The 55,110-nt window shown below is 64.9% G+C and carries 51 protein-coding genes and 1 pseudogene (1 of these 52 cut by a window edge); 20 read left to right on the top strand and 32 right to left on the bottom strand.

Features of this window, described 5'->3' with window-relative positions; all coding sequences use genetic code 11:
- Positions 1–51, top strand: partial view of a uracil-DNA glycosylase gene (locus tag ABD842_RS00515; RefSeq protein ID WP_345108510.1) — the 3' portion only. It extends 615 nt beyond the left edge of the window; the window shows 51 of its 666 coding nt (coding positions 616–666); the start codon falls outside the window, past its left edge; it ends in the stop codon at positions 49–51.
- Between the two features lie 171 nt (positions 52–222).
- Here the strand turns inward: ABD842_RS00515 and lepB are convergent, their stop codons facing one another.
- The 6 genes from lepB to ABD842_RS00485 form a co-directional block, all read right to left on the bottom strand.
- Entirely contained in the window at positions 223–1,419 is a 1,197-nt protein-coding gene (gene lepB, locus ABD842_RS00510) for a signal peptidase I (RefSeq protein WP_345108507.1), read from the bottom strand.
- Between the two features lie 165 nt (positions 1,420–1,584).
- Positions 1,585–2,304 (bottom strand): 4-hydroxy-tetrahydrodipicolinate reductase, encoded by a 720-nt coding sequence (gene dapB / locus ABD842_RS00505; protein WP_345108505.1) that lies wholly within the window; start codon positions 2,302–2,304, stop codon positions 1,585–1,587.
- Complete coding sequence (locus tag ABD842_RS00500) at positions 2,301–2,969, bottom strand: DUF5683 domain-containing protein (RefSeq protein ID WP_345108502.1); 669 nt, start codon at positions 2,967–2,969, stop codon at positions 2,301–2,303. The genes dapB and ABD842_RS00500 overlap by 4 nt, the downstream gene beginning before the upstream one ends.
- Before the next feature lie 21 nt (positions 2,970–2,990).
- The gene (locus tag ABD842_RS00495; RefSeq protein WP_345108499.1) at positions 2,991–3,950 is read right to left on the bottom strand and encodes a ParB/RepB/Spo0J family partition protein; all 960 of its coding nucleotides are present in this window, start codon (positions 3,948–3,950) and stop codon (positions 2,991–2,993) included.
- Positions 3,951–4,096: 146 nt separating this feature from the next.
- Positions 4,097–4,483 carry a hypothetical protein gene (locus ABD842_RS00490; protein ID WP_345108496.1) on the bottom strand — a complete coding sequence of 129 codons (387 nt, stop codon included), beginning with the start codon at positions 4,481–4,483 and terminating at the stop codon, positions 4,097–4,099.
- Positions 4,484–4,636: 153 nt separating this feature from the next.
- Positions 4,637–5,443 (bottom strand): ParA family protein, encoded by an 807-nt coding sequence (locus tag ABD842_RS00485; protein WP_345108493.1) that lies wholly within the window; start codon positions 5,441–5,443, stop codon positions 4,637–4,639.
- A 207-nt stretch (positions 5,444–5,650) separates the two neighbouring features.
- On the opposite strand from ABD842_RS00485, the gene ABD842_RS00480 reads away from it, so the two are divergent.
- Entirely contained in the window at positions 5,651–7,318 is a 1,668-nt protein-coding gene (locus ABD842_RS00480; RefSeq protein ID WP_345108490.1) for an ABC transporter substrate-binding protein, read from the top strand.
- 2 nt (positions 7,319–7,320) lie between these two features.
- On the opposite strand, the gene ABD842_RS00475 is transcribed toward ABD842_RS00480, so the two are convergent.
- From ABD842_RS00475 to pyrG, 6 genes are all read right to left on the bottom strand, one after another.
- Positions 7,321–8,070 (bottom strand): LytR/AlgR family response regulator transcription factor, encoded by a 750-nt coding sequence (locus tag ABD842_RS00475; protein WP_345108487.1) that lies wholly within the window; start codon positions 8,068–8,070, stop codon positions 7,321–7,323.
- The gene (locus tag ABD842_RS00470; protein ID WP_345108485.1) at positions 8,045–9,109 is read right to left on the bottom strand and encodes a sensor histidine kinase; all 1,065 of its coding nucleotides are present in this window, start codon (positions 9,107–9,109) and stop codon (positions 8,045–8,047) included. The genes ABD842_RS00475 and ABD842_RS00470 overlap by 26 nt, the downstream gene beginning before the upstream one ends.
- A gap of 36 nt (positions 9,110–9,145) precedes the next feature.
- Complete coding sequence (locus tag ABD842_RS00465; RefSeq protein ID WP_345108483.1) at positions 9,146–9,919, bottom strand: hypothetical protein; 774 nt, start codon at positions 9,917–9,919, stop codon at positions 9,146–9,148.
- A 303-nt stretch (positions 9,920–10,222) separates the two neighbouring features.
- Entirely contained in the window at positions 10,223–10,756 is a 534-nt protein-coding gene (locus ABD842_RS00460) for a DUF6438 domain-containing protein (protein ID WP_345108480.1), read from the bottom strand.
- Positions 10,757–10,890: 134 nt separating this feature from the next.
- Positions 10,891–12,765 (bottom strand): membrane protein insertase YidC, encoded by a 1,875-nt coding sequence (gene yidC, locus ABD842_RS00455; RefSeq protein WP_345108478.1) that lies wholly within the window; start codon positions 12,763–12,765, stop codon positions 10,891–10,893.
- A gap of 353 nt (positions 12,766–13,118) precedes the next feature.
- On the bottom strand, positions 13,119–14,765 hold the full coding sequence (pyrG, locus tag ABD842_RS00450) for a CTP synthase (RefSeq protein WP_345108475.1): 1,647 nt from the start codon (positions 14,763–14,765) through the stop codon (positions 13,119–13,121).
- A gap of 274 nt (positions 14,766–15,039) precedes the next feature.
- On the opposite strand from pyrG, the gene ABD842_RS00445 reads away from it, so the two are divergent.
- Positions 15,040–16,392 (top strand): D-alanyl-D-alanine carboxypeptidase/D-alanyl-D-alanine-endopeptidase, encoded by a 1,353-nt coding sequence (locus tag ABD842_RS00445; protein WP_345108472.1) that lies wholly within the window; start codon positions 15,040–15,042, stop codon positions 16,390–16,392.
- A gap of 25 nt (positions 16,393–16,417) precedes the next feature.
- Here ABD842_RS00445 and ABD842_RS00440 read toward each other — a convergent pair whose 3' ends face one another.
- Positions 16,418–17,041: a hypothetical protein gene (locus ABD842_RS00440; protein WP_345108469.1), complete on the bottom strand. Its 624-nt coding sequence runs from the start codon at positions 17,039–17,041 to the stop codon at positions 16,418–16,420.
- 10 nt (positions 17,042–17,051) lie between these two features.
- On the bottom strand, positions 17,052–18,953 hold the full coding sequence (gene serA / locus ABD842_RS00435; RefSeq protein ID WP_345108467.1) for a phosphoglycerate dehydrogenase: 1,902 nt from the start codon (positions 18,951–18,953) through the stop codon (positions 17,052–17,054).
- Between the two features lie 136 nt (positions 18,954–19,089).
- Between serA and ABD842_RS00430 the strand changes: the two genes are divergently transcribed.
- Together ABD842_RS00430 and ABD842_RS00425 are read left to right on the top strand one after the other, a co-directional pair.
- Positions 19,090–19,800, top strand: a complete 711-nt coding sequence (locus tag ABD842_RS00430; RefSeq protein ID WP_345108464.1) for a hypothetical protein — start codon at positions 19,090–19,092, stop codon at positions 19,798–19,800.
- A 97-nt stretch (positions 19,801–19,897) separates the two neighbouring features.
- A pseudogene (locus ABD842_RS00425) lies at positions 19,898–21,088 on the top strand (serine hydrolase domain-containing protein).
- 154 nt (positions 21,089–21,242) lie between these two features.
- On the opposite strand, the gene ABD842_RS00420 reads toward ABD842_RS00425, so the two are convergent.
- Both ABD842_RS00420 and ABD842_RS00415 read right to left on the bottom strand, forming a co-directional pair.
- Complete coding sequence (locus tag ABD842_RS00420; protein WP_345108461.1) at positions 21,243–21,950, bottom strand: YetF domain-containing protein; 708 nt, start codon at positions 21,948–21,950, stop codon at positions 21,243–21,245.
- A 95-nt stretch (positions 21,951–22,045) separates the two neighbouring features.
- Positions 22,046–22,510 carry a hypothetical protein gene (locus ABD842_RS00415; RefSeq protein ID WP_345108458.1) on the bottom strand — a complete coding sequence of 155 codons (465 nt, stop codon included), beginning with the start codon at positions 22,508–22,510 and terminating at the stop codon, positions 22,046–22,048.
- A 207-nt stretch (positions 22,511–22,717) separates the two neighbouring features.
- On the opposite strand from ABD842_RS00415, the gene ABD842_RS00410 reads away from it, so the two are divergent.
- The 3 genes from ABD842_RS00410 (at position 22,718) to ABD842_RS00400 (ending at position 25,139) form a co-directional block, all read left to right on the top strand.
- On the top strand, positions 22,718–23,911 hold the full coding sequence (locus tag ABD842_RS00410) for a helix-turn-helix domain-containing protein (protein ID WP_345108455.1): 1,194 nt from the start codon (positions 22,718–22,720) through the stop codon (positions 23,909–23,911).
- Positions 23,912–24,009: 98 nt separating this feature from the next.
- Entirely contained in the window at positions 24,010–24,516 is a 507-nt protein-coding gene (locus ABD842_RS00405) for a hypothetical protein (RefSeq protein WP_345108452.1), read from the top strand.
- A gap of 59 nt (positions 24,517–24,575) precedes the next feature.
- The gene (locus tag ABD842_RS00400) at positions 24,576–25,139 is read left to right on the top strand and encodes a YceI family protein (RefSeq protein WP_345108449.1); all 564 of its coding nucleotides are present in this window, start codon (positions 24,576–24,578) and stop codon (positions 25,137–25,139) included.
- A gap of 81 nt (positions 25,140–25,220) precedes the next feature.
- Here the strand turns inward: ABD842_RS00400 and ABD842_RS00395 are convergent, their stop codons facing one another.
- The 3 genes from ABD842_RS00395 to ABD842_RS00385 all read right to left on the bottom strand — a co-directional run bounded on the left by ABD842_RS00395 (position 25,221) and on the right by ABD842_RS00385 (position 27,245).
- On the bottom strand, positions 25,221–25,490 hold the full coding sequence (locus tag ABD842_RS00395; RefSeq protein ID WP_345108446.1) for a hypothetical protein: 270 nt from the start codon (positions 25,488–25,490) through the stop codon (positions 25,221–25,223).
- A gap of 202 nt (positions 25,491–25,692) precedes the next feature.
- Positions 25,693–26,097, bottom strand: a complete 405-nt coding sequence (locus ABD842_RS00390; protein WP_345108444.1) for a DUF983 domain-containing protein — start codon at positions 26,095–26,097, stop codon at positions 25,693–25,695.
- A 197-nt stretch (positions 26,098–26,294) separates the two neighbouring features.
- A complete protein-coding gene (locus ABD842_RS00385; RefSeq protein WP_345108442.1) occupies positions 26,295–27,245 on the bottom strand; it encodes an aldo/keto reductase in 951 nt (316 codons plus the stop codon).
- A gap of 187 nt (positions 27,246–27,432) precedes the next feature.
- On the opposite strand from ABD842_RS00385, the gene ABD842_RS00380 reads away from it, so the two are divergent.
- Together ABD842_RS00380 and ABD842_RS00375 are read left to right on the top strand one after the other, a co-directional pair.
- On the top strand, positions 27,433–27,870 hold the full coding sequence (locus ABD842_RS00380) for a YciI family protein (protein WP_345108440.1): 438 nt from the start codon (positions 27,433–27,435) through the stop codon (positions 27,868–27,870).
- Positions 27,871–28,001: 131 nt separating this feature from the next.
- On the top strand, positions 28,002–28,823 hold the full coding sequence (locus tag ABD842_RS00375) for a penicillin-binding transpeptidase domain-containing protein (RefSeq protein WP_345108438.1): 822 nt from the start codon (positions 28,002–28,004) through the stop codon (positions 28,821–28,823).
- Positions 28,824–28,896: 73 nt separating this feature from the next.
- Here the strand turns inward: ABD842_RS00375 and ABD842_RS00370 are convergent, their stop codons facing one another.
- The gene (locus ABD842_RS00370; protein WP_345108435.1) at positions 28,897–32,007 is read right to left on the bottom strand and encodes a TIM-barrel domain-containing protein; all 3,111 of its coding nucleotides are present in this window, start codon (positions 32,005–32,007) and stop codon (positions 28,897–28,899) included.
- 119 nt (positions 32,008–32,126) lie between these two features.
- Between ABD842_RS00370 and ABD842_RS00365 the strand changes: the two genes are divergently transcribed.
- Complete coding sequence (locus ABD842_RS00365; RefSeq protein WP_345108432.1) at positions 32,127–32,525, top strand: hypothetical protein; 399 nt, start codon at positions 32,127–32,129, stop codon at positions 32,523–32,525.
- Positions 32,526–32,830: 305 nt separating this feature from the next.
- On the opposite strand, the gene ggt is transcribed toward ABD842_RS00365, so the two are convergent.
- Positions 32,831–34,570, bottom strand: coding sequence for a gamma-glutamyltransferase (gene ggt / locus ABD842_RS00360; protein ID WP_345108429.1), 1,740 nt, complete (start codon positions 34,568–34,570; stop codon positions 32,831–32,833).
- Between the two features lie 296 nt (positions 34,571–34,866).
- Between ggt and ABD842_RS00355 the strand changes: the two genes are divergently transcribed.
- Positions 34,867–36,906, top strand: a complete 2,040-nt coding sequence (locus tag ABD842_RS00355) for an alpha amylase C-terminal domain-containing protein (RefSeq protein WP_345108426.1) — start codon at positions 34,867–34,869, stop codon at positions 36,904–36,906.
- A gap of 74 nt (positions 36,907–36,980) precedes the next feature.
- Here ABD842_RS00355 and ABD842_RS00350 read toward each other — a convergent pair whose 3' ends face one another.
- Together ABD842_RS00350 and ABD842_RS00345 are read right to left on the bottom strand one after the other, a co-directional pair.
- Positions 36,981–37,457 carry a YdeI/OmpD-associated family protein gene (locus ABD842_RS00350; protein WP_345108424.1) on the bottom strand — a complete coding sequence of 159 codons (477 nt, stop codon included), beginning with the start codon at positions 37,455–37,457 and terminating at the stop codon, positions 36,981–36,983.
- 23 nt (positions 37,458–37,480) lie between these two features.
- A complete protein-coding gene (locus tag ABD842_RS00345) occupies positions 37,481–38,479 on the bottom strand; it encodes a glycosyltransferase family 4 protein (RefSeq protein ID WP_345108421.1) in 999 nt (332 codons plus the stop codon).
- 200 nt (positions 38,480–38,679) lie between these two features.
- On the opposite strand from ABD842_RS00345, the gene ABD842_RS00340 reads away from it, so the two are divergent.
- The 3 genes from ABD842_RS00340 to ABD842_RS00330 all read left to right on the top strand — a co-directional run bounded on the left by ABD842_RS00340 (position 38,680) and on the right by ABD842_RS00330 (position 42,625).
- On the top strand, positions 38,680–41,100 hold the full coding sequence (locus tag ABD842_RS00340) for a glycoside hydrolase family 31 protein (RefSeq protein ID WP_345108418.1): 2,421 nt from the start codon (positions 38,680–38,682) through the stop codon (positions 41,098–41,100).
- Positions 41,101–41,377: 277 nt separating this feature from the next.
- On the top strand, positions 41,378–41,596 hold the full coding sequence (locus tag ABD842_RS00335; protein WP_345108416.1) for a hypothetical protein: 219 nt from the start codon (positions 41,378–41,380) through the stop codon (positions 41,594–41,596).
- Positions 41,597–42,289: 693 nt separating this feature from the next.
- Positions 42,290–42,625: a hypothetical protein gene (locus tag ABD842_RS00330; RefSeq protein ID WP_345108414.1), complete on the top strand. Its 336-nt coding sequence runs from the start codon at positions 42,290–42,292 to the stop codon at positions 42,623–42,625.
- A 214-nt stretch (positions 42,626–42,839) separates the two neighbouring features.
- Here the strand turns inward: ABD842_RS00330 and ABD842_RS00325 are convergent, their stop codons facing one another.
- The 4 genes from ABD842_RS00325 to ABD842_RS00310 all read right to left on the bottom strand — a co-directional run bounded on the left by ABD842_RS00325 (position 42,840) and on the right by ABD842_RS00310 (position 47,053).
- A complete protein-coding gene (locus ABD842_RS00325) occupies positions 42,840–43,955 on the bottom strand; it encodes a lipase family alpha/beta hydrolase (RefSeq protein ID WP_345108411.1) in 1,116 nt (371 codons plus the stop codon).
- Positions 43,952–44,869: a T9SS type A sorting domain-containing protein gene (locus ABD842_RS00320; protein ID WP_345108408.1), complete on the bottom strand. Its 918-nt coding sequence runs from the start codon at positions 44,867–44,869 to the stop codon at positions 43,952–43,954. The genes ABD842_RS00325 and ABD842_RS00320 overlap by 4 nt, the downstream gene beginning before the upstream one ends.
- Before the next feature lie 203 nt (positions 44,870–45,072).
- Positions 45,073–45,906 (bottom strand): rhomboid family intramembrane serine protease, encoded by an 834-nt coding sequence (locus ABD842_RS00315; protein ID WP_345108405.1) that lies wholly within the window; start codon positions 45,904–45,906, stop codon positions 45,073–45,075.
- A 22-nt stretch (positions 45,907–45,928) separates the two neighbouring features.
- Positions 45,929–47,053 (bottom strand): TonB-dependent receptor, encoded by a 1,125-nt coding sequence (locus ABD842_RS00310; protein WP_345108403.1) that lies wholly within the window; start codon positions 47,051–47,053, stop codon positions 45,929–45,931.
- A 134-nt stretch (positions 47,054–47,187) separates the two neighbouring features.
- On the opposite strand from ABD842_RS00310, the gene ABD842_RS00305 reads away from it, so the two are divergent.
- A complete protein-coding gene (locus tag ABD842_RS00305) occupies positions 47,188–47,448 on the top strand; it encodes a hypothetical protein (protein WP_345108400.1) in 261 nt (86 codons plus the stop codon).
- 56 nt (positions 47,449–47,504) lie between these two features.
- Positions 47,505–48,788, top strand: coding sequence for a serine hydrolase (locus tag ABD842_RS00300; RefSeq protein WP_345108397.1), 1,284 nt, complete (start codon positions 47,505–47,507; stop codon positions 48,786–48,788).
- A 36-nt stretch (positions 48,789–48,824) separates the two neighbouring features.
- Here the strand turns inward: ABD842_RS00300 and ABD842_RS00295 are convergent, their stop codons facing one another.
- The 3 genes from ABD842_RS00295 to ABD842_RS00285 form a co-directional block, all read right to left on the bottom strand.
- Positions 48,825–50,024, bottom strand: a complete 1,200-nt coding sequence (locus tag ABD842_RS00295) for a galactose oxidase early set domain-containing protein (RefSeq protein WP_345108395.1) — start codon at positions 50,022–50,024, stop codon at positions 48,825–48,827.
- 70 nt (positions 50,025–50,094) lie between these two features.
- Positions 50,095–50,454: a hypothetical protein gene (locus ABD842_RS00290; RefSeq protein ID WP_345108392.1), complete on the bottom strand. Its 360-nt coding sequence runs from the start codon at positions 50,452–50,454 to the stop codon at positions 50,095–50,097.
- 33 nt (positions 50,455–50,487) lie between these two features.
- Positions 50,488–50,817: a T9SS type A sorting domain-containing protein gene (locus ABD842_RS00285; RefSeq protein ID WP_345108389.1), complete on the bottom strand. Its 330-nt coding sequence runs from the start codon at positions 50,815–50,817 to the stop codon at positions 50,488–50,490.
- An 86-nt stretch (positions 50,818–50,903) separates the two neighbouring features.
- Between ABD842_RS00285 and ABD842_RS00280 the strand changes: the two genes are divergently transcribed.
- The gene (locus ABD842_RS00280) at positions 50,904–51,269 is read left to right on the top strand and encodes a hypothetical protein (RefSeq protein ID WP_345108386.1); all 366 of its coding nucleotides are present in this window, start codon (positions 50,904–50,906) and stop codon (positions 51,267–51,269) included.
- 16 nt (positions 51,270–51,285) lie between these two features.
- Positions 51,286–51,861 carry an IS630 family transposase gene (locus tag ABD842_RS00275; protein ID WP_345108384.1) on the top strand — a complete coding sequence of 192 codons (576 nt, stop codon included), beginning with the start codon at positions 51,286–51,288 and terminating at the stop codon, positions 51,859–51,861.
- Between the two features lie 27 nt (positions 51,862–51,888).
- On the opposite strand, the gene ABD842_RS00270 is transcribed toward ABD842_RS00275, so the two are convergent.
- Both ABD842_RS00270 and ABD842_RS00265 read right to left on the bottom strand, forming a co-directional pair.
- Positions 51,889–53,334: an NHL repeat-containing protein gene (locus ABD842_RS00270; protein ID WP_345108381.1), complete on the bottom strand. Its 1,446-nt coding sequence runs from the start codon at positions 53,332–53,334 to the stop codon at positions 51,889–51,891.
- Positions 53,331–53,885 (bottom strand): hypothetical protein, encoded by a 555-nt coding sequence (locus ABD842_RS00265; RefSeq protein ID WP_345108378.1) that lies wholly within the window; start codon positions 53,883–53,885, stop codon positions 53,331–53,333. Before ABD842_RS00265 ends, ABD842_RS00270 begins: the two co-directional genes overlap by 4 nt.
- Positions 53,886–54,210: 325 nt before the next feature.
- On the opposite strand from ABD842_RS00265, the gene ABD842_RS00260 reads away from it, so the two are divergent.
- Positions 54,211–54,846 carry a M15 family metallopeptidase gene (locus ABD842_RS00260; protein WP_345108377.1) on the top strand — a complete coding sequence of 212 codons (636 nt, stop codon included), beginning with the start codon at positions 54,211–54,213 and terminating at the stop codon, positions 54,844–54,846.
- The last annotated feature ends 264 nt before the right edge of the window (positions 54,847–55,110 follow it).

Raw genomic sequence — 55,110 nt, 5'->3', positions numbered from 1 at the left:
AAAACCAACGACTACCTGCAGCAGCACGGCCTGCCGCCGATTGCGTGGTAGCAGCTACCGGCTGCCGCGCCAGGGCGAGCAGCGCAAAGCAATCCAGCCTCTGCCCGGCGTAAGGATAAAGCAAAAGCCCCACCGTTGTTCAACGGTGGGGCTTTACCGTAAAAAGGAACTCTCTCCATTTCAGAGGCCGGATTGCTTCGGCCTTTGGCCTCGCAATGACAACTAGTTGATGAAGTTGAACAGGCGGCTCCAGCGGATCTTGTGGAAGAAGTCGGCGTAGGGGTTTACCGACATCCAGATCAGCACGGCTTTGCCCACGATGTGGTCTTTGGGCACGAAGCCCCAGTAGCGCGAGTCGAGCGAGTCGTGGCGGTTGTCGCCCATCATAAAGAAGTAGTCCTGCTTGAAGGTGTAGCTGGTCAGCGCCTTGTCGTTCTGCAGCAGCATACCGTTTTCCAGCGTGACGCCCTCGTTCTGCTCGTAGCGCATGATGATCTTCTGGTAGATGGGCGTGTTGGCGGGCGTCAGCTGCACGGTCTGGCCGGCTTTGGGAATCTGCAGGGGGCCGTAGTTGTCCTTGTTCCAGTTCTTGAAGGGCGACGCACCCATGTTGGGCTGGCTGCTGGGGTAGTCGGGGTTGTTGGGGAATACTTCCGGCTCGCCCACGCCGGGCTCCGACTTATCGAGCACCACGCCGCGCACAAACGACTGCTGCTTGAAGTAGGCAGCGGTTTTCGGCGTCATATCCACCACGTAGCCGGGGCCGACGGCGGTGATGCGGGCCTGGGGGCTGCCGTCGGGGCTGCCGTACTCGTAGATGCCCTGATCCTGGAAGACCTTGCCCCGGATGGTTTCGTCCGAGTTGATGGGCAGCGTGTAGCGGTTCTGGCTTTCCACCGGATTCGGGGCCGGCTTACCGTTGATGTACACCTGCTGCTCCCGGAGTTCGAGTACGTCGCCGGCAATGCCGATGCAGCGCTTGATGTAGTTGGTGCGCAGGTCGGCGGGGTGCTCTTTCTCGAAGGGCACGTTGAATACCACCACGTCGTTGCGCTTCACTTCCGAAAAGCCCGGCAGCCGGTAGGAAGTCAGCTGCAGCGCGTCGGAATAGCTCGGAATGCTGGTGCCCCAGATGGTCTGGTGGGTGAGCGGCACCTGCAGCGGCGTCTGCGGAGTGCGCGGGCCGTAGTGCAGCTTGCTCACAAACAGATAGTCGCCCACGAGCAGGGTGTGCTCCATGGAGGGCGTCGGGATGGTGTAGGCTTCGAACGTGGCCCAGCGGATGAGCGTGGCCGCCACGACGGCGAACAGGATGGCGTCGCCCCACTCGCGGAAAAACCCTTTGGGCTTTTGCTGCGGCGAAGCAGAAGTGGCGGTGTTGAGGGCGGCAGTGCGCTCCTCCCAGGATTGGACGGCCATAGGTCGGCGAAGTGAAACGGATAAAGCGGCAGGTACCGCCAGTAAAAGACGTAATATCTAAAATTCGTTTTTCGTTCTGGAGTATTCGTTTTTTGCCCCTGACTTTTAGTAGTTTACAAAAACCGGGGGCCTGCAAACGAACCGCTGCAAACGGGCCGCGAAACCCTATAGTCCCAGCAGCTCCTTCATGCCGAATACGCCCTGGCGGCCGGGCAGCCACTCGGCGGCCAGCAGCGCGCCCTGCACGAACCCGTCGCGGCTGTGGGCCTCGTGCTTGAGCTCGATGCTGTCGGCCTCGGAGGAGTAGGTGACCAGATGAGTGCCCACCACCTGTCCCGCGCGCTCCGAGAGAATGGCCAGCTCCGCGGTGTCGGCGGTGGCCTCGTTGCGCCAGGTTTTTTTGGCCGGAAAGTGGCGCAGGATGCCTTCGGCGGCGGTAATGGCCGTGCCGCTGGGCTGATCCACTTTCTGGGTGTGGTGAATTTCGCGCACCTGCACGTCGTAGCCGCCGAACTGGTGCATTTTGGCCGCTATGTACTCGTTGAAGTGAAAGAACAGGTTGACGCCTACGCTGTAGTTGGAGGCGTAGAACAGCGCCCCGCCGGTTTGCTGGACCATAGCTTTGGCTTCGGCAAAATGGTGGAGCCAGCCCGTGGAGCCGCACACCACCGGCAACCCTTGCCGAAGGCAGGCCATCACGTTGGCAAAAGCCGCGTCGGGGTGGGTGAACTCGATGGCGGCATCCACCGTGGCGGGGTCAAAATCGGTGATGCGCACGTCGGGACGGGTAGGGTCCACGATGCCGACCACCTGGTGGCCGCGGGCCAGCGCCTGGGCCTCAATGGCCTGGCCCATTTTGCCGTAGCCAATCAACAACAGTTTCATAGGGTAGTGGTTGGGCGCAGGTAGCGCCGGGAGTTCAGATTAAGGGTCACCATGACGCCGGGCGTCGGAATGGCCGTGGGAACCCAGATCAGGGTGGGCTCCCAGTGCAGGCTCAGGTCGTCGCTGATGTCAAAGTCCTTGAGGTGAGCATCGACCACGGCATCCAGAATATTGAGCGCGTAGGCAACGCCGATGTAAAAGTAAAACTGGTCGCGCGGGCGGCGGTAAAGCACAATGCCGCGGTAGGCAATGCTGCTGTCGCCCCGGATAACGTCCTTGTTCGGGCCCGACGGCAGTACTTGGGGGTTGGAGATGAGCCCGTTGTAGGAATTCGTAAACTCCTTGTAGAGCCGCTGGTAGTAAATCTCCCCGTAGATGGTGCCGCCCACGGCGCCGTACACCAGCGGCAGCTTCCAGTACTTGCGGTTGTAGATCTGGCCGGTGCCGGGCAGCAGGGCCGAGAGCAGGCCCGCCTTGGCCGGCCGCGTCAGGCGCCGCCCCAGAAACCGCTCGGTGCGCCGGGCCGAGTCCGCCACGGCGGTGGAGGTATTGACCCGGGCCGAGTCGGGGCCGGCCGTCATGGCGGCCTGGGCGTGCGCCGGTTGGGGTAGCGCAAAAGTCGCCAGCCCCCCCAGCAAAGCAGTTGCGGTGCGTAGCCCGATCATAGCAGAACGAATAAAAGGCGTTTAGGCCGGTTGCAGAATGTGCAGAATGCGCTGCATGTCTTCCACCGAGTCAAACGCAATTTTAATCTCGCCATTGCCCTGCGGACCGGGCTTCACGAGCACCTTGCTGCCAAACCGGTCGGAGAGGTAGCGCTCGGTGCGGCGCAGCTCGGCCACCGGAATGTGAATCTGCTGCTCCGCTACGGCCTGGGCGGCGGGCGCATCGGCCGGGCGGGGCACGGCCACGCCGGCGCGCACCAGCTGCTCGACCTTGCGCACCGACAGGTCTTCGGCCAGAATACGGTGGAACAAGGCCAGCTGCTGGTCGGCATTCTCAATGTTGATCAGGGCGCGGGCGTGGCCCATCGAAATAGCCGTGTCGCGCAGGCCGATCTGGATGTCGGGCGGCAGCTTGAGCAGGCGCAGGTAGTTGGTCACGGTCGAGCGGTTCTTGCCCACCCGGTCGCCCAGCTCCTCCTGCTTGAGGTTGCACTCGCTCACCAGGCGCTGGTAGCTGAGGGCAATTTCGATGGCGTTGAGGTTTTCGCGCTGGATGTTCTCAATCAGGGCCATTTCCAGCATCTGCTGGTCGTCGGCCTTGCGGATGTAGGCCGGAATGGTATCCAGCCCCGCCAGCTTGGAGGCCTGTAGGCGCCGCTCCCCCGAAATGAGCTGGTAGGAGTTGGTGCCCATCTGCCGCACCGTCACGGGCTGGATGATGCCCTGAATCCGGATGGACTCGGCCAGCTCCTGCAGGGCTTCCTGGTCGAAGTGGGTGCGGGGCTGGTAGGGGTTGGCCTCAATGTGGCCGACCGGAATGAAGCCCACGGAGTTCATCGGGTGCGACACGAGCCGCTCGCCCTTCTTTTCGTAGCTGCCTTCAATCAGGGCGTTCAGGCCCCGGCCGAGGCCACCGATTTTGCGTTTGGGGGCGGCGGAAGCCGCAGCCGGCGTGCTTTTCTCTTCGTTCGTCTCTGACATACCTACAAGCGGCTCCCACCCAATACCAGGCGGAAGCGGGATTCAAAAATACACAAACCGAGGCGAAGCGGCCGAAAAAATGTTCCACGGCGGAGAAAAAATCGTGGAACGTTTAGGGTGTGCGCTGGCTATTAGCCACGCTGGTGCTAGGCTATCTGTATCGGATTAGTGTGCAAGCCCAGCACCTCAACCACTTCACACGCGCCCACCCGCCGGGTGCCTTCAACAAAGCAGCCGCGCACGCCAGGGCGGATGTGTAGCTGGTGGAAGGCGCGGGCTTGGGGGAGGAGAATAAACATATCCGCCAGTCCGTAGGTCGGAATCGGCCCATCGGGTACTGGGTCCCCATTCGGGAGCAGGACTTCGGGCCAGATCATAAAGGTACTGGTAGACACAGCCGGATCGTCGTAGCGAAAATCCCAGCGGCTGTGCTGGTGGGCGGGCGTCTTCCGGCCACCTTCCTCGGCGGAAAAGATGCGGTAGCTGACCCGGAAGTCGGGCGGCAGACCTGGGGGCTCGGCATAAGAGGGCATAAGTAGCGGCAACGCGAAGTTCCACTGCGCGGGGCGTTGAACGATAATTGGTAGGGCGGCGCGGGCGTTTCGCGAAGTGGAACTTCGCGTTGCATAGGAACTAAAAAGGCCGACAAAATTGCCGGCCTTTTTAGAAATTCGGGCAGGAAAATCCTACGCCGCCGTATCCTCGGCCGCTTCCGGGGCGCTGGCCACGATGTTCTTCTCCACGATTTCGCGGGCCAGGTTCAGGTAGCTGATGCTGCCCTTGCTTTCGGCGTCGTGCAGAATGACGGGGATGCCGAAGCTCGGCGACTCACTCAGCTTCACGTTGCGGGGGATGATGGTGTCGAAGACGAGCTGCTGGAAGTGCAGCTTCACTTCTTCCACCACCTGGTTGCTCAGGCGCAGGCGCACGTCGTACATGGTGAGCAGGATGCCCTCGATTTCGAGCTCCTCGTTGAGGCGGCTCTGAATGATCTTGATAGTGTTGAGCAGCTTGCCCAGCCCTTCGAGGGCGAAATACTCGCACTGCACCGGCACGATGACCGAGTGGGCGGCCGTGAGGGCATTTACCGTAATCAGACCCAGCGACGGGGAGCAGTCGATGATGATGAAGTCGTAGAGCTCGGCCAGCGGGCGCAGCGCGTCCTTCATCTTCTCCTCCCGGTTGGGTAGGTTGATCATCTCCACTTCGGCTCCCACGAGGTCGATGTGGGAAGGCATCAGGTCGAGGTGGGGCAGCACCTGGGTTTGGAGGATGATGTCCTGGGCGTTGATGCCGTCGACCATGCACTCGTAGATGCTGTTCTCGATGTCTTTCGGATCGAAGCCCACGCCGGAGGTGGCGTTGGCCTGCGGATCGGCATCCACGAGCAGCGTGCGATACTCCAGGGCCGCCAGACTGGCCGCCAGGTTAATCGCCGAGGTGGTTTTGCCCACGCCGCCCTTCTGATTGGCTACCGCAATGATTTTTCCCATGTGTGTGTAGAAGCGGTTAGCTGCTGCCTGTTAGCGGTTAGCTTGTCGGATTGAAGTCTGGAAGGCAGCAGTGATTGAACCCGGGCCGTTCGCTCGTCGCTTATCGGGCCGAAGCCCGACAGAAAGAGCGAAAAGCCAACTGCCGCCAGCGAATAGCCGTCAGCCGGATACCTTTGTCTGACAAATATACGTGATTCCCCCGTTCCCATGCTTTCGTCTGCGCGCCGTTTTGCCGTTTATGTTGCCTTGCTGCTCCCGGCCTTGGCCGGCTGCGGCCGCCCCGACCAGCCCACCGACGCGCGGCGCGTGTTCCGCTACAACCAGCCCGAGTCGCTGACCTCCCTGGACCCGGCCTTCTCCAACCGGCAGGCCAACATCTGGGCCGTGACCCAGCTCTACAACGGGCTGGTGGAGCTGGATTCGGCCCTGCAGCCGGTGCCGTCGGTGGCCCGGAGCTACGACGTGTCGGCCGACGGCAAGCAGTACACCTTCCGGCTGCGGCCCGACGTGCGCTTCCACGACGCCGAGGTGTTTGCCGGGGGCAAAGGCCGCCGCGTGACGGCCCCGGATTTCGTGTACAGCTTCCGGCGCCTGCTGGATAAGACCACGGCCAGCCCCGGCGGCTGGATTTTCCGGGGCAAAGTACTCGAAAACGCCGCCGGCGAACCGGCCGACACCTGCTTCAAGGCCCTGAACGACTCCACGCTGCGCGTCTATTTAAAGGAGCCGTTTATTCCGTTTCTGGGGATTCTGGCCATGCCCTACGCCTACGTGGTGCCCCGCGAGGCCGTGGAAAAGTACGGCAAGGACTTCCGCGCCCATCCGGTGGGCACGGGCCCGTTCCGGTTCCGGGAGTGGGACGAGGGCAACGCCATCATCTACCACCGCAACCCGACCTACTGGAAGCACGACGCCCGGGGCCAGAAGCTGCCCTACCTCGACGCGGTGCAGATCAGCTTTATTCAGGACCGCAAAACCGAATTTCTGACCTTCCAGCAGGGCAAGCTGGACTTTCTGAGCGGCATCCGCGCCGGCAGCCGGGACCTTATTCTGCACCCCGACGGCACCGTGCGCGCCGACTTCCGGGGCAAGTTCCGGCTGGAAAAGACGCCTTATCTGAACACCGAATACCTGGGCTTCCAGCTCGACGCCACCAACCTGCGCGGGGAGGCCGCTAACCCGGCCCTGCGCGACAAGCGGGTGCGGCAGGCCCTGAACTATGCCCTGAATAAGCCCGAGCTGATTGCCTACTTCCTGAATAACGTGGGCGTGCCGGGCATCTCGGGCTTCGTGCCCTCTTCGCTGCCCTCGTACAGCGCCAAGCTGGTGCCGGGCTATTCCTACCAGCCTGCCAAGGCGCGGGCACTGCTGCAGGCGGCGGGCTACGGGCCGGCCCGGCCGCTGACGCTGCACCTGAGCACGCTGGTGGAGCGCAAGGAAGTGTGCGAGTACCTGCAGAAAAACTGGGCCGACGTGGGCGTGCAGGTGGCCATCGACATCAACCAGGGCGGGGCCCAGCAGGAAATGGTGGACAACGGCCGCGCGGCTTTCTTCACCAAAAGCTGGCTCGGCGACTACCCCGACGCGGAAAACTACCTGGCCCTGTTCTACAGCAAGAACTTCGCCCCGGCCGGCCCCAACAAAACCCACTTCCAAAGCGCCGCCTACGACCAGCTCTACGAGCGGGCCAACCTGGAGCAGGACGTGGCAAAGCGCTACGAGCTGTACCGGCAGATGGACCGCATCGTGGTGGACGAGTGCCCGGTTATTGCGCTGTATTATGATGAAGTAGTACGCCTGACCCAGAACAACATCCGGGGGCTGGCCCCGAACCCGATGAACCAGCTGGTGCTGGAGCGGGTGCGGAAGGAGTAGCGCTAGGCCGTCAGCCACCGGCGCAGCTCGGGCGTGCGGTGGGTGCTGCTGGTCAGCGTCAGCGTCTGGCCCTTCAGGTGCACTATCAGCGTGTCGTTGAAATAGGCTTCGAGCCGCTCGATGGCGCTGAGCTGCACGATTTCGGTGCGGTTGAGGCGGAAGAAAGCGGCCGGATCAAGCTGGGCTTCGAGCTGACTTAAAGTCTCATTCAGCACAAACGCCCGCCCCTGGCCATCGACGGCGTGGGTGACGCCGTTGCGGAGCTGGAAATAGGGGATGTCGGCCACCGGCAGCACGTACAGGCCGGCGCGCGACTTGCTGACCAGCCGCTGCCGGTACTGCGGGGCGGGGGCGTAGGCCGCCGTCAGCTGCTGGAGGGCAGCCCCCTGCAGGGCCTGGCGGAGCCGCTCGTATTTCTGCATGGCGGCGGCAAACTGCGCGTACTGCACCGGCTTGAGCACGTAGCCGATGCCGTTCTGCTCGAAGGCCTGCACCAGAAATGAGTCGTAGGCGGTGATGAAGATGATGGGGCTGCTGACCGCCACCTGCTCAAACACCCGGAACACGTTGCCATCGAGCAGCTCAATGTCGGACAGAATCAGGTCGGGGGCCGGGTGGGTACGCAGGTAGTCCACGGCTTCGCTCACCTGCTGGCACTCTCCCACGATGCGGGCCGCGGGGTTGTACTGCTGCACAAAGCGGCGCAGCTGCTCCGCCGCGGGCTCTTCATCTTCCAGAATCAGGAGTTGCATAGTCGGCTAAAGCTAAGGGCGACAATAAGGGCAGGGAAACGGCAAAAAAATCGGCCTCGTCGTCCACCACGGCGGGCGTATCAGTGAACAGGGCCAGGCGGGCCCGCAGCCCCGGCAGGCCGCTCCGGGCGCCGGCTCCCGGCTCCGGGCGCACCTGCCGGTTGTTGCGCAGCGTCAGCGTGGTGCCCGCGATGGTCAGGTAGATTTGGAGCGGCCGGGCGCGGCTGGCCAGGTTATGCTTCACGGCGTTGGTGAGCAGCTCCTGCAGCACCCCGGGGGGCACGAGCAGGTTTTGCAGCTCGTCGGACGTCAGGTGCAGGCTTTCCTCAAAGCAGTAGGCCGCGCCAAACCGCTTAGTCAGCAGGTAGCAGTAATCACGGGCAAAAGCTACTTCCTGGGCTACGGGAACCAGCTCCTGCTCCCGGGTCTGGACCAGGTAGCGGTACAGGCCGGCCAGGTGGGTTACATAGTCGTGGGCGGCCGCGTTGGCCGGCTCAATCAGGGCCGCCAGAATATTGAGGTTGTTGAACAGAAAGTGGGGCTCTACGTGCTGCTGCAGCCCCAGCAGCCGGGCCCGCACGGCCTCTTTTTCCAGCTGGGCCACTTTCGCCGCATTGGCAGCCGCGTGCTGCTGGTAGAGAAAGGGCAGGTACACGCCGCTGACCAGTAAATACAAAAACACGTCGGACAGCAGGCTGCGCACCGCCCCGTACCACGACCAGTTCCAGGGCTGGCCCATGGGCAACAGGGCCGCGGCCCCGCTCAGGCCCTGGCTGAGCAACAGAAAGCCGGTGCCCCCGACCAGCAGCAGCCGGAAGTAATAGCGGGTGCTGCTGGCCGGGTGGCCGCGCTGCTGCCAGCGGGCGTGGAGCTTATCGAGCAGGTAGATGCCGAGTAGCACCTGCAGGAAAATCCAGATGGGCGCGTCGGGAAACAGGTGGAAATCCGCCGCGGTGGGAGCCATGGTCAGGCGGATGAAAACGGCCATCAGCACCGACAAACCGAACACGAACACGTAAAACCAGGGCTTTTTGCGCATCAGAGCGGCAAGATAAGCGAGGAGCTGACTTTGTGCCTACAGGCCCGCGGGCCGGGTTTCCTTGCCGGCCTCATCAAAGCAGCGCAGCACGGGCTGGTTGTGGGAATCGACCCCGATAGTGAGGCGCACGCGGCCCTGGGCATCCTTGAAGTCGAGCGTCGACTGCTCGGTGTTGGCTATCAGCATCACCCGGTTGCTGCCCCGCTGGTCGTTGAGGACCAGCGCCGAGGAGCGGCTGCGGGTCGTGCCCATGTACACCCGGGGCTGCAGCCCGAGCTTGCCCTCGCGCTGGGCCTGCTGCTTTTCCTCGGCCGTAGCGTTTTTGTAGCGCTCCTGCACCGCCGTCATCGATTCGTCGGGGGCGTCGTTGAAGGTCAGGCCCGCCGTGTAGCCCTGGCCCTGCTGCTGGTAGGTGAGGGCCACTACCTGATCCTGGCCGAAGCGGTCCAGGGAAAAATGCCCCCCGGCCGACACCTTGCCGTCCTTGTCCTGCTGGCCGCCGAAGATCAGGCCGCCGCACTCCTCGCCCTTGTCGTTGTAGAACAGCATGCCGGGGTTGGTGCGCGGGTAGTCGGTGTGCTTGCCGTCGATGGTGACGCCCTGGGGAAACCGGGCCTTGTTGGCCATAATCATCTTGACGGTGCCGTCGCGCTCCACCAGGTTCAGGCGCTCCACCGATATTTCCTGGAACCGCACCGGCTTATCGGGTTTGCCAAAGGCGCAGAGCAGGGCCACCGCCGGCACCAGGGTCATCGTCAGGGCGTAGGCTTTGAGGAATTTGACGTCGCGGGCGAGCTTGTTGGTATCCATAAAAAGGAGGCTAAAGGGTGAAAGGATACCCAAAGCTGGCGCGGCGCGGCCTCGAAAGCCGGTGAATTCGCGGGAATGCCGGAAAAAACGTGGGAGTGCCGGAAATCCGGGGGTAAGCAGATGCCCGTGTCCGGCGGCGGAGCCCATTAGTGTACGGTCAGCCGCCTGTGGCCTCGGTCAGAATCACCTGGGAATGGCCGGTTGCGGGAGGGCGCAGAAAGCAAGAGGAGCAACCCGGCTGCGCGTGCCGGGTTGCTCCTCTTTTATCGGCCTCTTATCAATCTGGTCGGGCACCGCTGCCGGCTAGCGGCTAACCGGGGCTATGTTGCCCGAAATCTTGTCCAGCTCCTGGCTGATGTAGTCGAGCAGGGCTTGCAGGCCGGCGGGGGCGGCGTCCTCTACCTGCACGGTTTTGAGCGTGCCCGCGGGCTGGCGGATGCTGAGGAAAGTGGAGGGCAGGTCGGCCACGTTCTTGGTAGTGTACCGGTCGTTGAGCTTGCGGAAGCCCAGGCTTTGGGCGTCGGCCAGCATCTTTTTGACGGTGGCCGGCGCCAGCCTGAACTCGTGGGCACCCATCTTCGGCACGTTGCTGCGGCCCATGTAGCTCACGCGGCCATCGGGGTAGATGGTGGCCTCGTACTCGGGGCAGGGACCCAGGCAGGAGGTTTTCCGGAACACGATAACCGGCGCGGCCTGCGTCTGGGCCGCCGTTTTCTGCGCGGGCTTGGCTTTCGCCTTAGTGGTTTTGGCCGCCGGCCTGGTGGGCGTGGCGCGCTGGGCGCAGGCCGAGGTAGCGCAAACGGTGAGGGCGAGCAGTAGGGTTGGGAGCAGGCGCATAAGGAAGAGAAGAAGGGAGAAGCAGGATTGCCCGGTTGATTCCAAAACCGAACCACGAATGAAGCCGGCGCAAGAAGCAACAAAAAAAGCCCATCTGCCGAAACGGATGGGCTTTTTGATTTTAACCTGCCTGGCTACGAGCGGCGGGTAGGCTTCTTGGGCTTGTCGGCTTTGTCGGGGGCGCCGGCGTTGCCGCCCTGCTTGGCCTGGGCTTCGCGCTCCTGGGCCGTGCGCATGGCTTCGGCGAGGCGGGCCTGGAAGCCGCCGGGCTTCTTGTCCTTGTTCTTCACCTTGTTGGCTTCGAGCTGGGCGCGCAGCTTGGTTTCATCCACAAACGCCTTGGTGATGAACTGCTGGCCGAACGTAATCATGTTCGACACGAAGTAGTACCAGGTCAGGCCGGCCGAGAAGCTGTTCAGCACGAACATGTAGACGATGGGCATGGCGTAGCCCATTACCTTCATCTGGCCCTGCATCTGGGTGTTGGTCTGGCTGCTCTGCCAGGTCATGAGCAGAGTGGAGGCCGTCATCAGCAGCGTGAACATGCTCACGTGGTCGCCGTACCACTTCACGTAGAAGGGCAGCTTCAGGAACACGTCGTAGCTGCTCAAATCCTTGGCCCACAGGAAATGCTCCTGGCGCAGCTCGATGGCGTTGGGGAAAAACTGGAACATGGCCAGCACAATCGGGATGGTGAGCAGCGTGGGCACGCAGCCGCTGAGCGGGCTCACCCCGAAGGCCGAGTAGAGCTTCATCGTCTCGCTCTGCACCTTGGCCTGGTCGTCGCCGTGCTTTTCCTTGAGCTCATCGATTTCGGGCTTGAGCACTTTCATCTTGGCCTGCGAGACGTAGGTCTTGTAGGTCAGGGGCCAGGTCACGAGCTTGATGATGAGCACCAGGATGGCGATGATAACGCCGTAGGAGCCGATAAACTGCTCCAGGAAGTGGAACACGGGCAGCACCACAAACTGGTTGACCCAGCGGAAGATGCCCCAGCCCAGGTACACGTTGCGCTCAAACTGCGGCGTCACCGCCTTGAGCACCGGAAACGAGTTGGGCCCGAAATAGAACCGGAAGCCGGCCTTGTTCTGCTCCACGTCGGCCACCGGAATGGTGAGCGTGGTGCTCATGGTCTTGAGGTAGGTCGAGTCGCCCAGGTCCACGCGGGAGTTGAACTTGCCGGTCGTGAACTGATTGTCGGCAATGAAGCCGGCAATGAAGAAGTCGTGCTTGTGGGCGGCCCACTTCACCGGCCCCGAGGCAATGATTTCCTCCGGGTTTTCCGAGGCTTCGGCCAACGAGCCGTGGTCGTCGGCGGCCAGGTAGTGGTTGATGGTGCTGTGGTTGCGGTTCTGCGGGGCATCCTGCTCGGTCTGCCGCACGCGGTCCACAAACGAGAAAGTCAGCGGCTCCTTGGCCAGCGTGCTGGCCAGGCCCGGCATGCGCAGGTTGTAGCCTAGCTCGTAGGAGTCGTCGAGCAGGGTGTATACCTGCTCCACGCGGCCCCCGGCCACCTCGGCGCTGAAGGTTACGCTCTGCCCTTTCCGCTCGCCCACCGAAGCCGGCGCTACGGCCGTGGGCTGGAAGTACAGGTCCGAGAGCCTGATCTTCTGGCCGGCAATGGTGCGGAAGTTCAGGTCGAGCCGGGCGCTCTGGGCATCGAGCAGATCCAGCGGCTTACCGAAAAACGTTTTGTACTTATTGAGCCGCACGGCTTCGATCTGGCCGCCCTTGGTCGAAAAGGTAACCGTCAGGTTGGGGTTTTGCAGCTGCACCTGCTGGGCCGTGCCCTGGGCCGCGGTGGCAAACGCGCCCAGCGTGCGGGCGGCCGTGGCCGAGTCGAGGGGAGCAGCAGGGGCCGCGGGGGCCACGCCGGGCTGGGCGGCGGCCGTGGTGGTCGTGGCTTTGGCAGCCGGCTGGTCTTCGGGCTTTTTGGGCGCGAAGAAGAACAGGTAGACGAGGAGCAAGGCCGAAATCAGAAACAGGCCGGTTGCTTGGTTTTTGTCCATCGAAGGGTACTGACTGGAAAAGGTAACGGGCGCCGGGCGCCGCAAAACGCAAAGGTACGCGAAAGCACGGCCCGCTTCAAAAATCCGGCGAGCCACCGCAAAGTTCAGCTTTGGCAGAAGAATATTCGCCAGCCGGTATTTTTGGCAGGAGCCGCCAGGAATCCGTCTGTCATCCTGAACGGCGCGCAGCGGAGTGAAGGACCTTCCTCGTCGCCACTGCCGGCCCTTTGAAACGAGCAAAGCCCCTCACCATTGCGGGCGAAGGGCTTTGGACGTTGAAAAGAGATGTACAGGGCAGAAAGAGGAAGGTCCTTCGCAGGCTCAGGATGACAGCCGAAAAAAGTGAGACAAGCTTAAATCTCGTTCTTATGGTGCTGGATGGCGGCTTTCACGAAGCGCACGAACAGCGGGTGGGGGTTCTGCACCGTGCTTTTGAGCTCCGGATGGAACTGCCCGGCCACAAACCACGGGTGGCCCGTGAGCTCTACCACTTCCACCAGCCCGGTATCCGGGTTGACGCCCGAGGGAATCATGCCGGCTTCCTCGAAGGCCTGCAGGTACTGGTTGTTGAACTCGTAGCGGTGGCGGTGCCGCTCGCTGATGTGGTTGCGGCCGTAAGCTTTGGCCGCCTTGGAGCCCTTGCGCAGCTCGCAGCTGTAGGCGCCCAGGCGCATGGTGCCGCCTTTCTGGGTGATGTTCTTCTGCTCTTCCATCATGGCAATGACGGGGTAGGGCGAAGCGGCATCCATTTCGGTGGAGGAGGCGCCTTCCATTTTCAGCACGTTGCGGGCAAACTCGACCACCGCGCACTGCATTCCTAAGCAGATGCCGAAAAACGGAATGCGGTTCTCGCGCACGTACTTAATGGCCGTAATCTTACCCTCGAAGCCCCGCTCACCGAAGCCCGGGGCTACCAGCACCCCGTCGACGCCGTGCAGCAGCTGGGCAATGTTGTCGGGGGTGATATTATCGCTCTGGATGCTGCGCACGGTCACCTTGCACTCGTTCAGGGCGCCGGCGTGCACGAAAGCCTCGTTGATGGACTTGTAGGCGTCGGGCAGCTCCACGTACTTGCCCACCAGGGCAATGGTGATTTCCTCGGTCGGGTTCTTGAGCCGACCCAAAAAGTCCTTCCAGATTTCCAGGTCGGGTGCGGCACTGCCGCCGGTGAGGCGCATTTTCTTGATAACCCGCTCGTCGAGGTGCTCCTTGAGCATGAGCAGGGGCACCGAGTAGATGCTGTCGGCATCGAGGGCCTCGATGACGGAGTTGATCTGCACGTTGCAGAACAGGGCAATCTTCTTGCGCATCTCCATCGGAATGGGGTGCTCGGAGCGGCACACCAGAATGTCGGGCTGCAGGCCGGCCTCGCGCAGGTCGCGCACCGAGTGCTGGGTGGGCTTGGTCTTGAGCTCCCCGGCCGCGGCCAGGTAGGGCAGCAGGGTGAGGTGAATCACGACCGAGTCGTTCGGCGGCAGCTCCCAGCGCAGCTGGCGCACGGCCTCCACGAAGGGCAGGCTCTCGATGTCGCCGATGCAGCCCCCGATTTCGGTGATGACGATGTCGAAGTCGGCATGGTCGCCGAGCAGCAGCATACGCCGCTTGATTTCGTCGGTAATGTGGGGTACTACCTGCACGGTCTTGCCCAGGTAGGCGCCCTCGCGCTCCTTGCGGATGACCGTGTCGTAGATGCGGCCGGTGGTCACGTTGTTGGCCTGGGAGGTCGGCACGTTCAGGAACCGCTCGTAGTGGCCCAGGTCGAGGTCGGTTTCGGCCCCGTCGTCGGTCACGTAGCATTCCCCGTGCTCGTAGGGGTTCAGCGTGCCGGGGTCGATGTTGATGTAGGGGTCGAACTTCTGGATGGTGACCCGAAAGCCGCGCGCCTGGAGCAGCTTGGCGAGGGAGGCGGCAATGATGCCTTTACCCAGGGAGGAAGTCACGCCGCCGGTGACGAAAATGTACTTGGCGGTAGTCGCGGGGGTGGGGGTTCTGTCTGGCATAACAGGACGCAAAGCTACTCAAATATGTGGGCCGGCCGGCGCTTATTTCAGATAGGGGCCCCGGCCCGGGCAGGGGAGGAGGGAAGGCGCCAGCGGAACCGTTAGAAAAACTGGGGTGCTCCTGCCAGCCATAGAAGCGCAGCTGTAAAAGCGCGTTTTTAATTAATTCTATACTTTAAGTGTAAGGTAATAAAGTGCTATGATTAAATTGGATGTAATAAACATTGATATTAAAACTTAAGACTGCATATTGCGCGCCCCAAACGCCCGTGCTATGCGCCCTTGCTATCTGCTCCTGCTCCTGCTGACGACCAGCTTTCCTGCCCCGGCTGCCGGGCACAATGGCGACGACGGGCAGGCTGCCGAGCAGGCCCTGCGCCGGGGCAAAGGTCCGCAGTGGCTCAACAAGCTCATCAGCGCCTCACCCGTGCTGAAGCAGCACCACGTGGGCCTTTGTATCACCGACGCCGCCACCGGTGAGCAGCTCTACGAGCTGAATTCCGACCAGTACTTCGCCCCCGCCAGCACCATGAAGCTGTTCAGCCTCTACGCCGGCCTGCACCTGCTCGGCGACTCGCTGCCCAGCCTGCGCTACGTGGTCCGCCACGACTCCCTGCTGTTCTGGGGCACCGGCGACCCGACCCTGCTCCACGGCGACGTGCCCTCGCGCCGGGCGTTTGCCTTTCTGCAGAGCCGCCCCGAAAAGCTGTTCTACTCCGCCATTCCCTGCGTCGAGGCCTTCGGGCCGGGCTGGAGCTGGGACGACTACAACTACTACTTCTCGCCCGAGCGGGGTCCCTTTCCCATCTACGGCCACACGGTGCGCTTCTACGCCCAGCCCAACCAGCGTCCCCGGGTGCTGCCCCGCGACTTCAGCGCCCTGGTAGAGCCCGCGCCGGCCAGCTTCCGCAGCCCCGACCACGTGCGGCGGGCCGCGCTCGAAAACCGGTTTTTCGTGCTGCCCTTCACCAGGAACTGGATTGACGAGACGCCGTTCCGCACCAGCCCCGAGCTGCTGCTCCGGCTGCTCCAGGACACCCTGCGCCGGCCCGTGCAGCCGCTGGCGTGGCGCCTGCCGCCCCAGGACAGCATCCGGACGCTGAGCGGGCTGCCCGTCGATTCGCTCTACCGGCGCATGCTGCAGGTGAGCGACAATTTCCTGGCCGAGCAGCTGCTGCTGATGTGCTCGGCCCAGCTGGCCCCGGATTCGCTGAGTACGGACCGCACGATTCGGGCCGTGCGCCAGCGCTTCCTGCTCGATTTGCCCGACCCCGTAAAGTGGGTCGACGGCTCGGGCCTCTCGCGCCTGAACCTGGCCACGCCCCGGACCATGACGGCCCTGCTGCTCAAGCTGCACCGGGAAGTGCCCGAGCCCCGGCTGCTGAGCCTACTGGCGGCCGGCGGCGGGCACGGCACCCTGCGCCGGGTGTACCGCGACCCGCAAGGCCCCTGGCTCTGGGGCAAAACCGGCACCCTGACCAACGTGCACAACCTCAGCGGCTACCTGCGCACCCGCCGGGGCCGGCTGCTGGCCTTCACCTTCATGAACAACCACCACGTAGTACCCACCGGCGAAGTGCGCAAGGAGATGGAGCGGGTGCTGGGGCAAGTGCGTGAACGACTGTAACGCTACTAGCGCCGGAAACGGAAGCTTAGCCGACCGGGGCGGGGGTTTCGCTGCCAGCGGCTGGGGTTTCAATTTCATCCCACTGCTTATGAACCTGGACATAGTACCTGTCAAGTAGGGCAGAGGCAGCCTGAACCCTGAATACCTCATGTTGCACCCGCATATCAGCCTCAGTGGCCGGATTTTCCTCGGTTAATAAGCGATGCACAGTGTGCTTGAGGTAAGTAGGCTCGAACGGGCCTCGCATGGCTTCTATAACATCCACACAAGCCCACATTGCTTCACCCGGATCAGCGCACCGCAACATAAAGTCGACAAAGAAGGCCAGATGCTTCGTGCAGTCATACTTACCGCAGGGCCAGATAAGGGTCGAGCTGTAGTTGTGATTGACGGGTGCTACGGCCGCTTGCATGAGTGGCACCAGCACCTGCTCGTCCTTGGCATAGGCAAAAGCATCTGCGACGAAATACTGTACGTCCCGGTCAGTACCATCTTCCAGAAGAGGAGCGAAAGGCAGAAAGCTTTCCTTTCTGTTCCAGCAGGACAGCAGCGCCCGTAAAGTTTTCTGGCGTTCCGCGTTACCACTGGCCGCAGCCTGAGCAATATCTGACCGCAGGTCCGCTAAATGAGCTTTTTTAGATAGATTCATACAACTGCCCTTAATACAGCACCCGAAACTTAATCGTGTGCTCGACCTTGCGCAGGGCCTGGATTACTTCCTGGTCGTATTCCTTGTCGATGTCGGTAATCACGTAGCCGATGTGCTCGTTGGTTTTCAGGTACTGGCCCAGGATGTTGACGTGGTGCTCGGCCAGCACATTGTTGATGCGGGCCAGCACGCCGGGCACGTTGGCGTGGATGTGGATGAGGCGGTGGCCGGGCTGCACGGGCAGCTGGATGTTGGGGAAGTTGACGCTCTGCTGGGTGTTGCCGGTATTCACGTACTGCATGATGCGCTCGGGCACGAACTCGGCGATGTTGCGCTGGGCCTCGGCCGTGCTGCCGCCGATATGGGGCGTGAGCAGTACGTTGGGCAGGCCCCGCAGCTCGGTTTCAAACGTCTCGTCGTTGGTTTTGGGCTCGTAGGGGAATACGTCGATGGCGGCGCCGCCGAGGTGGCCGCTGCGCAGGGCCGCGGCCAGGGCCGGCACATCCACCACATGGCCGCGGGCGTTGTTGAGCAGCAGGGCCCCGGGCTTCATCTGGGCCAGCTCCCGGGCGCCGATGAAGTTCTCGTTTTCCGGGCGGCCGTCGATGTGCAGCGTCACCACGTCGGCCTGGGTGAGCAGCTCCTCCAGGGTGCGGCAGCGCACGGCGTTGCCCAGCTGCAGCTTTTCGGCCACGTCGTAGTAGAGCACCTGCATGCCCACGGCCTCGGCCACCACCGAAAGCTGGGAGCCAATGTTGCCGTAGCCGATGATGCCGAGCTTCTTGCCCCGGATTTCAAACGCGCCCCGCGCCGACTTGTCCCACTCGCCGCGGTGCATCTTGGGGTTTTTCTCGGGGATGCGCCGGGCCAGCACAATGATTTCGCCCAGGGCCAGCTCCACCACCGAGCGGGTGTTGGAAAAGGGCGCGTTGAACACAGCAATGCCGCGCTGCATGCAGCCCGTCAGGTCAATCTGGTTGGTGCCGATGCAGAACGCGCCCACGGCAATCAGGCGGTTGGCGGCGTCGAGCACCCGCTCCGTGACCTGGGTTTTAGAGCGGATGCCCAGGATGCTCACGCCCTCAATCTGCCGGACCAGCTCGTCCTCGTCGAGGCCGCCGGGCACGGTATCGACCTGGTAGCCCTCGGCGCGCAGCAGCTCGGCGGCGCGGGGGTCGGGGTTTTCGAGCAACAACACCTTGATGCGGTTCTTGGGGTAGCTGAGGGTCATCGGGAGCTTGTTCTGGTACAGGAATTCGTCGAAAGAGGGCACCACTTCGTCGGCGCGGGAAGTCACGGCCTCGCGGCTCACGTTTTCGGTGAAGGCGTAAAAGCGGTTGGCCAGGCCGGCTTCGCGGATCTGGTAGTCGGTGTAGCCGTCGCCGAGCACGTACACGTCGCCGTGCAGGTCGAGGCGGCGCAGCTGCTCGATCTTGCCCCCGTCGCGGCTGAGCACGTTGTCGGGGTCGAAGCCGGTGATGCGGCCGTCGGCATCGAAGGTGAAGGTGTTGGCCAGCACGAAGTCGGGGCCGATGCCGAAGTCGGCCACCACGGGCTCGATAAACTCCCGAAAGCCGCTGCTGACGATGTAGACACGGCCCGGAAACTGCTCGAAGAAGCCGCGGTTGCGCACGATGCTGTCGGAAACCCTGGTTTTGAGCCGGGCCACCAGCAGCGGCAGGTGCTCGCGCCGGGCCGGCAGCAGCGCCAGCCGCTGCTGCAGCGACTCGGAAAAGCTCAGCCCTCCGCTCATGCCCGCGTCGGTGAGGGCCCGGATCTGGTCCACTACTTTTTCCTGGTCGGGGTGGCCCTGCAGGGCAATATCGGCCAGCTCGTCGAGCCCTTCCACCTGGGTGAAGGTGCTGTCGAAGTCGATGATGAGGTAGGGCAGCAGCGGGGTCGGAGTCGGCATAAGGGCGGTAATATCGGGCGGAAATGGCATTGGCCCGGCGAAAAATTCCCGCGGAAAAAATATCCCGCCGCTCTTACAACCTTTGCCGGCGGGCTGCCGCTCCCTTCAACGCCATTCGTCCTTCAATCCACTACTTATGAAAAGCATTTCTTTGCTGACGCTGGGCCTGCTGCTGGCCCAGCTCGGCTACGGCCAGCAAACCGAATTCTCGCTGCAGCTCACCTCCGGGCTGGCTGCGTTCCGGGGCACGGGCAGCACCGCCACGTCCATCATTGTTGCCCCGCCTGCCTTCCGGTCATCAGCTTATACTATAAATCCCTACGGCCGGCAGCCCGGCCTGAGCTACGGCGCGGCCACTCAGGTGCAGCGCGTGGGGGCCGGACACAGCCTGTTCGGAGTGCAGGCCGGGTACGAGGCCCTGCGCAGCCGGGTGCAGATTGCCAACGTCTTTACCGACAGCGACGCGGGCATCAGCACCACCGGGCACACCCGCTTTGCGCGGTACTTTATCAACGTGCACCCGTTTGGGGGGCGCCGGTTTGCCGTCAAAGCCCTGGCGGTGGATCTGACGGCTGGCCCGGAACTGGGCATTCTGCTCCGCAACCGGGAAGCCGGAGAGGCGAAGACGGGGCAGGGCGTAACCTACACCACCGACCGCCGGCTGGGTGCCCGGCCCAACTTCGACGGGCGCGTCCGCCTCAACCTGACGGCTTACTACAAGCGTACCGGCCTGTCGGTGGGCTACTCGCAGGGGCTCAACGACTACCGGGAGGGCAGCGTGGGCAGCGGCAAAGTATACTCGCAGGTGTTCCGACTGGGGCTGGCGTACCGGATTTCCGGAACCTAGCCGCCCGGGGCCGGGCGGGGCAGCCCATAGCCAGCCGGGGCGGACCGTACTATCGGCCAAATTGATTTCCTTGGCCCCGGATTCACCCCGCGGCGCTATGAAAACCCTTCTTGCTGGCTGCCTGCTGGTGGGCCTGTTGCTGTTGCTGCTGCCGGCCGGGGCCGGGGCGCAGGCCAACACCACTTTTCGCACCCTGGACGGCCGCCGGCTGCGCGGTCCGGAAATCGACCGGCTCGTGCGGCAGCTGATGGATTCGGCCCGGGTACCGGGGCTGGCGGTGGCTTTGCTGGAAGACAACAAGGTGCGCTACCTGAAAGCCTACGGCTACCGCAACCTGGAAACCCGCGCCCCGCTGGAAACCAGCACCGCCATGTACGGGGCCTCGTTCAGCAAAGCGGTGTTTGCCTACCTGGTCATGCAGCTGGTGGCGGAAAAGCGCCTCGACCTCGACCGGCCCCTGCACCAGTACCTAAGCAAGCCCCTGCCGAACTACGAGGCCTACCAGGACCTGGCCGGCGATGGGCGCTGGCAGCAGATTACGGCCCGCCAGTGCCTGACCCACACCACGGGCCTGCCCAACTAGCGCTGGCTCGCGCCCGACGAAAAGCTGCGGTTCAGGTTTGCGCCCGGTACTCAGTACTGGTATTCGGGCGAAGGAATCCAGCTGCTGCAGCTGGTGGTGGAAACCATCATGCAGCAAGGGCTGACGGAGCTGAGTGCCGAGCGGGTTTTCCGGCCCCTGGGCCTGACGCGCACCAGCTACGTGTGGCAGCCGGCCTTCGATGCCAACTACGCCATCGGCTACGACGAGCAGGGCCAGCCGCTGCCCAAGCGCCGGCGTACCAAGGCCGGGGCCGCGGGCTCCCTGGAAACCACACCTGCCGACTACGCCACGTTTCTGGCCGCCGTGATGCAGGGCAAGGGCCTGAGCTCAGCCGCCAAGGCCGAAATGATCCGGGCCCAGGTCCGGATTCCTTACCAAGCGCAGTTCGGCCCGCTGGCCACCGTCGCCGCCCCCGACAGCAACCGCACCATCCAGCTGAGCTACGGGCTGGGCTGGGGCACGTTTGAGTCGCCCTACGGCCCGGCGTATTTCAAGGAGGGGCACGACGACGGCTGGGAAAATCACAGCGTAGTTTTTGGCAACCGCAACAAAGCGCTGCTGCTGCTGAGCAACAGCTCCAACGCCGACAAGCTATTCCGGGAGCTGCTGGAGAAGCTGCTCGGGGACCAGACTACGCCGTGGCAGTGGGAGAATTATGTGCCCTATAACCACCCAACCGATTAGCGTGGTTGCGGCGTCCAGCTACGGGAGCGAGGGGCGCGCAACGGCTGCCCGGGGTATCGGCCGACCCACCGCAACGGCGCCGGTAGCAGCAGCTTCGTGCTACCCCGGCCACGAGCTGCAACTATCTGCGCTCAGGCCGTCGTCGACGCATAAGCTACGCCACCCGCTTTGTTGCGCAGGCCCGAATCCACTGGTCTTCGTGGCACTCGGGGCAGCGGGCTACTCCCCCGCGGGGCAGCTCCAGCACGTGGCCGCAGGTGGCACAGGCGTAAGGGCCGGGTTCTTCCACGCGACGACGCCCCTGCTCCAGGCGCTCGGGCCAGATGGGCATACCGGGGCGCATATCCTCATTGGCATAAAAATACGCGCTGATGTCGCCGGTGGCTTCGATGTAGGCCCGGCGCACCTGGCCTAAGTGTTCGACCTGCATCTGCCGCAGCTCGCCGAACAGCTCTTTCTGGGTCAGGTTCTGGCTGCGGAAGGCGGCGAGGCAGATGCGGCCATTTTCCACCAGCAGCACCGGTGCGCCCTCGAGCCAGTCGGAGAAGCGGGGCAGCTTTTCCGTCAGCCAGTTGAAAAAGCGGTAGAGTACCGTTACGATTACGAATACCAGCGCCGCGTGCAGCAGCGGCGTGTCGTGGTAAAGCATGGTGTCGCCGGCGGCGGAGCCCAGGGCCAGGATGATGCTCAGCTCGAAGATGGACAGCTGCCGCACCCCGCGCCGCCCCGTTACGCGCAGGGCCCCGATAACCATGACGTAGGTGATCAGGCAGCGCAGCGCTACTTCCAGCAAAAACAGCGGGGGCGCATCGTCCGAAAACAGGATGCGTTGCCAATCGAAGGGGTGGATTGCAGCGGCCAAGAACACGGGGTGAGGAAATAGCTGCTCCCCTAACGCAGCTACGCCCGGCCTCGTTGCTGAACCTGCCGGCTGTCGACGGCCGAGGGCAGTACGCCTTACTTTTTCATCACCGTCTGCACGTCGGTGGCGGGGTCGGCCAGGTTGGCTTCCTGGGGCGCGCTGCGGCCATTGAACAGCAGCAGGCCCCAGGAAAAGGCCAGGCCGCTGATGTCGAGCACGGTGGTGGCCCCGGCGGCGGTGGTAAAGCGCAGCTGCGTCGCCGTCGTTTCTACCACCCGGAGGCCCTTCTCCTGCAGGTAAGCCCGCGACCTGGCCACGAAGATGTGGTTGTCGTCGGCGCTGGTGTTGATGTTGCTTTCGCCGTACTGCTGGCGCAAGCGGTTCATTTTGGCCGGATTGGGAGCGTAGATGACCGCGCAGACGCCCGTAACCTGCAGCGTCGAGCCCTGGGCGCTGGTCGTTACCGCCGTAGTGGTGGTCGTGGGGCGGGCGGCGCGGCGGGTCTGGGCCGGGGCCAGCAGGGGCAAGGCCAGCAGAGCAGAAAGTAAGAGTCTTACCATAGCAGCGGGAGGAGGGAAGGATGGTAAAGGCGGTTTGCGCGGGCTACAAAAGGTACGTAAAAAACCAGCGCGGCAGACTCCGCCGGCCGGGAAGATTTGCCGGCCTCCGCCACCTGGTCGGCCGCACTTTTTTCTGCGGGCCACCGCCCGGGGCCCTGACCCTGGCGGGCCACCCAACCGCTTCGCAAAAAAGCGGTTCTTTGTCGGATGCAGGTTGCCGTTTCTCCCGATGTCGTGGTGCTGTTTGCCGTGCTGGCCCAGGCCCTGTTTGCGGCCGGGCTGCTTTGGGCGGCCCGGCACAACCGCATGCCCAACCGGTTTCTGGCGCTGCTGCTGCTGGCCATTGCCCTGTGGGTGCTCGACGGGTTCTTCCGGGTGGCCAACATCTACGGGCAGAACCCGGACTGGTATTTTCTGCCCATCTACTACTCCTTCGCCTTCGGCCCGCTGCTGTATTTCTACGTGCAGAGCCTGGTCAACCACGATTTCCGGCCCCGGAGCGCCCAGCTCTGGCACTTCGGGCCGGTGCTGGTGCAGGCGGGGCTGTACTGGTGGCTGCGGTTTCAGCCGTACCCGTTCCGGCTCTGGTTCTGGGAACACGTGCACCGGCCCTACACCTACCGCCTCGAGTTTGTCGGCACCTGGCTGTCACTGGTCGTGTACCTGATCTGCTGCCTGCGCCTGCTGGGCCGCTACCGCCGCTGGCTGGCCGACAACTTCTCCGAAACCTCCCAGCTGCGGCTCTACTGGCTGCGGAGCCTGCTGCTGGTGCTGGCCCTGGTGAGTGGGCAGTGGCTGGCCGAGGTCGTGCTGCGCGAGTTCTTCGACGTCTACTACATCTACGACTATTCCACCTGGCTGCTGGGTGGGGTCGTGCTGCTGATTGGCTTCGTGGGGCTGCGCCAGGCCGATATGCGAACCGTCCACTTTGTAGCCGCCCCGGCAGAGCTGCCGCCGGCCGCAGCCCAACCCGCCCCGCCCCGGCGGGAGCCCGACGTGGCCGCCCCGGCCGTGACCGAGCCGCGGGCAGTAGCCGCCGCCGACCCGGCCGTGCTGGAGCGCCTGCGCCGGGCCCTGGAAGACGAGCAGCTCTACCTGAATCCCACGCTGACCCTGGCCGAGCTGTCGGCCCACACCGGGCTGGCGCCGCGGCTGATTTCCTTTACCGTGAACACCGGGTTTGGCCGGCCTTTCAACGAGGTGGTCAACCACTACCGGGTCGAGGCCGTGAAGCGGCGGCTGGTCCAGCCCGCGGAGGTAGCCCGGCTGACCCTGCTGGGCATTGCCCTCGAGTGCGGGTTCAACTCCAAGACCACCTTCAACCGCATCTTCAAGCAGTTTACCGGCGTGGCTCCGAGCGACTACCGCCCCCGGCCCGACCCCGCCGACGCGCGGGCGTAGGCCCACATCATGATTCGGGACGCCCCAGCGGCGGATCCGGGGCGCCTGGGGCCGGTGGGCCGCCCACCTTTGGACCGTACTCCAACCCGCCTACAGCCATGAAAAAATGCTTCCTTCTCCTGGCCCTGCTGGCCAGCCTTGCCGCCCGGGCCCAGACGGCCTGGACCGACCACTCCCGCGTGCTGCCCGACAAGCTGCGGCGGGTACCCGTGGGCCTCACGCTCTGGCACTCGCCCAACCCGAATTATCCGGTGCCCGACCCCGACCAGCCCGGGCAGTTCCGCTGGACGCACAGCACCATGGTGCGCAACGAGCTGGGCGAGCCGCTGCAGATTGTGGAGTGCGGCAGCTTTATCTGGTACAGCGCCGCGGGCTGGCAGGCCAACCTGCAGCAGACCCCGGCCGAATTCGCCGAGCAGTTTGGCTGCCCCCAGGGCCAGCTGCGGCCGCAGGCCACCTACACTTTTGCCAAAAACATCCGCTATGCCCGGAGCGCCAAAAGCCTCTACGGCGGCGACGCGCTCTGGTACATTCTGGCCCGCGACAAAGCCGGCAAGCTCTACAAAGGAACGGGCCTCATTGAAACGGAAGCCGACGTGCAGTGAGCCGGCCGGGGCCTGCGGGCCGCCGGCGTTTGTTTTTTCTCCCTTACTATCTACCCCCTATGAAAACGCTTTTCCTGCTTTTGCTGACCGGCCTGCTGCTGGCCTTTCAGCCGGCCGCCACTTCCTACCAGGTCAGTCCCGCCACCAGCCGCCTCACCTGGACGGGCTACGCCGAAACCGGCACCTGGGCGCCCACGGGCACGCTGCTGCTGCGCCGGGGCCGCTTCGACTACGACGGCACCCGGCTGCGCAACGGCCGCTTCGAGTTCGACATGGCTAGCATCACCCACACCAATGCGCAGCTGCAGCAGCATCTGCGGGACGTGGATTTCTTCGACGTGGAACGCTTTCCTACGGCCGTCTTCAGCCTGCGCGAAGTCGCCAACGGGGTAGCGGTGGGCGAGCTGACGCTCAAGGGCATCACCCGGCCCCTGCAGTTTCCGGTTAGTCTCACGCGGCGGCCCGGGGGCAGCCTGGCCCTGCGCGGCACGGCCACGCTTGACCGCACCAGGTTTGGGGTGAACTACAACTCCAGCAGCTTTTTTCAGAACCTGGGCAGCTACGCCATCCGCAACGACTTTCAGCTGGAGTTCGAGCTGCTGGCCACCCCGGGGCAGCCCTAAGCTGGCGGCGGCAAAGCGCAACGCCCGGCCGCAACTACATGCGGCCGGGCGTTGGAGCAAAGGCTCAGGCGGGAATAAGGCCTAGTTCTTCGGCTTGATTTTGGTTTTTCTAGGCTTGTCCTTCACCTTGACGTTGGAGGGCACCACCTGCACCGGGGGCGCCTGGGTTACGGTAGTCGTCGGGTTCACCGTCGTGGTGGTCGACTCCACGGTGGTCGTGGCCGCCGGCGCCGGCGCCGACAGCGAAGGCATGGTGGTCGTGGTTTCCTTCGTGGTGGTCGTGCTGGTTTGCGCACTGGCTGAATAAGCCCCCGTAGCAAGCAAGGCGGCAATAACAAGAAGCTTTTTCATGAGCACAACAGTTTGCGGTGAGAAATAACGCCGCTCCAAATAGCAGCAGCAGCGGTTGGTTGGCCTCTAACGCAGCGGCCGGAGAATAGTTCAGCTTCCCCAGGCACGGCGCCCCTCGGGCCGGAATGCGGGCCAGGTCGGGCAACCGCTTTGGATGAGTGCCGGAGGCGTTCCGCCACACTCTGAGCAAAATGCTGCACCCTCAGGCGTGGGGCGAAGACGGCGCTTCGGCCGCCTCCGGATTGTATTTGATGCCGCCGAACATGTAGAGCATGATGGCGCGGGAATACCGCACCACCAGCGGCGTGGTAACGAGCACGAGCAGCGTCACGAGCAGGATGTAGACCCAGGTTGGCGGGTCATCGAACAGGTAGTAGGCCGTGACGCCCCCGATGGCGAAGCAGGCGACGGAGAAGCCGTAGCTCACGAACATGGCACCCCAGTAAAAGCCCGGCTCGGGCTCGTAGGCCAGCCCGCACACGGGGCATTGGGCAGGCATCCGGGCAAAGCCGGTGCTTAAAGCCGAGGTAGTGAACATCCTGCCCTCGTGGCAGCGCGGGCAGCGCAGATCGAGCAGGGCCAGGGCAGTGGAATCAATTCTGGGCATAAACGGGGCAGCAAGGGGTGAGGCAGCACGGGACCAAGGGCTTTTTACGGGCCCTGGCCCCGCAGGGCGAACTTCGGGGTGGTTAAAAACACCGCCGCCGGGGCCGGCCCGGCGGTGCGACAAAGGTCGTACGTCATACTCAGCGCCGGAAACGAGCTTTCTGCCGGTTTGGACCGGGCCGCTCTTTCCCCGCAACTCTATGCCCCGGCCTGGCTGAGCGCCTGCAAATCGTCGGGGGTGAGGCGCAGCTCGGCGGCCTGGAGCAACTCCGTGACCTGGCCGGGGCTGGTGGCGCTGGCAATGGGAGCGGTAAGGCCGGGCTGGGCCATAAGCCAGGCCAGGGCCACCTGGGCGGGCGTGGCCTGCCGGCGGGCGGCCACCGCATCGAGGGCCTGCAGCAGGCGCAGGCCCTTCTCGTTGAGGTATTTCTGGCCCACGCCGCCGCCCCGGGGGCTTTTCTGCAGATCCTGCTCCGTACGGTACTTGCCGGTCAGGAAGCCGGCGGCCAGGCCGTAGTAGGGAATCACGCCGATCTGCTCTTCCCGCACCAGCGGCAGCAGGTCGTGCTCAAACTCGGTGCGGTCGTAAAGGTTATAAAGCGGCTGCAGGCTTTCGTAGCGGGGCAGGCCGTGCTGCCGGCTGGCGGCCAGGGACTCGCGCAGGCGCGCCGCCGTAAAGTTGGACGCCCCAATCACGCGCACCTTGCCGGCCTGCACCAGCCCGGCGTAGGCGCCCAGGGTTTCCTCCACCGGCGTGGCGGGGTCGTCCTTGTGCGACTGATACAGGTCGATGTAGTCGGTCTGCAGGCGCCGGAGCGAGCCTTCCACGGCCCGCCGGATGTAGTCTTTGCCCAGGCCCTTGTTTTCGGGATTCACCTCCCAGCCGACTTTGGTGGCAAGGATAACGTCGTCGCGGCGGCCGCGCTGCCGCAGCCACTTGCCGATAATGGTTTCCGACTCGCCGCCCACGTGGCCGGGCACCCACACCGAGTAGCCGTCGGCCGTGTCGATGGCGTTGCCGCCCCCGGCCACGAAGGCGTCGAGGATGCGGAAGGAAGTAGCTTCGTCGGCGGTCCAGCCAAACACGTTGCCGCCCAGCACGAGCGGGGCCAGCTGCAGCTCTGATTTTCCGAGGGTTCGTTTTTGCATGAGGCTTTCGGGCCGGACTGGTAAGTTGGTCCGGCCGTGTAGTACTGCCGAACGGGGGGGAATTGTTGCGGGCGGGTAAAACCGCCGACTGCGCGGCCTCGTTCATTAATAGAGGCGGCCTGCTGGTCAGCCGTCGGAAAAGGCGGCCGGACCGTGTGGTCAGGTGCCCACTCTTTACCCCGGAGCAATGAAAAAATATCGTTTTCTGGTCCTGGCCGGCCTGTTGGCCGGCTTCGCCACCTCGGCTATGGCCCAGCACCAGCCGGCTCCCGGCGCGGCGGCCCCGGTCCGCCGCCAGGCCCGCCCCGCCCGCCCCCAGGTCACCCCACCGACCTACTACATGGTCTTGCTGAGAGCCGCGAAAGTGTCGGAATCCGACATTGAAGCCCTGGCCACCGTGCGGGCCGCCCACATGGCCTACCTGCAGCAGCTGCGGCAGGAGGGCAAGCTGGCCCTGGCCGGCAGCTGCCCCGGCGCCGACCAGAGCCTGCAGAGCATGTACCTGCTCAAGGTGGCCGATCTGCCGGCGGCCCAGGCTCTGAGCGCCGCTGATCCGTGCGTGCAGCTGGGCCGCCTCACGGCCGAAGTGTACCCGTGGGTGGGGCAGGGCAGCGCCAAACTTTAGTCTGCCTTATATTGCGCGGCACTTATCCGGGCATAATGCTTGTGAGGGCGCAACGCTCCACGGCGGAGCTACGTCGCTAGCCTTCGCCGAGTGGCCTTTCTGACGGCCCGCTGCCTTTTTTTTCGCCGCCAATGCGCTTTCTACTTCTTGCTGGTTTGCTGCTGCTGCAGGTCGGGGCCCGGGCCCAGGCGCTGACCGAACGTAACTTTCAGAAATACTTCGATGCCTACGGCGTGCGGGGCTCGTTTCTGCTCTACGATCAGCAGGCCAATAAATTCACGGCCTACAACGTGGCCCGCTGCAACGAAGGCTTTCTGCCCGGGGCCACGTTCCAGATTCCGGCCGTGCTCATCGGCCTCGAAACCGGCGTCCTGGCCGATACCAGCCAGCTGCTGCACAACGACGGCACCCAGCCCGCCGACGGCATCTGGATTAAGGATGAGTCGGTGGGCTGGGCCATCCGCCACAAGTGTGAGCCCTGCTTCCAGCAGCTGTCCCGCGACATTGGTGTGAAGCGCTACCAGCAGAAGCTCATCGGCATGAAGTTCGGCATCATGGTGGTGATGCCCGAGTCGCTGGACAGCTTCTGGCAGTCGGGGGTGTCGCGCATCTCGCAGTTTCAGCAGGTGGCCTTTCTGCGGCGGCTCTACAACCGGCAGCTGCCCTTCTCGCCCCGCCACCAGGACCTGACCAAAAGCCTGTTCCGGCTGCAGTCGGCGCCCGGCTGGACGCTCTACGGCAAGGTGGGCAAAACGCGGCGGGGCAAAATGAGCAACGGCTGGTTTGTGGGCTGGCTGGAGCAGGCCGGCAACGTGTACTTCTTCGCCCTGAACGTGGAGCCTAAAGACGGCAAGGATGCCAACGAGCAGTTCCTGAAGGGCCGCCGCGAAATTACGGAGCGGCTGCTGCAGGAGCTCAGCCTGATGCCGGGGCCGGCCGCCGCCAAGAAGTAAGCCACTTCAGCACTCCCCATCTATTAGCAGCGGTGAGCCAAGCAAGAAGCGCCGGCGTCGCTTCCAGGCCAGCTTAGCGCGCCTCCCGCAGCACCACCAGCCGCTGCTGCTGACCCAGCAGCCCGGCGGCGTACACGCCCCCGGGCACCGGCCGGCCGGCGGCATCCCGGCCGTCCCAGGGCAGAGCGTGGGCGCCGGGTGCCTGGAAGCCCGTGGGCAGGGTGCGGACGACGAGGCCGGCGGCGTTGCGGATCTGCACTGAGTAGGCTCCGGGCGTAAGCAGGGAGTAGCGCAGGGTGGTGCCGTCGGAGAACGTGCGGTTGTCGGGCGCTTCCAGCGTGGCCGCGTCGGGGGCGGTGCCGGCGGCCGGGGCGGTGTTCAGCTGCAGGCCGCGGACGGACAGCGCAACGGGCTTGCTTTCGAGCAGAAAGCGCAGCCGCAGCAGCTGGGTGGCGGCCTCGTACTGCCACTCGGAGGCCGGAATGACTTCGCCGTCGAGCAGCACGGCCGTGGGAGCGGCGGCCACCCGGGGCAGCAGCAGCTCGATGGTGCGCCAGACCGGGGCGTTGGGGTACCCCTTACCGCCCACGCTCAGGTGGATGTCGGCTTGCCCGGCGCTCATCCGGCCCTCGAAGGAAATCAGCTGAAACTGCCCGAGCTGGCCGGCCAGCGCCGATTGGCCGTCGTCGTCGTACAGCGTGAAGCGCGAGGTGGGCACGGCCGGGTCGGCGTAGTAGCGCACCCGCAGCGTGTCGGTGTGGTAGCGGGCGGTGGAGGAGACGTAGGGCGCCAGGGGCAGAAAGGCGCCGGCCCGCACCAGCAGCGGGGCGTGGGCCAGCGGCGCGGGCAAACTCACGGTGCGGCCGCCGGTCAGGGTCTGGTGGGAGTAGAAGTCAATCCAGGAGCCGGCGGGCAGCACCACGTTGCGACGGCGCTGCCCGGGCTGCATCACCGGGGCCACCAGCAGGCTGGGGCCCAGCAGGTACTGGTCGTTGAGGTTGGCCAGGGCCTCGGTATTACTATCCTTACTCGGCCGGATTATGGGAAAACCACTGGCCAGCCCAGTGCGGCGGACAGTAGCCGGGGCATGCTCGACTACAATTGCATCTTCACGAGTCATTCGGCCATACGTTGCGCCCTGGCCATCGTTGAAATAAGCGCTACCCTCCGGAATGGCTTTCCAGGAGGGTAGCCCAATATTCTCAGTTGTAAAACCAGCAGCTTTTTCCTCCGAACTCAAGGGGGCATTTATCTGCAAAAAAGTGAGTCCGAAGTTCATGGGGCGCACCAGGGGCGTGCCGGTCTGGGAGTTTTCCCAGGCCAGAGAGTAGAGGTAGGGCATCAGCTCGTAGCGCAGGTGGGTGGCGTTGCGCACGATGCTGCGGTAGGGCTCCGGGTACCAGTAGGGCTCGGGCGGCACGCCTTCGCCGTGGGGGCGCAGCACCGGGCCCAGGCTGGCCATCTGCAGCCAGCGGGTGTACAGCTCGGCATCGACGGGGCCCACGCAGAAGCCGCCGGCATCGGAGTGCATGTAGCCCACGCCGCCCATGCCCATGCCCAGCATAATGGGCACCTGGGCCTGGTAGCCCGACCACGACCGGTTCACGTCGCCCGACCACGGAAACACGCTGTTGCGCTGCATGCCCGCCCAGCCCGAGCGCACCAGGTTGAACAGCCGCTCGTTGGGGTAGTACAGGGCGTAGTTTTTGGCGAAGATATCGGCCCAGGCCTGCCCGTAGGCGTTATGCACGGCCCGGGTCGAGCCCGTCAGGTGGTTCATGTCGAGCGGGTGGTTTTCGGGCTCGCCCAGGTCGCTCCACCAGCCGCCCACGCCTTCTTCCTTGTGGCGCTTGTAGTAGTTCCAGAGCCAGTTCCGGGTTTCGGGGCGGAACATGTCGAGCAACGTGGCCGGCCCGGCCCAGAACGACGATACGGTGTAGGCCCGGCCCCGCCCATCGGTGCCCACCAGCTCCCGGGCCCGCACCTCGGCGTCGTTGCGGGAGTTGCGCATCACGTAGGGCTCGGAAATCAGCACCGTTTTGACGCCCGCCGAGTCGAGGCGGCGCATCATGGTGGCCGGCTTGGGAAAGGCCCGGTAGTCCCACTCCAGGTTGCCCTGGTCCTTGGTGGTGCCAAACCAGTACAGATCGAGTACCAGCGCGTCAAGGGGGAAGTTGTTGCGGCGCATGCGGCGGGCCACCTGCTCGGTTTCGAGCTGGCTGCGGTAGCCGAAGCGGCTTTGCACCAGCCCCAGCGCCCAGCGCGGCGGCAGGGGCTGGCGGCCGGTGAGCCGAGTGTAGCGGTCCAGGATTTCGGCGTAGGAGCTGCCGGCAATGATGAAGTAGCCCAGGTTGACCAGGTTTTCCCCGCTGTATTCGAGTACGTCCTTGTTGGTGGCGCCCAGGTCGAGGGTGGCGGCGGTGTGGTGGTCGAACAGCAGCGCGTAGCCCCGGCTCGACACGACCACCGGCAGGGTGATGCCCAGGTTGGCTTCCCCATTCTGGAAGGCGTAGTGGGCCTGGTTATACAGCTCCAGCCGGCGGCCGCGGCGGTCCTGGGGCAGGGCCCGGGAGCCGGTGCCGTAGAGGTGCTCCCCGGGGCTCAGCCGGAACGTGACGCCCGTGCCGCCGGCCCCGGAGGTTTCGGTAGTCTGCCGCTGAAACACGCCGCCGGCTTCGGCAACGACGGGTTCAGAGCCGTGCTGGTAGCTGATACGGAGCGGATTCTTCTGAATGCGGATGGTGTATTCAGTGCCGCCCGCGTTTTTCACCAGGGGCCATACCAGCGCGCTGACCTCGTTGCGCACGAAGCTGCCGTCACGTTGCACGTTGGTGAGGTATGGCTCCAGCTTGCGGTTAAGACCCTTGCCAAAAACTTCCGGCTGCTGCACCACGCTTACCGAGGCGTCGGGTTTGATGGGGCTGCCGGCGGGAAAGTACTCCACCCGGACTACGCCTTCAGCCCAAGGCTGTACCCGCAGCGTGCCGCCGTCAGTGCTTTTGATGCTCAGGATGCCACCAGCATAGGTGTGGCTGCGGTAGTTGCCGATGGAAACGGGGGTGGCCGGGGTTTCGCGCCGCGCAAACGGGTCCTGGGTGGGCGGGCCGGCTTCGCGCTGGGCGTAGGCACTCAGGGGCAGCAGCAGGACAGACAGCAACAGGGAGCGGCAAAAACGGGCGGGCATGGCAACGAAAGTCAATGGGTGGCCCAAGATACTAGCCCGCGGCCCCCGGGCCCAACTTTCGCAGCAACGAGCCGGCCAAATCTGGCGTACAGCTTAGCTCAACCCCAACTCCTACCCCTATGGCCCTTTCCTCCGCCAACCTCAACGACCACCTCTACTCCACCAACCTGTCGTTGGGCGACCTGTTCAACAACCACACCTTCGCCCACGACCCCAGCGGCCTGGTGCCCATCATCGACAGCTGGATTCCCTACCTGCAAAACTCCGGCAGCTCCATCACTGCCGCCGCCGGCACGGCCCTGGGCCAGCTCAAGGAATTCGTCCAGACCGGCGACCGGGCCAATGCCAGCGCCCTGATGCAGCGCCTGGGCGAGCAGGCCTCCAAGTCGGCCAGCAGCGTGCACGACTGGGCCGGCCCCCACGGCCACAACGGCATCGGGGACCAGATGCGCCACCTGGGCCAGCTGCTGATTATGGCCGCCGGCAACCTGAAATCCTACGTGCCCACCCGCGTATGAGCCCGGCTACGCCAACCAGTCCTGGCGGGCAACGCCAGACAAGCCGGCCCGGGCAATACAGACAAGCCGGATGAACCGCAAAGCCCCGCCGTAAGAATACGGCGGGGCTTTTTGCGGTAACGGGAAGTTCCCCTGCGCGAGGCATCAGGGCCATGGCAACGACAACGTTCAACGCCTCGCGCAGGGGAACTTCGCGTTGCCTCTAACGGGTGCAAAATGGAAAAAGCTCTTCCCGTCTTCGAGGCCGGATTGCCTCAGCGCGCCTCCTGGCAAGGACCGGCCTCCATTTTCCTGCTCCCTACTCCTCAATACCCCTGGGCCGAGTCGTCGCCGCGGGGGTCGGCGCCGCCTTCGAGCCGGCCGTCGGGCAGGCGGCGGATGGCGTCGATGCGGCCCCAGGCGCTGCGCGGCTTCAGCCGGTAGCCGCGCCGGCTCAGCGAGTCGCGGCCCACGGTGGTCAGCGCGTTTTCCTCCACGTCAATCTGGTCGGGTAGCCACTGGTGGTGCAGGCGCGGAGCGGCCACGGCCTGCTGCATGGTCATGTCGTAGTCAAGCACGTTGATGATGGCCTGCAGCACGCTGGTGATGATGGTGCTGCCGCCGGGCGTGCCCACCACCATCGTAAGCTTACCCTGCCGGGTGAGGATGGCGGGCGTCATCGACGACAGCATCCGCTTGCCGGGGGCAATGGCATTGGCGGCCCCGCCCACCAGCCCGTAGGAGTTGGGCACCCCGGGCTTGGCCGAGAAGTCATCCATCTCGTTGTTGAGCAGAAACCCCGCCCCGGCCACCACCACCTTGCTGCCGTAGGCCCCGTTGAGGGTGGTTGTGCAGCTCACCGCGTTGCCCTGGGCATCTACGATGCTGTAGTGGGTGGTCTGGTCCGACTCGTAGCCGGGCAGGTTGGTGCCGGCCGTCACGTCCGGGCTGGCCGTGGCGCGGTGGGGGCGGGTGGTGGCCATGCGCTGCTGGTTGTAGCTTTTGGCGAGCAGCCGGGCCACGGGCACCCGGCCAAAGTCCGGGTCGCCGAGGTAGGTGGCACGGTCGGCGTATACCCGGCGCTGGGCTTCGGTAATCCAGTGGGTGGCCTGGGGCGAGTGCCAGCCGGCTTTTCGCAGGTCGTAGGGCTCCAGCATCTGCAGCATCTGCAGCAGGGCCACGCCGCCGGAGCTGGGCGGCGGAAACGTCAGCACGTCGTGGCCGCGGTACTGCCCGTGCAGGGGCGTGCGCCACCTGGGCTGGTAGCCCTGCAAATCCTGCTTCGTAATAATGCCCCGGCCCCGCCGCATCTCGGCCACGATGAAGTCGGCCGTGACGCCCTCGTAGAAGCCGGCCCGGCCCTGGTCGCGGATGCGACCCAGGGTGGCGGCCAGCTCCGGGTGTTTGATGACGTCGCCCGGCTGCCAGGTACCGGCGATAAGGTAGGCGCTGTACGGATTGACTTTGGCGAAGTCGTTTTTGGTGCCGTTCAGCCCGGCCGCTTCCTTCGCCGTCAGCGCCACGCCCTTCGCCGCCAGGTCCACGGCCGGCTGCACCAACTCGCGCCACGGCAGCTTACCCAGCTTCTGGTGCACCGCCGCCATGCCCGCCACGGTGCCGGGCACGCCCACGGCCCGGTGGCCCAGCGTGCTCAGGCTGGCAACAACGTTGCCCTGAGAGTCGAGGTACATGTCGCGCGCGGCTGCGGCGGGGGCGGTTTCGCGGAAGTCCAGGGCGCCTTCCTGCCCGTCGGCGCCGCGGTAGAGCAGAAAGCCGCCGCCGCCGATGTTGCCCGCCGCGGGCAGCACCACGGCCAGGGCAAACTGCACCGCCACGGCCGCGTCGCAGGCATTGCCGCCCCGGCGCAGAATCTCCACCCCCACGCGTGAGGCTGCCGGATGGGCCGACACGACCAGCGCCTTGCGGGCCGTGAAGCCGGGCGGGGCCGCCGGCCGCGCCGCGTAGGCCGGGGCCGCCGGGGTAGAAGCGGTGGTCGTAGCGCGGGGGCCGGCGGTAGTGCAGCAAAGCAGCAGCGCCAGGCCCGGCAGGAGCAGGCGTGAGTTCATGGGGTGAAGGTAAGGGCGGGAAGCAACTTGCGCCGCCGGGCGGCCTGGTTCCCAGGCGTTCGGTGCCGGAGTCGTACCCTCGAAAAAAAACAATCGAGGGTACGACTGCCGGAGCTGACGGCCCTCAGTAGGGCACTCGAAAAAAAATAATTGAGTGTACTACTCCGGTGGCCGGGTACAGCCACTGCGCCGCCGGAACACCGCGGGCGGGGGCTGCTTGGGGCCGGCCGCCGCTAAAACTGCCGGCAATGCGCGCGTAGTTGTAGATTTGGCCCGAACCCGCTTCCTGATCCGCTATGAATACTTCCGCCTCTTCCGCCCCGGCTGCCGCCCTGCCCCTGGTGCAGCACGATTCCTGGCTGGCGCCCTACGAGCCGCAACTGCTGGCCCGGCAGGCCCGCCTGCAGCAGCGCCTGGCCGAGCTCACCGCGCAGTACGGCTCGCTGGCTAAGTTCGCCACCGCCCACCAGCGCCTGGGCCTCAACTACGACGGCCGCCGCCGGGGCTACTGGTTCCGGGAGTGGGCCCCGGCGGCTACCTACCTGTCGCTGATCGGCGACTTCAACGGCTGGGACCGGGGTGCCACGCCCCTGCAAAAGGGCGCCGACGGCGTGTGGGAAGTCTTTCTGGCCGATAAGGACTACGCGGGCCGCCTGGTGCACGGCAGCCGCTACAAGGTGCACGTGGCCAACGACGTGCGCGGGCAGGACCGCCTGCCGGCCACCCTGCGCCGGGCCGTGCAGGACGAGCACACCAAGGACTTCGCCGGGCAGGTGTGGCGGCCCGAAACCCCGTTTGCCTGGACCGACCAGAAATTCCGCATCCAGAACTACGTGCGGGAGCCGTTTATCTACGAGGCCCACGTGGGCATGGCCACCGAGGAGCACCGCCTGGGCACCTACCGGGAGTTTGCCGACCACGTGCTGCCCCGCATCCAGGCCCTGGGCTACAACTGCATTCAGCTGATGGCCATCATGGAGCACCCGTATTATGGCTCCTTCGGCTACCACGTGGCCAACTTCTTCGCTGCCTCGTCGCGCTTCGGCACGCCCGAGGACCTGAAGCACCTGATCAACGAGGCCCATAACCGGGGCCTGGCGGTACTGCTCGATGTGGTGCACTCCCACGCGGTGAAAAACGAGGCTGAGGGCCTGGCCGACTTCGACGGCTCCGGCGGGCAGTACTTCCATGAGGGAGCCCGCGGCAACCACCCCGGCTGGGACTCCAAGCTGTTCGACTACTCCAAGCCCGAGGTACAGCAGTTCTTACTGAGCAACCTGCGCTACTGGCTGGAGGAGTTTCACTTCGACGGCTTCCGCTTCGACGGCGTGACCAGCATGCTCTACCACCACCACGGCGAAGGCGTCGCCTTCGGGAGCTACGACCAGTATTTCGGCCCCGACGTGGACGAGGATGCCGTGCTGTACCTGCAGCTGGCTACCACCCTCATCCACGAAATGAAGCGCGGGGCCCTGCTCATTGCCGAAGACATGAGTGGCATGCCCGGCCTGTGCCGCCCCATTGCCGAGGGTGGCATCGGCTTCGACTACCGCCTGGGTATGGGCATCCCCGACTACTGGATCAAGCTGCTCAAGCACCAACGCGACGAGGACTGGAACCTGGGTGAGCTGTGGTACACGCTCACCAACCGCCGGGCCGGCGAAAAAACCGTGGCCTACGCCGAAAGCCACGACCAGGCCCTGGTGGGCGACAAAACCCTGGCCCACTGGCTGCTCGACGCGGCCATCTACGCGCACATGCACAAGGACGACCCCAGCCCGGTGGTGGCCCGGGGGCTGGCCCTGCACAAGCTGATCCGCCTGCTCACGCTGAGTCTGGGCGGGGAGGCCTACCTGACCTTTATCGGCAACGAGTTTGGCCACCCCGAGTGGGTCGACTTTCCCCGGGCCGGCAACGAGTGGAGCTACCAGCACGCGCGCCGGCAGTGGAGCCTGGCCGACAACCCCGACCTGCAGTTTCAGTACCTGCAGGCCTTCGATAAGGCCCTGGTGACCATGGCCCGGCAGCGCCGCCTGCTGGCCGCCGCGCCGGCCCGCAAGCTCAATGAGGACGCCACCAACCAGGTGCTGATCTTCGAGCGGGGCGGACTGATTTTCATCTTCAACTTCCACGTCACGGCCAGCATCCCCGACTACCGCTTCTTCGTGCCCCAGCCCGGCCGCTACCGCGTCGTGCTGTCGTCGGATGCGGCCGACTTCGGCGGCTTCAGCCGCGTGGACGACACGCTGACCTACGAGACTTTCCGCGAGGACGACGTGGATAAGCTCAGCCTCTACGTGACGAGCCGCACGGCCCTGGTGCTGGCGAAGGGGTAGGCGGCCGATTCAAACGCAAAAAAGCCCGGCTAAGCCGGGCTTTTTTTGGTTCAAACGGTTGGTTGCGGAGGTAGCTAGTTTAGCTTTTTGCCGGCCGAAATCCGCTCCAGGGCTTCCTGCACGCGGCGCATCCGGGTTTCGGGCTTCTTGGCGCGCTCAATCCACTGCACGTACTCGCGGCGGTGGGGGTAGGCCAGCGCGTCGAACCTGGAGCGCATGCCGGCCGTGCGCAGCACCCGTTCCAGGTCTTCGGGCAGCTCCATCGGGCCCTCGTCGGTGTCGGGACCAACTACTACTTCCACGTCGGAAGTCCAGCTCTTATTGATGGTGTTGCGCAGCTGCTTGTTGACGGGCAGCGTGTACTCGCCTTCCTTGTTTTGGATGAGCGTGAGGCGGAAGGGAAAGCCGTCCAGGGTGCCGCGTACGTGGAAGGGGGCGCGCTGCGGGGCAAACATAGCGGGCACGTCGAAGGGCATCACCAGGATAACGCCGCCGTCGGTACTGTCTAGTTCAAGGGTGGCAGTGAAGCGCTGTTCGGGAGACTCGGGCATGAAAAGGAAATAAAGCGGGCCGGCTAGTCGGCCGGCGGGAAGCTGTTGAGCACCTCGTGCAGAGCGTGCGAATCGTTGGGGTCCACCACCCGGCAGCGGCCGGCGGGCAGGTTGTACACCGCCTGCAGGCGCGCCGCCACGGCGGGCGTCGCGGCCAGAACCAGGTCGGCGCGGCGTAAAGTTAAGCGTTCCAGCTCCAATGCCCAGCCCCGGTCGGCGGGCGTGTTGCGGTCGGCCGCCAACGAGTGCACGTGCAGCACCAGCGGCCGGCCCGTCAGCTGGCGGATTTCCAGCGCCGCCAGCCACACGGGCCAGTCGGCGGCGTAAATGACCGCGAAATCCTGCTCCCGGGCCTGGGGCGCGGCAAACCGGGCGTACTGGATAACGCGGAAGTTGAGGTCGGCATCAGCGGTGCTTTCGGTGCGCAGGGCGGCCAGGGCCTGCAGCAGCGGCTGCTGCCCGGCGTCGGTAGCGGTGGCAGGTGCCGCCGCTGGGGCCGCTTCGGCGGCGGCAGCTTCGGCGATTTCGCCTGCCACCTCTTTCTCCAGCGTCAGCTTGTCGGCCGGCTGGCTCAGGTCGTGGGCTTCGGCCGGGCCGGGCTCCGCGCCCGCTTCCGCGGGCTGAACCGGGGGCGCTGCCACGGCCGGCGGGGCCCCAGCTCCGGCGGCCACCAGCGTAAGGCGGCCGGCCGGCGCGGCTACCGAGTACGCGGCGGCGGGCGTTTCAGGTGCAGCTGGTGCGGGCGGAGCTGCAGCCCCGGCGTAGGGCGCGGCGGGGGCCTGCCAGGCGCCGGCGCGACGCCGGGAGGTGGCCAGCCGCTGCGGATTCAGGTTGCCCAGGCCGGTAATCCGGGTGTGGGCAATAGCCGGCGAAACCTCGGGCAGGTAGGGCACCAGCACCGTCAGGGGCAGGGTGGGGGCCAGGCGGGAAGCCTGGGTAAGGGCGCTGGGGTGGGCCGCCCCGGCGGCCGGCGGCGTTTCGTCCCAGCCGAGCAGCAGTACTTTGGAGGGCAGCATTTTCATAGATCGGACGAACGGCAGGAAAAGAAATAGGGAATAAAAATGCCTTGGTGGGGAGTGTAGAGGGCGTTTTGGGGTTTTCCAGGTAATGTTAGGCAAAAATCGGCGGAATCGTTTTTTACCTTGCAGGCTTACTTACTGCGCTTCCGGCCCCGCCGGAATATTTTTTGCCCGCACCTTTTGCCCCACTTCCACGAGCTGATATGATTCAGGAAAATAACTACATGGTCAATGACCTGGCGGCGAAGGGCAGCCAGGAGTTCTACCCCGGCCAGGTCCTGACCGGCGTGCAGCACGCCAACGACTTCCTGTTCTCCTGCGCCAACGGCGTGCAGCTGCAGCTGCAGGTCATCACCGATAAAATCCTGCGCTTCCGCTACGCTACCGAAGTTGGCTTCGCCGCCGACTTCAGCTACGCCGTGCCGGCTGAGATTCCCCGCCCGGACCCCGAGTTTCTGGAGTTCCGCGAGAAGCCCGACCACTTCCGCATCACCACCGACCGCCTGATCTGCACCGTCTCCAAGGAAACGCTGCGGGTGCGGGTGCTCGACCGCTCGGGCAACGTGCTGACGGCCGACGAGAAAGGCTTCCACTGGGAGCACGACGACGAAACCGGCAACGACGTGGTGAAGATGAGCAAGCAGGTGCAGAGCGGCGTGCACTACTACGGCCTCGGCGACAAGCCCGACAACATGAACCTGCGCGGCAAGCGCTTCACCAACTGGGGCACCGACACCTACGGCTACACCAAGGGCAGCGACCCGCTCTACAAGAATATCCCCTTTTACCTGGAGCTGCAGCAGAAGATTGCCCACGGCATCTTCTTCGACAACACCTTCAAGGCCAGCTTCGACTTCGCCGCCGAGCGCGCCGACGTGACCAGCTTCTGGGCCCAGGGCGGCGAGATGAACTACTACTTCATCTACGGCCCCACGCTCATGGAAGTCACCCAGGAGTACACTCGCCTCACCTGCCCGCCCGAGCTGCCGCCCCTGTGGGCCTTGGGCTACCACCAGTGCAAGTGGAGCTACTTTCCCGAAAGCAACTTCAAAGCCATTGCCCAGGGCTTCCGCGACCGGAAAATTCCCTGCGACGCGCTCTACCTCGACATCGACTACATGGACGGCTACCGGTGCTTCACCTGGAGCCCCACCCACTTCCCCGACCCCAAAAAGATGGTGCGGGAGCTGGCGGCCGACGGCTTCAAGACCGTCGTCATCATCGACCCGGGCATCAAGATTGACCCTGAGTACCCGGTGTATACCGAGGCGCTGGAGAAAGACTACTTCTGCCGCCGCGCCGACGGGCCGCTGATGAAGGGCTCGGTGTGGCCCGGCCTGTGCAACTTCCCCGACTACACCCGCCCCGCCGTGCGCGAGTGGTGGGCCGGCCTGTTTAAGGGCCTGATTGAGGAAGACGGCGTGCGCGGCGTGTGGAACGACATGAACGAGCCCGCCGTGTTTGAGAAGGGCACCTTCCCCGACGACGTGCGCTTCGACTACGACGGCCACCCGGCTTCCCACAAAAAGGCCCACAACGTGTATGGCATGCAGATGGCCCGGGCTACGGCGGCGGGCGTGAAGCGCTTCTCGTTCCCCAACCGGCCCTTCACCATCACCCGCAGCACCTACGCCGGCGGGCAGCGCTACTCCTCGGGCTGGACCGGCGACAACATTGCCTCCTGGGAGCACCTCTGGCTGGCCAACATCCAGTGCCAGCGCCTGAGCATTTCGGGCTTCAGCTTCATCGGCTCCGACGTGGGCGGCTTCATTGATACGCCCGACGGCGAGCTGTACGCCCGCTGGATGGCGCTGGCGGCTTTCCACCCGTTTTTCCGCACCCACAGCTCCGGCGACCACGGCGAGCAGGAGCCCTGGAGCTTCGGCGAGGCCACGACCGCTATTGCCCGGCAGTTTATTGAGCTGCGCTACCGCCTGCTGCCCTACATGTACACCACCTTCTGGCAGTACGTGAGCCAGGGCACGCCCATGCTGCGCCCGCTCACCTTCCTCGACCAGACCGACACCGAAACCTACCTGCGCATGGCCGAGTTCGGCCTCGGCGACCACCTGCTCGTGTGCCCCATCACCCAGGCTGGCGCCGACGGCCGCTGGATGTACCTGCCCCGCGGCGACTGGTTCTACTACTGGACCGACGAGCCCAAAGCCGGCGGGGCCGAAGTGTGGGCCAGTGCCCCGCTCGACCGGATTCCGCTGTTTGTGCAGGCCGGCGCCGTGCTGCCCATGTACCCGCTGATGCAGTACGTAGGCGAGAAAAAGGTGGAAGAGCTGACCCTGCACGTCTACTTCAAAAACGGGGTCCAGCAGAGCGTAGTCTACGACGACGGTGGGGAAGGCTACGGCTACCAGGAAGGCCACCGGACCATTCGCCGCTTTACCGTAACGGGCACCGAAACCAGCCTCACGCTCACCCAGGCCATCGAGGGCGACTACCAGCCCAGCTTCACCACGTATCAGGTGGTGCTGCACGGCCTGCCCTTCGTGCCAGCCGCCGTCAGCACCGATGGCGCGGCGTCTGCCATAACGGCCGTGGCGGCCGAAGCCGGGGCGGCGCTGCCGGGGGTAGTCGTGGCGGCCGGGTTTGGAGAAATCGTACTGCGGTAACACCGCGGCACCTTACCAGTTCCTGAAAAGCCCGGTCTGCGCAAGGCCGGGCTTTTTGCGTTTTCGAACCGGGCAGCGGCAGCCGGCCGGGGCGTGAGGGCCGAAGCGTTAAATGATCCGGTAGGCCAATATGTGAGCGAAGATGCCTATCTGAGCTAGCGCGGAGAAGGGCCCCGACCGACCCGCCCTAGGTGTAAAGAGTGAGCAGAAGCGAACGGTAGGTGACGAAACTATTTACTGCCGCTACCTAGAAGGACGGGGTGCCAACCTGCATGCTATGGCCGGAATAAGTGGTCGGTTTCAGCTAATTCCGCACCTGGAGCTGGTGGCCGACTTTGGTTTCAACCACGTCCTGCGCAACGTGAGCGGGGAGGTGCACACCTCGCTGATCGGCAATCCCACGGGCCTGACGCGCAACCGCAGCATTGGCCTGCGCTACCGCTTCAATCCTCGTATTGCCAAAGCAAAGCCTAAGGCAGCAGTAGCTCCGCAATAAGCGGGCAATCGGGGCGGCCGGCTTTGGGGAAGCAGGGTTAAAATAACCGCCCGCAATGCCGCTCGGCGCGCCCAAAGAGGTGAAAAAAGCTCCGGTAGCCTCCCTGGGCGCGCCGGCCGCTACTATCCCCGCTTGCGCCGACATCAGTACACCTCCGGATTCGACAGTAGGCCGCCGTGGCTTTGCCGGGGGAAGAGGTGAGGCAGACGGCCGCTCAAGCAGGCCGGGTACGCCCCGCACCTGAATACCAGCGCCTATTTCGATAAAACTAAGGGCCTGCCCAGGCGACATTGAGCGACTCAATGTCGCCTGGGCAGGTGAGTTCAGCCAGGCGCTGAACGTGCTGGTCAGTCGGGTGCAGCCTGGGCTGGCTCGGGCTCAGCGCATCGGGTGCCTGGCAATACTGCTCAGTTTCACGAACCGGCCCGTGAAACCGGTAGCTGTCCCCTAAAGTGTGTCTCTGCCTGCTGGCGGCGGCCGTAGGGGCGCCACCAGTAGCGCAGGGTATAGTTGCATTCTTACCGGCAAAGATTCCCCGAGGGGCGAAGGCTTGGGGTAGGCCAAGGAAAGCCGCACGGAATGAAGAGTGAGGCTGGCGGCCGGAATGAAATTGGCAACCACTGAGAAACTTTGTGTATATTATAATGCAGTTACCCCGTCCGCCATGTCACCACACCTTTTGTACCCATGATTATGTCAGATCCGGTTCCGGCCTCCGTGGCCGACTCCCCAGGTCTCATCATCACCTATGATGAGGCCTTTCAATACGTTCAAGACTGGTTGAATTCCTTTATGCACGGGGATTTGAAGCCTTGGGTTGAGACTCAGCAGTTGAACTACTCAATGGTGATAAACCTGCGCAATGGGCGCATTCCCCGGCCCATGCCCCGGCTTATTCGGAAAATAATGGCTGACCTCGGCTTCGATCTGCAGGCGAAACGCGTTAAGCAGAACGACCGTTTCGTCGCCGAGTTTCTCCTCACCGATGCTCAGCAAATAAAGATTTTTCGCGCCCAAAGGCCCGCGTAGAAAGCTACGCCGCCTGCCACCTCTGTCCCCAGGCTAAGCCGGGAAACTCTGCCTTACGGCGGCTGGATTGAAACACACTGCACTGGACGGCGGTAAGTGAATCCAAAAGCCGCGGCAAGAAGGATGATTCCGGGGCCTTATCCCGCAAAACCCGTAGCTAGCTTAGCCACGGGTTTTTCTTTGGCCCGCCGCGCCCGCCAACCGGCCCCTGCGCTTACACCCACTCCCGCAGATAGGCATACACCTCGGCGTTGGAAAGCAGGCTGCCGTGGTGCTGCTGGGGAAAGACGCGGGTGCGGATGCCCGAATCGGGCGGCAGGGCAGGGTCGCCGAACAGGCGGCCGATGCCGCTGCCGACGCCCACCAGGCCGTCGCCGAAGTAGTGGTTGAGGGCCGAGCCGGCGGTTTTGAGCAGGGAGCCGACCAGCACGTGGTACTGCACGCCGGGCAGGGGCGGCACCAGCGTGCGCGGGGGGAGCAGGATGTCGTTGGCGTGCGGGTTCTGCCAGTCGTGGGCAACCAAAAAGGCGTGGCGCAAGTCCTTGATGCCGTTGCTGCGCTGGTCCATAACGTTGCTCAGAAACCGCGTTGGCGCCACATTCACCTTGCGCAGTACCACGGAGGTGAAGTGGCTGTTCTGTTCCAGAAACGAGCCTTCGTTGGGCACGCCCAGCAGAAACACCGACCGGAGCCGCGCCACCCAGGGGGCGTCATTCTCCGGCCTACCTGGGGCCGGCTGGTCGGCGGGGGCCGGCGCCGGGTGCGTGCCGTAGTAGCCGGCGCTGCGAATGACCAGGCCGCCCATAGAGTGGCCTACCAGCACCAGCTCCCGGGTCGCCGCGGGGTACGTATCGACCAGCTCGGTGAGCAGCTGGTGGAGCAGCTGCCCATTCTCCGAAATGTGCAGGCCGCTGTTGAAGCGCACGTACAGGCACTGCACGCCGGCCTGCTGGGCCAGCAGGGGCCCATAGCGCGGCGTATCCGACGTGCCCGACTGCCAGATCATCTCGTCGCCCATCAGCCCGTGCAGAAACACCACGATTTTGGCGGGCGCAGCGGGCAGCTGCAGGTCGGCTACGGCCACGTCGGCGCCGTAGCGGCGCAGGCTGAAGCGGATGGCGCGGTGGTCGTGGCGGGCCGCCAGCTGGTCGCCGATGGCCCCGTTCAGGATGGGCAGCGTGAAGTGGCGGTAAGCCTGCCCGGTGCGGTAAAGGAAGTCGAAGCCCGTGACGGGAAACGAAGCCGCCCTTCGGGCCGCCGTTGAAAAACGACGCCAGCGCGAAGGGCGGTCTGGGCTGGATTCGCCGGAAGGAAAGGCGGAGTCGGTCACTTGATCAAAAGCTGATGCACAACCGGACCGCGCGGCGTGTCGAGGCGCAGCGAATACACGCCGGCCGGTTGGGCCCTCAAATCTACGGCGCGGGCGCCCGTGGTGTTGGCCTGCCCGGCCGATTGCTGCAGCACTATGCGGCCCAGGGCATCCAGGACGGTGAAAGGTGCCTGCACCAGAGCGGCTTCCTGCGGCGCGGCCAGGCTAAACCGGCCCGAGGCGCTGGGGTTGGGGTACCCGCTGACGGCAGCCTGCAGCCGGGCGTCGCGGGTGGCCGTGGCCGTGCCGCTCATCACGACGTCATCCACGAAGAGCGCATTGCCCAGGGTGAAGCCCGAGTTGCTGTCGGGGGTAATATTGCCGGATGCAAAAACGATGTGAATGGAATCGGGGGCGGTGCTGGATTTGTAGCGCAGGGCCACGTCGCCGAGGGTGTAGGCCGTGGCCGTAGCCGTCAGAAGCAGGCGTCCCGTGGCAATGACCTGGCGCACCCCACCGACAGTTTTGGTCAGCGACACGGAGGCCGTCGGCCGGTCGTTGGTAGAGGCAATAGTGCCGGTGAACTTGTAGTAAAACTGCATGCGGGCGGGGCGGGACGTGTAGGGGAGCCCACCGACGAGGTCAACGCTATCGGCGTCGACATCGGCCTGCGAGATTTTGGTGCCCAGCGCGAGCAGGCCGGGCGTAGGACCGGGCGGAAACAGGGGCTGCACCGTGGTGAGCCTGGCCGCAAAGCTGCCGGCGTGGGAGTCAGGGACCTTGGTAACGCCGCCGGTGGGAGGCACCGGAAAAGGCACCGCCACAACCAGGGCATCATCGAACGTAAGCCAGCTGGTGGGGGCGTCGCCGCGGCGGGTAACCCGGGTTTCGAGCGTGCCGTTGGGAAGGACCTGCTGAGCCCGGGTGCTGCTCATGGTCGCGGTGGCGGCGGCCAGCAGGAGGGAAAGGCGCCCTAGGGTCTGTTTAATAGGGCGGCAGGCTGGGTTTAGGCAAAGATATGGTCTGGGGCAGAAAAAGCGGCATGCTGCTGCTCAGGTCGGCAGGGTTTGCAATGCCGCCGCATCACCTGCTGCTCACCCCGGCGGAGCCCTATGCCAGCTCCGGGAGAAAAGCGGCCTCAGCTCCCGCGGTGGCCGACGATTTTCAGCACCGCTCCCACCACCAGCCCGGTAATCAGCCCGCCGATATGGGCGGCATTGTCGGTGGTGGCTTTCAGGCCGGCCTCCAGCTCGCCGGGCACCAGCAGCAGCACCAGCCAGATCAGGCTGTAGCGCTGGGCCTTGGTCATGGGTACGGCACCCGTCAGGGCCAGCATCAGCACCAGCCCGTAGAGCCCGAAGATGGCTCCCGAGGCCCCCACGGAATTGACGCCCCGGCTGTGCCACCACAGGCTGAACAAACTGCCGCCCACCCCGCTGACCAGGTAAGCCGCCGCCAGCCGCCCCGGCCCCACCAGCGACTCGCTCAGGCGCCCCAGAAACAGCAGGGCCAGGGAGTTGAGGAGCAGGTGGGCCACGCCGCCGTGCAGAAAGCAGCTGGTGAGCAGCCGCCAGGGCTGCCCGGGCAGGGTGAGGGGGGAGAAGTTGGAGCCCCAGGCAATGAGCGTGGCCCCATCGGGATGAAAGGCATCCATGCCGCCGGCCACCATCAGCGCATACACCAGTAAGTTCAGCAGCAGCAACGCGGGCGTGACGAAGTACGTCCGGGAGACGCCGAACAGGCGGTGCCCGATTTCGCTCAGCAGCCCCCGCTCGGCCGCCGCCGGAGCGGGGGCGGGCGGCGGCGGGCGGTGGGTGGGCACGGCGGTGGGAACAAGGCCGCGGCGCTGCAGCTCCTGCACGGCGGCCTGCCCTACCGCGGGAGGGTAGCGCAGGGCATTTTGGGCCAGATACAACAGCTCCGCATCGGTTTTCCGGGCAAACAGCTCATGCGGGGGAAGGGCCGGGGTCATGGCAGCTAAACAGGCAAGCTGGCTAGAAGATGCGGATGGTCTTGGTTTTCCACCCGCCTTTCACCGCCTGGGCCGGATGCCTGGTCACGATAACCACGGCCCCATCGTGGGCGCGGGGGCCGTACAGGCCCACGGCGGCTTTTTCTTTGAGCACCACAATGTTGGCAATCGAGTCGGGGCTCAGGCGGCGGACTGCGGCCGGGGCCTCGCCGGTGCTGGCGTCGCTGGGAAAGGGGTGGCCGTCGATGACGTACAGCGGGTTGTGCTGGGGGCGGGCCTCGGGCAGCTGCGGCAGCTCCCGCACCTCGGGCGTGCCGTCGGTGAAGGTGCGGTGCCCGCGCACGGGCCGCTGCCGCCGGGCCACGGGCACGCCCAGCAGCACCTGGCGCAGGTACTGCACCGAGTCGTTGAGGAAAACCAGGTCGTCGTTGAGCGGAAAGTTGCCGTAGCCCACCTGCTCGCTCATGCCCTGCAGGTTCTGAATCCGCACGGCGGCGGCCTGCTCCATCAGCTCCAGGCGGGCCGTCATGCCCGGCTGCAGCTGGTGGTCATACACCAGGGCGCTGGTCAGGCGGTGCCATTTGTCGAGCGTGGTTTCCACCTGACCCGGCAAAGCCGGCGAGGCCTTGCCCAGCAGGGCCTGCTCGTAGAGGTAGGCCGACTGATTTTCGGCTTCCCAGTAGCGGCGGGCCAGCAGCAGGTACTTGCGGCGGGCGGTGGTATCGGCCTGCTCGCCGGGGGGCAGGGCCGCCGGCATCTTGCGCAGCTGGCTGGCCGTCAGCCCCTCAAAGGACGGCAGCAGGTGGGTTTCAACCGCTACCAGCGCGGCCGGCGGCGCGGGCCTGGCCGGCGCAGGCGGCGGAGTGGCGCCGGTTCGCAGAAAAAAGACGCCCAGGGCCAGGGCTACCAGTCCGCCGCCCAGGGCGGGCACCAGCCACCGCCGCTCGGGCGGCTCCTCGGCGAAAGCCACCAGGTCGGGCGGGGTGCCCGCGGCCGGGGCCGCCGCCCAGGGCACGCTGCGGCGCTGCAGCTCCCGCCGCGCCGTCTGCACCAGGTCGGGGTGGTAGTAGGTTGGGTTCTGAACCAGAAACAGCAGCTCAGCGTCGGATTTGGCGGTAAGAAAATCGTTATCGGGAGGAACGGACATAAGCAGGAAGATGGAATAGCCGCCGGGGAATAGCGTAGCAAGATGAGCAAACTCCCCGGAAAAACCGCCTCAACCAGCCGGCCGGGGCCGCGTATAGCAGGCAGTAGATTTCTTCTTGCTTTTACCCGCCCACCATGACCGATACTCCCGAAAACCAGAATCCGCCGGCCGCCGGCAGCACTCCCGACGCCAACGCCGAACAGCAGGGCCGCCAGGCTGACGCGCCCACTACGCCACCCACTACGTCGCCCGCCGCGGGCACGCACCCGGCCAGCACCCAGAGCAACCTGGGCTCCGGCGACGGAATCCGCGGCAGCTACGGCGATGCCAGCCAGACCAACGGCCTGGAAGGCGGCCCCGATTCTGCCGCCGACGGCAGCCCGAAAGAGGAGTAGCCTTTTCTGCCGCCCTGATGAAGCCAGCCCGCGCCGGAAACGTATCTTTCCGGCGCATGCTGGCTTTTTCTCGTTTCCTGATCCGCTGGGGCGCCGCGCTGGGCCTGCTGCTGAGTGGCCTGCCCCTGCGGCGCGCCGCCGCCCAGCTCGCCAACCCCCTGCCGCGCCTGCTGCGGGCCGATACGGTCCGGTTTGGGCGCGTCCTGCGCGACCCGGCCCGCTACCGCCTGCAGATCCTGTACACGCAGATAAACCGCGACGCCCACAACCGGCCGCACTTCCGCACGTTTCGCTACCGGGTGCGGCCCGGGCAGTATTTTTACCCGGCCAGCACCGTGAAGCTGCCCGCCGCCGTGCTGGCCCTGCAAAAGCTGCGCTTCCTGCGGCAGCACCCGCACCTGGGCCGCCTCGGGCCCGACTCCCCGCTGCGCATCGACTCGGCCTTTGCCGGCCAGACCCGGGTGGCGCGCGACACGAGCAGTGCCAGCGGCCGCGCCAGCATCGGGCACTACATTCGCAAGGTGCTGCTGGTGAGCGACAACGACGCCTTCAACCGGCTCTACGAGTTTGTGGGCCAGTACGCGCTCAATGCGGAGCTCCGCCAACGGGGCTTGCGCCGCACCCGCCTGCTGCACCGCCTCTCCGTGGGCGACCAGGAACCGAACTCCCGCCACACCAGTCCGTTGGTTTTTTATGCCGACACGGCGCTGCAGACCGTCGTGTACCGGCAGCCCGCCGCGTTCAACGCGCGGCCCCTGCCCGAGCTGGGGTTGCAAAACGAGCGTATCGGGCAAGCGTACTGGCAAGGCAACAGCCTGGTAAGCCGGCCGCTGGATTTCAGCACCAAGAGCTACTTCGCCTTGCCCGACCAGCAGCGGCTGCTGCGGGCAGTGTTGTTTCCGGCGGCCACGCCTCCTAAACGCCGGTTTGCGCTGGACGAGGACGACTATCAGCTCCTGTACCGCTACCTCTCCATGTTTCCCCGCGAAAGTCCGGCTCCCCGCTATGATGCGGCGCACTACCCGGATACCTACGCCAAGTTTCTGCTCGGTGGGGGCGGACTGGCGCCGCTGCCGCCGGGGGTGCGGGTGTTCAACAAGATTGGCCAGGCGTACGGCTTCCTGACGGACAACGCCTACGTGGCCGACTTCGACCACGGCGTGGAGTTTCTGCTCAGCGCCGTGCTGTACGTGAATGCCGACGAGGTGCTCAACGACGACAAGTATGAGTACGACGCCATCGGCCTGCCCTTCCTGCGGGATCTGGGCCGGGCCGTGTACGACTACGAGCGGCAGCGCCCCCGCCGCTACCAGCCCGATCTGAGCCGCTTTAAGCAGTGAGGATGGAGGCGGCCAATGGGAGCTGCCTGAATTTAGCTACCGCAGCGCCGGCCGCTCCACCTGCACGGCGCATTGCGGAAAGAACTGGCGAACATCGAGCGCGGCCGACAGCAGTATGTTGCCCCCGCAGGCGGGCGGCACCTCCACGCGGATGGTGGCGCGGGCCGTGCGTACCTCAAAGGGGTACGATATACTGCTCTGATTATCGAATTGAGGCTTGTATTCCCCATCGATAAACCAGCGGTAGCCGGCCGCGAGGTTTTGCCCACCGGTACTATAGGTAGCCAGCAATTCACAGGCCGAGGTTCTGCTCACGCTGGTTTCGGCCAGGGTGAGCAGGCTGGCGCAGGCACTGGAATTGACGCTGATGATTTTGGCGATGGAAGGCGTACCGTTGGCATCCAGCAAAAACAGCAGGTAGTGCCCCGGCGGACACGTATTGGCATTGGCCGGCGCGGTAAGGCGCAGCTCGCTGCCATTAACCACTGCTACCGGCAGCTCCAGAAACCGCTGGTTCATGTTAAAGGAGTGGGTGACGGACGAAAGCCGCACCAGCGTAGCACGGGCAATGGTGCCGGCCTGGGGCGAAGTGACCGTGAAGGGCTGCTGGTAGGCGACGGCCTCGGGCGCGGATGACAGAACCGGCCGCGTCAGCCCCCGGCACAGGTAAGGCGGGGTGAAGATTTCGTAGGTCGGGTGGTCAGCATACTGGCCGCCCTGCCCGCCACCCGTGGAGAGCACCGTGGCATCGGGCAGCAGCAGGGCCGTGGAGTGGTAGAGCCGGGGCTCGTGCATGGGGGCCATCACCGTCCAGGTGCCTTTCGGGCTGAGCTTATTGCCGGGCTGCCACAGCTCGGGGAAAAGCGTCGCATCTTGGTCGTCGACAGAGGGTTTGGTGGTGCCCCCGGTTACCAGTACGCTCCCGTCGGGCAGCATAGTGGAGTTGACGTGCATTCGGGGCAGGGCCATCGGCAGCCCGGCCACGAAGGTGGGTGCGCTGCCATTGATGTCCAGCAACTCCGTGGTATTGGTTATTCCGCCACCCAGGCCCCCGCCGATGTTCATGATTTTGCCCGGCGCATACATCACCGACGTACCCGCCCCCCGCTCATCACCGGCGGCAGTACGGAGTAGATTGGGCGTAGCACTCCAGCTGCCGGTACCGGCAGTGGAGAGGTAGCCCGTATCGGTGTTCGGCCCCGCGTTGAACACGTTGCCATTCGGGGCCACGTACATCCACGGGTAAAATCATGTTGTCAAACTGTCCGTAGCGGTTTGGGTATTCCGCGCTACCCGGGTCGGGGTTTCAGGCATACACGTGAGACATACGGTGAACTGAATCCACCTCATTGTCATTATGCCCCTCCCAGCTAAGCACCCGGCCATTGGGCAGCAGGTGAGTATGAATGCCGACCATCCCGTCGGGGCTGCTTCCCCCGCGCACGAAGGTGGTCCAGGGCTGGGGCAACGACCAGCGTCCCGCCACCGCCTCGGGGTACACGATGCGGGCCTCATAGCCATCGGGGGCCGAATAGCCATCCTGCAGCCAGATGCTGCTGGTGGCCTGGAGTGAACTCGTGTAGGTGGTCGTCTGCACGACCGCCGGCACCTGGGCCTGGGCGGAACTGACCAGGCCAATGCTCAAAATAAGAAGACAACGTACCATAGCGACCTGCTGCATACCTGTTTGAAACCGTAGTTACTCTACTATAAGCTTGGCGCTCCGCGCACCAGCGCGCACCACATATAGCCCGGCCGGCAGCGCCCCCAGCGTCAGCCGCACTGGTGTACTGCCCTGGGCCACGGCCGTGCGCACCAGTCGGCCCAGCGCATCATACACCCCCACGGCCTGCCCGGCCGGTGCCCCGCTCACCCAGGCTTCGCTCTGGCGGGCCGGGTTGGGCCACACGGCCAGGCTCCCCCCACTCCGCCGGGCCGCCCGCGTGCCCAGCGCCAACGGTCCCAGCCGCGCCACGTACCCCGTGAAGGTGCCGCTGCCCCCCAGGTTCAGCAGCGAAAAGGGCGGCAATGCGGCCGTTGGAGAATTAAATACGGAGGCTATAGCGGTTTCGTGAACAGTTCGTCCGTATTTGTCGGGAGGCCGTATTCTGTAAGATGAGACCGTATTCGCTTGATTTACGCACCCGGGTAGCAGCGGCATGCCAGGAGCCGGGTGCCCGGAAAGTAGCCGTGGCGCGGCGCTTCGGCGTGAGCCGCTCGTTTGTCAAAGACCTGCTGCGCCAGCAGGCCGCCACCGGCTCGCTGGCCCCCAAGCCGGCCACGGGCGGGCGGGCCCGCTACCTGGACGCGGCCGCGCAGGCCTGGCTGGTGGCTTACGTGGGCCAGCACGCGGACGCCACGCTGGCCGAGCTCAACCAGGCCTGGCAGGCCCAGGGCGGGCGGCCCGTGGGCCAGACCTGCCTCTGGCAGGCGCTGCACGAACAGCACCTGCGGCGAAAAAAAAAGCCGCCACGCCACTGAACGCGACACCGACCGGGTGCGGGCGGCCCGCCAGCAGCACCTCGAACAGGTCTGCTCCCGCCCCGACGTGAACCGCTTCCACTTCCTGGACGAGACGGGCCTGCGCCTGGACTATACCCGCACCCACGCCCGGGCCGTGGGCGGGCAACGCGTTGGCGGGGCCGTGCCACTACGCCGGGGCCCGGCGCTGACGCTGATCGGGGCCTTGTCGGTGCAGGGACTGGGCGCGGTGCAGCTGCTACAGGGAGCGCTCAACCAGCGCGGCTTTGCCTTCTACGTGGCCTACTGCCTAGCCCCCACGCTGCGCCCAGGCGACGTGCTGGTGCTCGACAACCTGCCCGTGCATCACCTCACGGGGCTGCGCGAGTGGCTGGCCAAGCGGGGCGTGGAGCTCGTGTTCCTACCGCCCTACTCGCCCGACTTCACCCCCATCGAACAGGCCTGGAGCAAGCTTAAAACCAAGCTGCGCGCCAGCGCGGCCCGCTCCTACGACGCGCTGAAAGAGGGACTGCAAGAGGCCATCGACTGGATTACCAGCCAGGATGCCAGCAATTGGTTCGACCACTGCGGCTACCACACCCAGCCCGCTTGACCACTGGCCGCACCGTTCACGAATCCGCTATATGTGCAATTTCCCGCCAGTATCAAATGCCAGCGCACTCGACAAGTAGAAGCCGGGCGTGGGGGTGATGACCTGCTGCCAGGCTCCAGTGCTGGCATCCAGCTGCGCCAGCGCAATCTCGCGGTTATTGAACGGGGGGCGCACGTCGTTGCGGATATAGCCTCCCACGAAGACGCGCCCGAGCGCATCCACTACGGGCTGCCCAATGGCGTCACTCTCGACGCCACCCGCGCGCGAAGCCCAGGCCCAGCTGCGCGTAGCCATGTCGAAGCGAGCTACGAATACGTCTGTTCTATAAATCACATATGGTACGCCCAGGACCGGGCTGCCCACGTTGGTCAGCACCGTGGCTCCTAGCCGCATATTGAGTGTTCTAAAGTCACCCGTAACGAATAGGTGGCGGCTGCCATCCAGCGTCAGATTAGTCAGTCGTAAGACTTGTTCGCTACCACTCGTATTTGTGTTGTTGCCCGTCTGCTCAGCCCACTGCCACGCCCCGCTCTCGCTGAGGTAGGCTACGTATGCATCGCCTGCGCTGTTATTGGTCCCAACACCCGTCGGCGCAGACAGCGTCGTGGTGCCAAAAGTGACGCTGTAGGGAGCCCGACCCGTGTAATCGCCGATCAGGTACAGCCCCCCGGCCGGGTCGCGCACCATGTCCCGGACGGTTTCCTCGCCCACGCCGCCCGTGCGCTGGGCCCACTGCCACGTGCCCGTGGCATCCAGCCGGGCCACGAAAATATCTCGCCTTGTATCGCTGACGGTGTAGGCATTCAGTAAGGTGAAAGGGCCAAAGGTGGCGCTCCGGCTGCTGAAGTTGCCGGCCACATACACGTTTCCCGCCGCGTCGGCTGCCAAGCCGGCTACGCTCTCGCCCCCCGTACCGCCCATACGCCGCGCCCACTGCCAGGCCCCGGTAGCCGCATCAAGCTGGGCTACGTAGCCGTCGGTCTGGCTGCTGGCCACGTACACGCCGATGCCCGTGCCGCTGCCGCCGAAGCGCAGCAGAAAGCTGTTGTAAAGCCCGCCCACGTACACGTGCCCCTGCCCGTCCAGGGCCAGCCCCGTGGCAAAATCCTCCCCGTCGCCGCCGGCCTGGGCCACCCACAGGTACTGGCCCTGGGCGTTGAGCTTGGCCACGTACACGTCCATCTTGCCCGGGTCCGGCCCGCTGGTCGTCAGCGTCGTGTTGCCGATGAGTGTGGTGCCGGTGAACGTGCCGCACACGTAGGTGTTTCCCTGTCCGTCCACTACCAGTTTGGTGGGGCCAAATCCTCCCGCCTCGTAGCTGGCGCAGGTAGTGGCCCACTCGTAGGTGGGCACCTGTGTCTGGCCGTAGCTTAGGCGCGGCAGGGCGAGCAGCAGGGGCAGCAGCAGCCACGCCCAGCCCTGGCGGCAGCGCGGGGTAAAGGAGCAGTAAGCAAGGGGAAGCAGGGGTTTCATAGCAGTGGACTTACGTGGAGATAGGTAATCGACGGGCTGCTACTGCGTTTTCCGCGCTTCCAGCCGCTTCCAGCCGCTTCCAGCCGCATCAGCCGCGCCTGCAGGGCATCGTTTTCTTTGCGCAGCTCCAGCAGGTACAGGGTAATTTCCTCCACCTTTCGCAGCAGCACCGCATTCATCGTCACGAGCTCAACCCCCTCTTGCGCCACCGTCTGCGCGGATGGCACGTCGGGCAGATGACCGTTGGCCCGGATGTAGTCGGCTACTTCGGGCAACGGGGGCAGGCAGTACCGGGGCTGAAAGACGAAATCGGGCCAGGCAGTGCCCACCGCCCGCACGTAAATGCCCGTCTGGGCTCCAATGGGGCCATTTACGGCCAGCTTCATCGAATTTGTCAGATCCGGATCGACATCAATCCCCACCCGCCCCCGAAACTGCACGGCCCCGGAGCTGGAAAGGGTACTACCTTTGTTCCACTCCGTCCAGCCGGGAGCGATGTGAAATTTGCCAGTGGCATTGCCGCCCTGGAAAATCCACTGGTTGACGCCCACGGCCCCGCTGAAAGTCAGGTGAGACTGGGTTGCGGTAGGGTAAGGTTGGATATCAACTATTTTGTCGATTTGGTAGCTATTGCCGTTGACGACCTAGGCCTGGCTGGGGTAGCTGGCGGTCCAGCATAATAAGGCCGTTACGATAGAGGGTACTTTCATCTGGGATAAAAATGGGAGGTGAGAAATGCCTTTCGTGGCGGGATAGTGGAAATCAATAGATGATTTACGATTTTTACTTTGTAGGTCAAGGGAATAATAAGATTTTGCCTTTTTAGCACTACCCGAAGCGTGCTGCCCGCTGCCTACATTCCACCCGTTCCCGACCATGCCCAGCCCTGACCTTGCCGCCGCCGATGGCCCCGTGGTGCTGACGGCGGCCCAGTACCGGGCGCAGATTTACCAGCACCCCGAGCAGGCGCTGGTAAATCTGGCGGCTTTCGTGCCCGGCCTGCAGCTGGATATCCGCTACGCCACGGCCCACAACCTGGTGGGCGCGCCGCTCTACGCCACGGCGGCGGCCTTCCTGCGCCGGCCCGCCGCGGTGGCCCTGCAAGGCGCGCAGCAGGAGCTGAGCCGGCACGGGCTTGGGCTGCTGGTGTTCGATGCTTACCGGCCCTACGCCGTGACGGTGCGGGTGTGGGAGCAAATCCGGGACGAAACCTACGCCGCCCCGCCCTGGCGCGGCTCCCGCCACAACCGCGGCTGCTCGCTCGACGTGAGCCTGGTGACGCTGGCCACCGGCCGCCCCGTGCCCATGCCCACCGATTTCGACGATTTCACGCCCGCCGCCCACGCCGACTACGAGCCCGTCGCGGCACCGGCGCGCCACTACCGCACCCTGCTGCGCACCGTGCTGGCCCACCACGGCTTTGCCAACTATGCTGATGAGTGGTGGCACTTCGACTTTCACCGCTGGCGGGAATTCGACCTGCTCGACCTGGATTTCGCGGAGCTGGACTGAGGCTGAGTGGACAGTGGCTCTACTTGCCCACAACCGACCGTCATGCAGAGGCGCAGCCGAAGCATCTCGCCTGCTGACCCAGGAGTAGTAATTCAACGACTGCACGCGAGATGCTTCGGCTCTGCTTGAGGCGCAGAATGCGCTGCATGACGGGCTGGGCGCCCGTGAGGGCGCGCCCGGATGCGGTTGCGGGAAGCGGCCCCAACTACCACGACCGGGGCAGTTGCCGCCCGCAGTAGTTGTACATGTATTTTCACAAAACAA

Origin of the sequence: Hymenobacter algoricola, assembly GCF_039539525.1 — a bacterium.
Classification (GTDB): domain Bacteria; phylum Bacteroidota; class Bacteroidia; order Cytophagales; family Hymenobacteraceae; genus Hymenobacter; species Hymenobacter algoricola.
Note: the sequence above shows the minus strand (reverse complement) of the source record. Positions and strands in the feature narration are given on the sequence as shown.

Bases quoted from the DNA above. Each gene is read 5' to 3' on its own strand.
- lepB (WP_345108507.1), bottom strand. From the start codon at position 1,419: ATGGCCGTCCAATCCTGGGAGGAGCGCACTGCCGCCCTCAACACCGCC.
- dapB (WP_345108505.1), bottom strand. From the start codon at position 2,304: ATGAAACTGTTGTTGATTGGCTACGGCAAAATGGGCCAGGCCATTGAG.
- ABD842_RS00500 (WP_345108502.1), bottom strand. From the start codon at position 2,969: ATGATCGGGCTACGCACCGCAACTGCTTTGCTGGGGGGGCTGGCGACT.
- ABD842_RS00495 (WP_345108499.1), bottom strand. From the start codon at position 3,950: ATGTCAGAGACGAACGAAGAGAAAAGCACGCCGGCTGCGGCTTCCGCC.
- ABD842_RS00490 (WP_345108496.1), bottom strand. From the start codon at position 4,483: ATGCCCTCTTATGCCGAGCCCCCAGGTCTGCCGCCCGACTTCCGGGTC.
- ABD842_RS00485 (WP_345108493.1), bottom strand. From the start codon at position 5,443: ATGGGAAAAATCATTGCGGTAGCCAATCAGAAGGGCGGCGTGGGCAAA.
- ABD842_RS00480 (WP_345108490.1), top strand. From the start codon at position 5,651: ATGCTTTCGTCTGCGCGCCGTTTTGCCGTTTATGTTGCCTTGCTGCTC.
- ABD842_RS00475 (WP_345108487.1), bottom strand. From the start codon at position 8,070: ATGCAACTCCTGATTCTGGAAGATGAAGAGCCCGCGGCGGAGCAGCTG.
- ABD842_RS00470 (WP_345108485.1), bottom strand. From the start codon at position 9,109: ATGCGCAAAAAGCCCTGGTTTTACGTGTTCGTGTTCGGTTTGTCGGTG.
- ABD842_RS00465 (WP_345108483.1), bottom strand. From the start codon at position 9,919: ATGGATACCAACAAGCTCGCCCGCGACGTCAAATTCCTCAAAGCCTAC.
- ABD842_RS00460 (WP_345108480.1), bottom strand. From the start codon at position 10,756: ATGCGCCTGCTCCCAACCCTACTGCTCGCCCTCACCGTTTGCGCTACC.
- yidC (WP_345108478.1), bottom strand. From the start codon at position 12,765: ATGGACAAAAACCAAGCAACCGGCCTGTTTCTGATTTCGGCCTTGCTC.
- pyrG (WP_345108475.1), bottom strand. From the start codon at position 14,765: ATGCCAGACAGAACCCCCACCCCCGCGACTACCGCCAAGTACATTTTC.
- ABD842_RS00445 (WP_345108472.1), top strand. From the start codon at position 15,040: ATGCGCCCTTGCTATCTGCTCCTGCTCCTGCTGACGACCAGCTTTCCT.
- ABD842_RS00440 (WP_345108469.1), bottom strand. From the start codon at position 17,041: ATGAATCTATCTAAAAAAGCTCATTTAGCGGACCTGCGGTCAGATATT.
- serA (WP_345108467.1), bottom strand. From the start codon at position 18,953: ATGCCGACTCCGACCCCGCTGCTGCCCTACCTCATCATCGACTTCGAC.
- ABD842_RS00430 (WP_345108464.1), top strand. From the start codon at position 19,090: ATGAAAAGCATTTCTTTGCTGACGCTGGGCCTGCTGCTGGCCCAGCTC.
- ABD842_RS00415 (WP_345108458.1), bottom strand. From the start codon at position 22,510: ATGGTAAGACTCTTACTTTCTGCTCTGCTGGCCTTGCCCCTGCTGGCC.
- ABD842_RS00410 (WP_345108455.1), top strand. From the start codon at position 22,718: ATGCAGGTTGCCGTTTCTCCCGATGTCGTGGTGCTGTTTGCCGTGCTG.
- ABD842_RS00405 (WP_345108452.1), top strand. From the start codon at position 24,010: ATGAAAAAATGCTTCCTTCTCCTGGCCCTGCTGGCCAGCCTTGCCGCC.
- ABD842_RS00400 (WP_345108449.1), top strand. From the start codon at position 24,576: ATGAAAACGCTTTTCCTGCTTTTGCTGACCGGCCTGCTGCTGGCCTTT.
- ABD842_RS00395 (WP_345108446.1), bottom strand. From the start codon at position 25,490: ATGAAAAAGCTTCTTGTTATTGCCGCCTTGCTTGCTACGGGGGCTTAT.
- ABD842_RS00390 (WP_345108444.1), bottom strand. From the start codon at position 26,097: ATGCCCAGAATTGATTCCACTGCCCTGGCCCTGCTCGATCTGCGCTGC.
- ABD842_RS00385 (WP_345108442.1), bottom strand. From the start codon at position 27,245: ATGCAAAAACGAACCCTCGGAAAATCAGAGCTGCAGCTGGCCCCGCTC.
- ABD842_RS00380 (WP_345108440.1), top strand. From the start codon at position 27,433: ATGAAAAAATATCGTTTTCTGGTCCTGGCCGGCCTGTTGGCCGGCTTC.
- ABD842_RS00375 (WP_345108438.1), top strand. From the start codon at position 28,002: ATGCGCTTTCTACTTCTTGCTGGTTTGCTGCTGCTGCAGGTCGGGGCC.
- ABD842_RS00370 (WP_345108435.1), bottom strand. From the start codon at position 32,007: ATGCCCGCCCGTTTTTGCCGCTCCCTGTTGCTGTCTGTCCTGCTGCTG.
- ABD842_RS00365 (WP_345108432.1), top strand. From the start codon at position 32,127: ATGGCCCTTTCCTCCGCCAACCTCAACGACCACCTCTACTCCACCAAC.
- ggt (WP_345108429.1), bottom strand. From the start codon at position 34,570: ATGAACTCACGCCTGCTCCTGCCGGGCCTGGCGCTGCTGCTTTGCTGC.
- ABD842_RS00355 (WP_345108426.1), top strand. From the start codon at position 34,867: ATGAATACTTCCGCCTCTTCCGCCCCGGCTGCCGCCCTGCCCCTGGTG.
- ABD842_RS00350 (WP_345108424.1), bottom strand. From the start codon at position 37,457: ATGCCCGAGTCTCCCGAACAGCGCTTCACTGCCACCCTTGAACTAGAC.
- ABD842_RS00345 (WP_345108421.1), bottom strand. From the start codon at position 38,479: ATGAAAATGCTGCCCTCCAAAGTACTGCTGCTCGGCTGGGACGAAACG.
- ABD842_RS00340 (WP_345108418.1), top strand. From the start codon at position 38,680: ATGATTCAGGAAAATAACTACATGGTCAATGACCTGGCGGCGAAGGGC.
- ABD842_RS00335 (WP_345108416.1), top strand. From the start codon at position 41,378: ATGGCCGGAATAAGTGGTCGGTTTCAGCTAATTCCGCACCTGGAGCTG.
- ABD842_RS00330 (WP_345108414.1), top strand. From the start codon at position 42,290: ATGTCAGATCCGGTTCCGGCCTCCGTGGCCGACTCCCCAGGTCTCATC.
- ABD842_RS00320 (WP_345108408.1), bottom strand. From the start codon at position 44,869: ATGAGCAGCACCCGGGCTCAGCAGGTCCTTCCCAACGGCACGCTCGAA.
- ABD842_RS00315 (WP_345108405.1), bottom strand. From the start codon at position 45,906: ATGACCCCGGCCCTTCCCCCGCATGAGCTGTTTGCCCGGAAAACCGAT.
- ABD842_RS00310 (WP_345108403.1), bottom strand. From the start codon at position 47,053: ATGTCCGTTCCTCCCGATAACGATTTTCTTACCGCCAAATCCGACGCT.
- ABD842_RS00305 (WP_345108400.1), top strand. From the start codon at position 47,188: ATGACCGATACTCCCGAAAACCAGAATCCGCCGGCCGCCGGCAGCACT.
- ABD842_RS00300 (WP_345108397.1), top strand. From the start codon at position 47,505: ATGCTGGCTTTTTCTCGTTTCCTGATCCGCTGGGGCGCCGCGCTGGGC.
- ABD842_RS00295 (WP_345108395.1), bottom strand. From the start codon at position 50,024: ATGTACGTGGCCCCGAATGGCAACGTGTTCAACGCGGGGCCGAACACC.
- ABD842_RS00290 (WP_345108392.1), bottom strand. From the start codon at position 50,454: ATGGTACGTTGTCTTCTTATTTTGAGCATTGGCCTGGTCAGTTCCGCC.
- ABD842_RS00280 (WP_345108386.1), top strand. From the start codon at position 50,904: ATGAGACCGTATTCGCTTGATTTACGCACCCGGGTAGCAGCGGCATGC.
- ABD842_RS00270 (WP_345108381.1), bottom strand. From the start codon at position 53,334: ATGAAACCCCTGCTTCCCCTTGCTTACTGCTCCTTTACCCCGCGCTGC.
- ABD842_RS00260 (WP_345108377.1), top strand. From the start codon at position 54,211: ATGCCCAGCCCTGACCTTGCCGCCGCCGATGGCCCCGTGGTGCTGACG.